Here is a 57,671-nt window from a genome sequence, read left to right as displayed (position 1 = left end):
AACCTTATATACCTTTCAAAAAGTTGTTCAACTTGGCTATCAGTCATACCTTTCCCACTATCTTCCACAATCAAAGATTTTTTTGTAAGGGTTACTTTTATAAAACCTTTTACTTTATTATATTTAATTGCATTTGATAAAAGGTTATCTATAAGTTTAGAGATTTTTTTAACATCACAAAAAATAGTAACATCTTCCTCAATATTTTCAATAAGTTCTATTTTTTTAACATCGGCAAGAGTTTTAAAATATTCTAACCTTTGGTGAACAATTTTACTTAAATCTAAATTCTCATTTTGAGAAATAATCTTATTATCTAAAGTTAAATAGGTTAAATCTTCATATATATTTGATATTGTTTTTGCACCAATATCAATTCGTTTTATTTTTTTAGATAATTTTTCATCTAAACTATTTGTATCAATCATCTCCACATTTGTAATAATTGCAGAAATTGGAGTATTTAACTCATGGGTTGTGTCTTTAATAAATCTATCTAAAAGATGTAAGGCATCCCTCATTGGTTTTAAAAAAATTCTTAATAAAAAATATCCAAGTAAAGTCATAAAAGCAAATGCAATCACAACAAAAATAAATATCTCTTTTTTTAGTTTTTCAAGCCAAATACCATCATCTTGAATTTCCAAAACAACATATTTTGCTCCTAAATAATAAGATTCTGGTTCTTCTATAAAATGTATTTTTTTATTGCTTGTATAACTTATTTCATCAAGATTAACTTTTTTTGATTCTAAGGTTGAAAATATCAAAGTTCTATCACTATCATAAATAGCAGAATTATATCTTTCATCTCTAGGATAAAATTTATATTTATCAAAATTAATATGTAAATCTTTTAATCTAAAGATAAAATCATTTGAATACTCTTGCATCAATACTCTTTTTTCTTGAAGCATTAAATTTTTTTGAAATGAAAAATATAAAAATGATATAAAAAATAAAATTACAATTGTGAAAAATGAATATAAAGATAAAAAGCTAAGAAGGGTTTTCTTCTCACTTTGAGTTAAATCTATATCCAAGCTTTTTAAGACTAACAATTCTATCTTTTCCTAACACTTTTCTCAAGTTTTTAATATAGGTTCTTAGGGAGTTATCACTTGGTTCCTCATCATAATCCCAAACAAAGTCAAATATTCTTTCATGAACTAATAACTCATCTTGATTTTGAAGAAAAAACTTTAAAAGCTTTAATTCTTTAAAATTTAAAGCCACAACTTCCCCATCTTTTTTTACTTCATTTGTATTTGTATCAAAAGTAACTGATTCACCAAGATTTATAATTGTTTCTTTTTTATTAGAAAACTCTCTTTTTATAATAGTTTGAACCCTAAGTAAAAGCTCTTTTAACTCAAAAGGTTTTCTTATGTAATCATCACAACCACTTTCAAAGCCCTCTTCTAAAGAGTTCATAGAGTTTAATGAAGTTATAAATATAGCTGGAGTTGTGTTTCCTTGTTCTCTTACAGACTTTAATAGTTCAAAACCATTTAAAGATGGAACATTTACATCAAGTAAAAATATATCAAACTTCTCCTCATATATAACATCGTTTGCTTCATCTCCGTCATATACAGCTCTTACTTCAAAGCCCTGCTCTTCAAAATAATCAACTACAGTTTCACTTAATGTTAAATCATCCTCAAGGAGTAATAGTCTAGTTTTCATTTTTTGTTTTTCATCTTTTTGAGATTTTCTTGATATTTTGCCTTTTCTTTGGCATTCATAGTTGGAACTCTTTCTTTCAATTCTTTTTTAAATTTTTCTTCATTTTGTTTTTTAACATACCCCATAATTACTATTAACTCTTGAGTACTCATTTCTGAATAATCAACTGCATAAAGTGGAGATAAAAAAACTGTTATTAAAATTGTTACTAAAATTTTTTTCATAGTCTACTCTAAAATATTATTTTTGTAATGATACCATATTAATTGTAGAAGAATCGTAAAGTATAGAGATTTATACCACTATTTGTTTTACTCTTTCATTTTTTAAGATACCTTCAAATTCCTCTTCAGTTTCTATTTTAGTTGCATATTCTTCATTTAACTGAATTGCTTTTTGTAAGTCATCTATTGCACTATCTTCATACTCTAAAACTGCATAAGCTTTTGCTCTTTGAAAATAAGCGCTTGGATAGTTTTTATCTATAAGTAAAGCTTGGTTTACGAGATTTAATGACCAATTTGCTTCACCTATATCTAATACAGCATCAGCTTTATAAATTAAAGCCTCAACTTCATTTGGTCTAATATCTAAAATCTCATCATAGGCTTCAATTTTTCCTGTAGGAGTAGTTTCTTGAGAAGCTCTAAGCCATAAAGAGTGAATGGTATTCATAATCTTGATTTCATTTTCATTATGTTTAACTTGTCTTGCTCTTTTTGCTAAATCTTGCTCAAAACCTGCCATTTTTTCTTCATATTTTTGGATTGTTTTTGAAGTTTTTTCATCAACCATATTTTTAATTTTGTCATTAATATCTTTAATTGAACTCCATCCAATAATTACCAAAATAGAACTGGCTGCAGCAATAATATAAAACATATTATTTATTGTTGATGTTGCATAATTAATTACATTTGAAGACATCTCAATCTCTTTTTTAGCTAAGGTTTTATGTAGTTCAACCTTTAAATCCCTATTTTCTTCCCTTAATTGCTTAATCTCATTCAAAATATAATTTTCTACAAAAGGAGTATATAGAGGTTTTTCTAAGGTATTTATTTTTTCTTTTAGATTTTTTTCATTTTCAACATTTTTTATATTAGCAAACAAATAAAGTGAACTAATAAGAATTAAAAGTAATAATCTTTTCATCTTTTTCCTTCTTTTTTAAAACAATTTAAATAATATTTGTATTCTTATTAGTTCAAGGTAGTTTCTACCCTATTTTAAGAAGTTTTTTATATAGACATTCTAAGGCTGCATCTGCAACATTTTGTGCAACGCCTATATGAAATGAGATTTTAGATGGACTCATATCAAACATATCAAAATATATATTGTTTTCTTTAAGTGCAGTTATAGCATCAACAATAGAAAAGGCATTTTCTTTCAATTTAATCCCAACTAATGTAATTATAGAGATATTATATTTTACATAAATACAAGTTGTTTTTAATCTTTTTTCTATATGTCTTCTTAAATTATTTATATTTCCTTCTAAATCTTTTTGTTCAACTAGTATAGAGATATCATCTTTGTCAGTTGGATAGTGATGTGTATTTATATTAAACTCACCAAAGATTTTTAAAAGTTCAGCAGTAAAGCCAATCTCATCACCTAACATATCCTTTTGAATATGAATTGCAGCCATATTATCAAGTTTTGCAATACCAACTAAATCCTCCATAGGAACTCTTTCATTTAAAATCAAAGTACCATCATTGTTTGGATTGTTTGTATTTCTAATGTTGATTGGAATCTTACTTTTTTTGCAATTTAACATAGCGTTAAAATGAAAAACATTAAATCCCTTTGAACTTAAAAGCCTTAACTCTTTAAATGTAAGTCTAGGTATTACATTTGCCCCTTTAATTATTCTAGGGTCAACTTCATATACACCATCAGTATCTGTCCAATTTTCATAAATATCAGCATCTAAAGCATAAGCTAATTCTCCACCTGTTAAATCAGAACCTCCCCTACTCATAACTGCGATTTCGTTTTCTTCAGTTATCCCATAAAAACCTGGGACTATAAAAATTTCGCTATTGTTAAGAGCAAATTTCTCTTCTATATTTTTATGTGTTTGGGGAAGAACCTTTCCATCACAATAATTATCATCTAAAATAAAACCAAAATCTTCAGGTAACATTAGTTTAATATTTAGTCCACTATTTTTCATAAAAGTAGAGATTATTTTTGCATTATAATGTTCCCCACGAGATAAGAAAAAGGCTTCTTTTTTTTGCCCTTCTAAGGTTTTATTTTCTAAATCTTTTTTTAAATCATCAATTATTAGTTTTTTATCTATACTTAAATCAGTACATAATTTTTCAAATTTTTCAATAACAACTTGATGACTTTGTTTTACTGTAATAGCAATTTTACTTGAAAAGAAATGCTCACCATTAGTTGCAATATTTAATAAATGATCAGTGATTTTTTCATCATATTTTTCATCTCTGCCAGGGGCAGAGACAACTATTACTTTTCTTCTTTCATCAGAGTTTATAATATTTAGTACTTTTTTTATCTGTATTGAATCTTTTACAGAACTTCCACCAAATTTACAAACTTTTATATTAATATTCATTGGTATCCTATTATTTATTTTTATAGCTTAATTTTGTTCAACTAGTCTTCTAAAGGATAAACTCCATTTTCATCATGGTGTTCAGTCCCTTTAATTGGAGGATTAAAAACACAAATAAGTCTCATATCTTCAGTTCCACCATAAAGATTATGGTCATCATGATTATTAAGTGCATACATAACTCCATCATAAATCTCATGGGTTTCACCTGTTGCTAAATCTTCAATTTTCCCATTTCCAGCAACACAATAAACTGCTTCTAAGTGATTTTGGTAGTGAATATGAGTTTTTGTATTTGCTTTTATGATAGTTTCATGAAATGAAAATCCCATACCTTCATCTTTTAAAAGCATTCGTCTACTAATCCATTGTCCACCTTCGGCAAAAACTTCTTTGTCTGTTCCTATTACATCTTTATTAATATCTTTTACAATCATTATTAAAACTCTCCTGTTAATTTTTCTTTTTTATCTGCTATTAGTTTTGCAATTGCAGAATCTAATCTTTCTAAACCTTCTAATAATGTATCTTCATCAATAATCAATGGTGGTAAAAATTTAACAATTTGATTTTCACTACCGCAAGTTTCAACAATTAGTTTTTCTTCAAAAGCATAACTTGATATCTCACCAGCGACAGAATTGTCACCTTTGATTTCAAATCCATATGCCATTCCTCTACCTCGAACTTCAACGTCAAAAGTATCTTTATATTTATCTGCAATTCTTTGTAAATTATCTTTTAATAGTTTCTCTTTATATTTAACTGCATTTGATAAATCATCATTTTGCCAATATTGCTCAATAGCTACTTTTGCTGCTACAAAAGCTAAGTTATTACCTCTAAATGTACCTGTATGCTCTCCTGGTTTCCATTGGTCTAAATCTGGCTTCAATAATACAAGTGCCATTGGTAAACCACCACCAATAGATTTTGATATAGTTACAATGTCAGGATTTATTCCAGCAAACTCAAATGAAAAAAATTCACCCGTTCTACCATTTCCAACTTGAATATCATCAATAATTAATAAAATATCATACTCTCTACAAAGTGCTTCTAGCTCTTGTAGCCACTCTTTTGAAGCAACATTAATACCACCTTCACCTTGAATTGTTTCAACAATAACAGCTGCTGGAATATCTAAACCACTACTACTATCCTCTAAGAATTTTCTAAAAATAGATATAGTATTTATATCCCCAAAATATCCATCAAATGGCATAAATGTTACATTTGATCTACTAATATAACTTTCATCTCTATAATCATTATTTCCAGTAACAGACGATGAACCTTGAGTTAAACCATGGAAACCATTTGTAAATGAAACTACATTTGATCTACCCTTCACAAGTCTTGCAAGTTTTAAAGCTGTTTCAACTGCATTTGTCCCTGTTGGTCCAGTAAATTGAACTTTATAATCAAGATTTCTAGGTGTTAAGATTGTATCTTGAAAAGTTTGTAAAAACTCTTTTTTTGCACTTGTAGCCATATCAAGGCCATGAACAACTCCATTTCCTTGTAAATATTCTATTAAAGCTTTTGTAATATGTTCATTATTATGTCCATAATTTAAAGTACCTGCTCCAGCAAAAAAGTCAATAAAATCCTCACCTTGTTCATTAGTTAAAATTGCTCCTTTTGAAGTTTCAAATATTGTTGGGAAACTTCTAATATAACCTCTTACTTCAGACTCAAGATTTTCAAATATTCTCATTTTTTTCCTTTATTTTAAATGGTCCTATTTCATATAGAACCTCTTCTTCATGCTGATTTATAAAATCTTCTTTTTCAAAAAAGCTTTTAGAAATCATTTTTGTTTTTAAATCACCTGAAAGTTTTTCAAAAGCTCTAACTGAAGCTTTGTTACTTGGTGAAACCGTAGTGTGTATGTAGTTCAAATCAAGATTTTCTTTTCTTTTTAAAATATTTAACATCATTTTTTTTGCTAAATTTTGTCCTCTTAATTTACTATCAACTGCAACTTGCCAAATAAAAAGAGTATTTGGTTTATCAGGTAATCTATAACCAGATACAAAACCAACAACTTTTTTATCCAATATTGCAACTGAACAAGTTTTTGCAAAATGTGTAGTTTGAAGTAGATATAAATATTCAGAATTTACATCTAAAACCTTAGTACTTTTAACAAGATTGAAAATCATCTTTGAAAAACTTTTCTTTGGTTTTTTCAAATATATTTCTAATTTTTCCAATAAAAACCCTTTTCCTTTTTGACATAAAATATGTAATATTTTTACATCTTAAATGTAATATTTTTACATAACTAATGTTTTTTAAAGATTTTTATAATAACAAGCAAAACTTAAATTAAAATAAATCTATACAAAAATAGTGTAAAAATTATACAATTTGCATGAACCTGTTAGTTTTATTTTATGGTATATAAATATATTCTTTTTTTTTATGTTTTTTTAAATGAAAGTTATAATACAATCTTTGAAAAATTTAAAGTGGGATTATGAAAAAAACAATTATATTGGCAACTACAGCATTATTTTTATTTACAGGATGTTTAGGTGGAGGAGATGGAAAAGAGGAATGGACTGCATTAATCTTCCCAGATAAACAAAATAGTAAAAGAAGTAAAAAACTTGCTGTCTATAAAACATTAGAAGAGTGTAGAGAAGGTTCTAAAAATGAGCTTTCAAAACTTGGGTTATCTGACAGAGGTGACTACAAATGTGGATTAAATTGTGAATATCATGATGGAATGAAAGTTGATATTTGTGAGAAATTAGTTCAATAGTTTCTCTTTAGTTTATGGAAAAAATAGATTTAAAATACTTATGGAACCTTTTACTAGATAAGAAAAAAACACTTATTTTAGGTCAAATTGTAACTATTATTGCAATTTTAATAAGTGTTCCAATTCCATTAATGCTTCCTGCCCTAGTAGATGAAGTACTTTTAAAAAAACCAGATTTTTTTGTAAATAGTATAGATTTTGTATTTGGTGGTGGAGATGCTTTTTATTATATTGCAATAATTACTATAGTAGTAATTTTTTTAAGATTTATACATTTTGTGTTTACTGTCATCATTACAAAAATTTTTACTTCAATTGCTAAATATGTAACTTTTAAAATAAGAGAGAAATTACTTAATTACTTAAAAAAAGTATCAATGAATGAATATGAAAGTTTAGGAAATGGTGCAATTTCTGCAAATTTAATTACTGATGTAAATACTTTAGATGATTTTATTATAAAAAGTGCAAGTAAATTTATCTCATCTGTATTAAGTTTAATAGCAGTTTCAATAGTAATGATTGCCATTCATCCAATTTTAGGATTAATGATTCTTCTAATACAACCAATAATAATACTAATGTCAAAAAAGATTTCTAAACAAGTTGGTGTTTTAAAAAAGGAAGAGAATCAATCAATTGAAGAGTTTCAAGATAATATTGGTGAATCATTAGAGTTATTTGGACAAATAAAAGCGAGTAATAAAGAAAACTACTTTATTAATGAATCAATAAAAAAAGCAAATAAAATCCAACAAACATCAAACGAATACAATTATAAAAGTGTAGCCTATGAAAGATTTTCATTTACTATATTTTTAATAGCCTTTGAGATATTAAGAGCTAGTGGTTTACTAATGGTTGTTTATAGTGATTTAAGTATTGGTATGATGTTTGCTATGTTTGGTTATATCTGGTTTATTATGACACCTGTTCAAGATATACTTTCAATGCAATACTCTTATACAACTGCAACTGCAGCTTTAAATAGAATAAATAAAATTCTAAATCTTCAATGTGAAGATAATGGTAAGGAAAGATTATTAAAAGAAAAAGGTGTTCATATACAATTAAAAAATATGTTTTTTTCCTATAATATTGAAAAACCATTATTAGAAGATATATCAATAGATATAAAACCTAAGGAGAATGTTGCACTAATTGGTGCAAGTGGAAGTGGAAAGACTACACTTGCACAGGTTCTTGCAGGATTTTATTCAAAAACTAAAGGCGATATTAAATATAATAATATAAGTATAGATAATTTAGATAGAAACTCTTTAAGAGATGAGATATTTTTAGTGCTTCAAATGCCTATTTTATTTAATAACACACTTAGGTTTAATATCACTATGGGGGATGAATCTATAAGTGATGAAGAAATTTTTAAAGCCTTAGAAATAGCTCAATTAAAAGATACTGTATTGCAAATGAGTAATAAGCTTGATACTTTAGTTGGTAAACATGGTATTAGATTAAGCGGAGGACAAAGACAAAGGTTATCAATAGCTAGAATGATTATATCTAACCCTTCTGTTGTAATCTTTGATGAATCTACCTCTGCACTTGATGTTCATACAGAAGCGAAGCTTTTCAGTGCTCTTATACCAATACTTGAAGATAAAACTGTAATAACAATTGCCCATAGACTAAGTACAGTTAAAAATGCAAATAAAATCTATGTTTTAGATAATGGGAAAATTGTTCAAAGTGGAACCCATGAAGAGTTAGAAGAGGAAGAAGGACACTATTTAGAATTTGTAAAAAATCAATTAGTGTAAAGGATTTTAATGATTTATTATATTACACTTGATGATTTAACTAATAAAGAAACCTTATTTAATTATATTTATCCAAATATGCAAGAAAACTATTATTGGAGTGATGATTATTCTGCTGAGTTTTATATAACTGCTGCACAATGTGGTTTTATCACAACTTCAATGTATAAAGAAGAAAAGCTAATATTACTTCCAGAAATACAATTTGAATATGCCTTAATGAAATTTGATGAGATAAAAATTTCCAAAAAAATAAGAAAACTTATAAATGAAAACAAATATGAATTAAAAATAAATCAAAGAACAAAAGAGGTTTATAAAAAAATCATCAATTATCATAAGGATTCTTGGTTAAATGATGAATATATAAATATACTAAACTCAATTAATGATAAATATAATCAAGTTTCAAACTTTAAGTTTTATAGTGTCGAATTAATAGAAAAAGAAACAAACTTGCTTATTTCTGGAGAAATTGGTTACCAAATAGGTACTATATATACTTCACTAACAGGCTTTACAAATAGAGATAAAAAATATAACAATTGTGGAAAACTTCAACTTGTATTATTAAACTATTATTTAAAAGATAATGGTTTGAAACTCTGGAATTTAGGACATCCTCAACTCCAATACAAATTAGATTTAGGTGCAAAAATATATAATCGCGCTGATTTTTTAAAGCTTTGGTATGAAAATATTTAAATAATCTTTGAGTCATTTTTTTGTTATTTATTAAAATTTGATAAGAATTGTCTCATAATTGACTCAATTTAAGGTTTATCATAACATAGTGTGTTATAATTCAAATAAATTAAAAAAAAGCGAGAAAAAAATCATGAGCAGTAATATTTCAATAGATTTAACTAAAGACATGGAAAGGTTTTTAAAAAGTAAATCAAAAGAGTTTAATTTAAGTATTGAAGATACTTTAAAAGAGATTTTAAGTCAACAAATTGATAGTAGACTTGATTTAGGAAAAGGTTTTTACTATGATAAGGTAGTAAAAAAAGTTTTTGATAAAAAGAATAATGATGTAGGGTTAACAAAAACTCAAATGTCAATTTTCCATACACTATTAAAAAACAGAAACACTATTGTTGATGTTGAAACAATTAAAAAGAATGCATGGAAAGATAAAAATACATCAATCTTTACACTTAGAAACATGATTAAGCAAATTAGAGATAAAACTTTCTATGGACTTATCAAAAGCCACTCAAGTAGAGGTTATTCAGCAGGTTTCTAAAAAGACCTTTAAATAAGCATCTAAAGATGCTTATTTAATCCTATATAATATTTGACCTACCCAATTTGCTAACTTTACACTTAGAGTAGTTAAAAAAGAAATATTTAATTGTTTTAAATACAAGGAAAATTTTTGCCAAAATTTTAGATATAAGTTTCATTCTTACATCATATAATTATAAACTTTTAAATTAGAGATTTATTAATTAATTTTACTTAATAAGTCAGTGAAGGGAATTTTGTTTTTTTGTTGAGCTTTTTCCAATATATATAAATAAGCAGTAAATGTTAAAACTATTAATACTAAGTATTCCAAAGGCATTCCTATTTTTATTTATGGAAATATAACTTTTCATTTCTTAAATTTAGTTTAATATTCAAAATACGATATCAAAAAAATGAGACTCAAAAAATATCATTTGAAATTAGATTAAATTCAAAGGATAATGGTTCTAAATAAGATATATTATAATTTACTTTTAAAGCATAGATAAAAGAAATAAAAGAGATAATGTTAAAAAATTATTTAAATAATTTACAGAGGTTAAATAAATGAAAAGTTTAAAAAAGAAATTAACTATTGGAGTATTTAGCTTAAGCATACTATTCCCACTATATCTATTTTCAGACACACTAAGAATAGCTACAGATGAATGGTGCCCTTATGATTGTTTAGCAGGACAAAATGATGGAAAAGTTGGTTATTTAGGTGATTTATTAGTTGAGACTATGAAATCAAGAGGTCATAAAGTAGAGTTTGTAGAAGTTAGTTATACTCGTGGTTTAGAATTAGTACGAGAAGGAAAACTAGATGGCACTATGGCTTGTTTTAGAGAAGAGGCACCTGATTTTATTTTTCCAGATTTTGCTCTTGGGAAAAGTAACAGTACTTTTTTTAGTCTTAAAAACTCTACTTGGGAATACACAGGAACAAAATCTCTAAAAGAAGCCAAAATGATTGGAATAATTGATGGCTATGACTATGTTGACCCAACTGTAATGGAATATATAAATAAAAATCCAAAAAATGTTTTAGCAATAAAAGGTGAAAAACCATTAGAAAGATTATTAGAAATGTTGATTAATGGTCGTATAACAACAATCATTGAAGACAAAAGTGTTTTAGAATATAAAATCAATCAAATGGGGAAAGCTGATTTGATAAAAGTAGCTGGTGTGACAGATGTAGTAATTGACGTATTTGCTAGTTTCTCACCTAAAAAAGAAAACTCAAAAGAGTATGCCAAAATTTTATCTGAAGAAACTATAAAAATGAGAGAAGATGGAAGATTAAAAGTTTTATTAGATAAATATGGAATTAAAGATTGGCAATCTAAGTAAAATTATGTTTAGCTCTTTATTAAAACGTTTCCGTCAAAATATTGCATTACATTTACTGACTACTATTTTTAGTTTTTATTTTTTAGTTGCAGTTCTTGTAACTGTAGTTCAACTTTATAAAGAGTATGAAGACACTAAAGCTAAATTCTACAAGGAAATCCAAACCTTACCAGCTACTTTTAATAGAGGTATTGTTGACTCAGTTTGGACATATAATAAAGAGTTATTACAATCTATTTTATTAGGTATGCATAATTTACCTATTGTAGTGGGTATTAAAGTTGAATCAATTGATCATAAAATGGATTTCAAAATAGGAGCAGTTTTAAATGAAAAAAATGAGATAAGCTATTATGATTCTTCAGGAAAAATAACAGAGCAAAAAGAGTTTGGGTTAGGTACGAATACACTGTTTAAACATGAATTTCCTATGGAATATACAGGAGTGGCTTTTGAACAAAAAGTGCCCTTAGGTCAAGTTACACTATACTCAAATAATCAACTAGTATTTGATAGAGTTAAATACGGTTTTATTCTTATTTTAATCAATTCGATTATCAAAACAATTGCACTATGGTTTATTATATATTACTTTATAAGAAAATATTTAGGACAACCTTTAGAGGAGTTTACTACTAAAATACGTAAACAAGATATACATTCTCCGCAAACTATTGATTTAAATATTCCTTGGACAGATACAAATGAATTATTTGTATTAAAAGATAGTTATAATCAGATGATAACACGTTTAAATAAGCACAAAGTCCTTAGTATTACAGATAAGTTAACAGGAGTTTTTAATAGACTAAAACTTGATGAAGCACTAAATGACGAATTTAATCGTAGTAGTCGTTTCAAAAGTAACTTTGGAGTAATTATTATAGATATTGATTACTTCAAAAAAATCAATGATACTTTTGGTCATTTAGTTGGGGATCAAGTACTTATTGAATTTGCTAAAATACTTGAGACAAATATTCGTAAAATTGATGTCTTAGGACGTTGGGGAGGAGAAGAGTTTATGATAATATGTCCAGAAACTAATTTTCAAGGTACTATAAAAGTAGCCCAGTCTCTTCGTGAAATAATTAGTGAATATGAGTTTCTAACTGTTAATAAAATTAATGCAAGCTTTGGTGTATCAGCATATAATAAAGATGATGAGAATATAGATAAAATCATTGCACGTGCAGATAGTGCTTTATATAAAGCAAAAGTAAATGGTAGAAATAGAGTTGAAGGGTAAATATAATTAGGTTTTAAAACAAAACAAGTATTGATGTTGGGAACAGAAGACAATTCTACTCTCACAAAAGCCCAATAATAGGTACTTACAGAATTTAGGTACATCTATAAGCTGAGTTATGTAGTTGATAATAATTTATCTAGTTGTTAAATCACTTTAACAATCATGCGAGAAACAATATATGTGAAGCTTATTACCACGCTTCTCTTGCTGCTGGTTGGGTTTACATAGCTCTTTAAATTGCTTTAAAGACTGGTGGGCTCTTACCCCACCGTTTCACCCTTACCCAAATGGGCGGTATACTTTCTGTTGCACTGTCCCTTAGGTTACCCTAGCCATCCGTTAGATGGAACCATGCTTCACTGCAGCCCAGACTTTCCTCTTGAAAAATTTCTATTATTTTTCAAGCTATTACCCAATGTACCTAAATTAAGGATGAAATCCTATCTAAAAAACTCTTTATTTTTCTATAATATCGTAATAATCAGGGGCTAAAAACTGAAAAGTCTTCTCATCTATGTCAATATTTTGTTTAATATTTAAAAACTTAATTTCAATAGAGTTTGCCAATTCATCTTTATAAGACAATGAAGAGATATTATCTTCTTGTATTTTGATAAGATATTTTACATCATACAAAAAGGATTCATAAAGATTTGTTTCAATCTGTTTTGCATCTTTTAAAAGTTTAATAATATCAATATTTTTTTCTAGTTTTGTATAAATTGCTTGTTCTAATTCTGGTTCATCAACGATTACCAAATCATTTATCAAATATACATTTTTTTTAACTGGCTCAAAATATTTCCATAAAACTTTTCCATTGTTTTTAATAAAAACTTGACCTTTATATTCAATTTTTTTACCAGATTCATTTGTAACTATTTGTAAAAAATCTGCCTCAAAACTTTTAATATTTCCTTTATCAAATGCAGCAAATGAAAAAGATAATAACATCACGGTAACTAAAAAGACTCTATAAACCATTCTTTAACCTTATTTTCTATATAATCTTGCGATTATAACTAATACCAAATTAAAGTAGATAGATTGTGAAGAGTTTGGTAAAAAGGAACATTTTTTATGATTAATATTTTTTCGAGTATATTTGGAACATCAAATGATAGAGAAGTAAAAAAATACAAAAAAAGAGCAAATGCAATTACAGCACTTGAAAGCAAATATGAATCGATGAGTGATGAAGAGCTTCAAAATGCATTTAACGAATTAAAAGAGTTAATTAAAAGTGAACAAAAAAGTTTAGATGATGTATTAAACGATTCATTTGCTATTACAAGAGAAGCTTCTAAAAGAGTTTTAGGAATGAGACACTATGACGTGCAGTTAATTGGTGGTATGGTTTTACATGAGGGTAGAATTGCAGAGATGAAAACAGGTGAAGGTAAAACTTTAGTTGCTACTCTTCCTGTTACATTAAATGCCATGACTGGAAAAGGTGTGCATGTTGTTACAGTAAATGATTACTTAGCTTCAAGGGATGCTGTAGAATTAGAACCTCTTTATAACTTTTTAGGGTATTCTGTTGGTGCTATTGTTGGAAGCATTAGAGATGATGGTCAAAGAAAAGAGCAATATAGTGCAGATATTACTTATGGTACAAACAATGAGTTTGGATTTGATTACCTAAGAGATAATATGAACTATGACTTAGAAGAAAAAGTTCAAAGAGAACATAGCTTTGTAATCGTAGATGAAGTTGACTCAATTTTAATCGATGAAGCAAGAACTCCATTAATTATTAGTGGACCAACAAACCACAAAAGTGCAGATTATGCAAAATCAAACGAGATTGCACTTAAACTTGAAAAAGGTGAATTAATTGAACCTAAATCAGCTGATGAAAAACCATATTCTACTGGAGATTTTACAGTTGATGAAAAAAACAAAGCTATTTTAATCACAGAAAAAGGTATTGAAAAAGCTGAACAACTTTATGGAGTTGACAATTTATATTCTCTTGAAAATGCTATTTTATCTCACCACTTAGACCAAGCACTTAAAGCAAACTATGTATTTGTAAAAGATGTTGATTATGTTGTAAAAGATAATGAAGTTATCATTGTTGATGAATTTACAGGAAGACTTAGTGAAGGAAGAAGATTCTCTGAGGGATTACACCAAGCACTTGAAGCAAAAGAAGGTGTTGTAATTCAAGATGAATCACAAACATTAGCTGATATCACTTTCCAAAATTACTTTAGGATGTATGACAAACTAGCTGGTATGACAGGTACAGCACAAACAGAAGCAACAGAGTTTGCTGAAATTTATAATCTTGATGTTGTATCAATACCAACAAATGTTCCTGTTCAAAGAATTGATAAAAATGATTTAATCTACAAAAGTGAAAGAGAAAAATTTGAAGCTGTAAGTAAAAAGATTAAAGAATACCATGAAAAAGGACAACCTGTTCTTGTTGGTACAGCATCAATTGAAAAATCAGAACATCTACATAATCTTTTAACAAAACAAAAGATTCCCCATACAGTATTAAATGCTAAGCAACATGAAAAAGAGGGAAAAATCATTGAAGATGCAGGTCAAAAAGGTGCTGTTACAATTGCTACAAATATGGCCGGTAGAGGTGTTGATATTAAGTTACCAAAAGAGTGTCTAGACCTTGGAGGTTTAGCAATTATAGGAACTGAAAGACATGAATCAAGAAGAATTGATAACCAGTTAAGAGGTAGAGCAGGACGACAAGGTGACGTTGGTGAATCTCAATTTTATCTATCATTAGAAGATAACCTATTAAGAATTTTTGGAAGTGATAAAATCAAAGGTATCATGGAAAGAATTGGTATTGAAGAGGGTGAACATATTGAATCTAAGATGGTAACAAGAGCTGTAGAAAATGCTCAGAAAAAAGTTGAAACAATGCACTTTGAAGCAAGAAAACATATCTTAGAGTATGATGATGTTGCAAATAAACAAAGAAAAGTTATATATGCATTTAGAAACGATCTTTTAAACCCAGATTACGATATCACTTCTAAGCTTGATGAAAATAGACTGGAATATGTTCAAAATTTATTAGCAAATGCTGAGATTATAGAGGGTATGCCATCAGAAGACTTTAATTATGACTTTGTAATCACTAAACTAAAAGAGGAATTAAACCTAGTAGTTGAACTAGAGCATGTTGAGTCAAAAGATTATTTAGAATTAGAGCAAAAACTTGTAAATATTATCACAGAAGTTTATAATCAAAAAATGAGTATTGCTGCACCTGAACAAAGACATGAGATTGAAAGAATTTTATACTTACAAATCCTTGATAAAGCATGGAGAGAGCATTTATATTCAATGGATACATTAAAAACAGGTATTGGTCTTAGAGGATATAACCAAAAAGATCCACTTGTTGAATATAAAAAAGAATCATACAATATGTTTGTTGAGTTAATTGGAAGTATCAAACATGAAGTAATTAAAGTATTATTTACGGTTCAATTACAAAGTAATGAAGATGCACAAAAAGAGCAAGAAGCATTAGAAAAAATGAAAGAGCAAATGGAAGAATCTATTGAGGATATTGTAACAAATATTGATCAAGAAGCAGTAATTTCAAGTGAAAAGAAAATTGCTAGAAATGAACCTTGTCCTTGTGGTTCTGGTAAAAAATATAAACAATGTTGCGGTAAAAGTGGACCTAAAAGAGGTTTAGTAGCAGGAAACTAATTTGAATAAAAAATTAGTAAACTTTATTGTCAAAAAATATTTAAAGTTTGACAAAAAAAATCCATTTATTTCAATAAGTGCCATTTTGGCATTTATTGGAGTTGCCATTGGTGTAATGGTCTTAATGATTTCTATGGCTATTATGAATGGTACTGCAAAAGAGTTTGAAAGTAAACTTTTTACAATGAATTATCCTTTATCTATCTATCCTAAATTTTCTAATAGTGTTAATGAAGAGTTATTAAAAGATTTAGAAAAAGAGTATCCAAAGCTAAAGTTTTCTCCATATTTAAGTTCTCAAGTTATTATTCAAAATGGTGATAATATGAATGGAGGTATGATTTTTGGCGTTGATTCAAAAAAAGAATCACAAATTAACTCTATTTATGAAAAAGCAGTAAAAGGCTTAAATCTATCAAAATATGACATAATTGTTGGTGACGGAATAAGAGAAAACCTATTTTTATCTCCTGGTGAAAAAGTAACTTTATATTTTACTTCGCTGAATCCAACTGGTCTTTCTATGATGCCAAAATTAAAAAGATTTACATATGAGAACTCATTTAAATCTGGTCTTCACGCCTATGATAAAGCTTATATGTATACTACTATTGAAGCCTTACAAACCTTAACAAAAAAAGGTAAAGGTAATTTTGATGGTATTCATGTTTATAGTGATAATGCAATGAAAGATATTGTTCCTCTAAAAGAGTTTTTAAGAGACTATGGAGCGGGAGTTATTGGTTGGTGGCAACAAAATGGTAACTTTTTTGCAGCAATGCAGATGGAGAAAAAGGCTTTATTTATTGTCTTAATGTTAATTATTCTTGTGGCATCACTAAATATTATATCTTCACTTCTTATGACAGTTATGAGTAGAAGAAAAGAGATTGCCCTACTTTTATCTATGGGTGCTTCATATAAAGAGATTAAACAAATATTTTTAAAACTTGGTACAATAATTGGATTTTCAGGGATTGTTGTTGGAGTTTTACTAGGATTTAGTGGAATGTGGATACTTGATACCTTTGAAATAATCTCCCTACCAGCAGATGTTTATGGAACCTCAAAACTACCACTAGATCTTTCAAGTATGGATTTTATCTCAATTATTATTGGCGCTTCAATAATTGTTCTTTTATCTTCATATTATCCAGCAAAAAAAGCTACAAATATTGATGTAATTGATGTATTAAGAAACGAGTAGATTAACTACTCTTTCTTTTTATCTCCACTAAGTCCTTCACCAATTGTTTCAATCAATTTAACAGGAGAAGTAATAACCCTTTTTAAAAAATTAACTGGTGCAGAAACTCCATCTTTCACTAAATTGGTTTTATATTTTGGGTCATCTAGGGTTCCAAATATTTCAACTTCAGTATCTACTCTTTTTTCATCCCCTAAAAGTACATAATTAATAACAGGTATAGCACCAACAATTTTAGAATAATCTTTTAAAAATACTAAATGAAGTTTTGAATCAATTTTTGAACTATCAAAATCTATTGTTGCATTTCCATCGAAATCGATACCATTACCTTTTGTAGTAATCTTTTGCATATTTAAAAACTTAGAGTTAAAATCATAAGAGAAATCTACTCTTCCTTCAATAACTCTATAACCATTTAAATTAAACCCTTCATTTGTAGCCATCCCAACAACCGAAGGTATTACTAAAAATGGATTTATGATTCCAGGTGAAGTATTAATTAATATTAATAGATTATTTAAGATTGCTAAATCAAGGATTTTATTCTTTTCTAAAAATGCCGTTCCATATATTTTCCCATCTTTACCAGATGCACTAATATTTACAGTTCCACCTTGTACTAAGTTTTTTCCTAAAATTGAATTTAAAAACTCATCATTCATATTTTTTGCATCAACACTTAAAACACCTTCAAAATCCTTATGGTAAACAAATGTTGTATCTTTATATTTTAAGTCAATATCAGTCTTATAATTTTCAAATATAAAATTATAATTATCCGCTTTTGCTATATATTTTTCATTTATTATAATATTTGAATTTTTTCCATTTATATAATATGAAGTTTTAGAAGAATCATCTGATTCTTGATTAGTATTGTAAATAACATCAAAATCTTCTAAATCCATAGTGATTTTTTCTTTGTCAATTTCATATTTTAATTTTAATTTTTTATCTTTTGTAATCAAATCAACAATTCTATTTTTATAATCACCATTTAACTCTAAACTTCTAACTTTTTTACCATTTTTTGATATTGGTAAATCTAAATAAAGAGCTTCACCTTCAAATTTTACATTTTTATTTTTAATATAAATATTTGCCCATGAGGTTTTATATTTATGTTTATCATCTAAAATTAAAAAAGAGTTTTTAAGTTGTAAATCTATATTTGGTAAAGCTTTATCTTTTGAATCTTTTTTAGTGTTATTTGATAAATCTAAATCTACATTATTTAATTTTATTAGTGGATTTTTTTCTTTTTCTAAAACTATTTGTATATCATTATTGTTTGTTTTAATAAGAATTAAATCATTATTAATAGTACCATTAGCACTTAATTTATCTATTTTTTCACCATCTTTACTAAATGGATAATCTAAGTTTTTTGCATTTATTGTAAACTCGATGTTGTTTTCATCGAAAACTTTTACTTCTAAGTCACCCTCTTTTATCCCTGTATTATCAAGTAATTTAGAGTAAGGATAAATCTTTTTTAAATCTTTAATATCGATATCTACTGATTTTTCTTTTATATCAATTTTTGTTTCTAAATCTTTTATATCAATTTTTGCTGATTCTTTAAAATCTACATCAAGCTTAGTGCTTATATCTTTTGCATCGATAATAGATTCTTTATCACTTTGAATTTTAAAACTATTTATTTTTGCTTCACCTGTAGCAGTTGAAGTATTTGTATCAATAACTAAAGATAAGTTGCTTTCTAACATCTCTTTATGTTTAATACGTGAATTTTTAATATCTACAATATTATCTTTTAATTCAACATCAGCTTCAAAGGCTTTAAATTCAAAATTATTAAGTCTTAATAATGCATCTTTTAATTTAAACTCACCCAATACCTCCATTTTTCTTGAAGCAAGATATGGAACTTTTAAATAAACCCTTGATTTTAATTCTCCACTTGACTGTTTTAATGGAAGATTTATTTCATAAGCTTTTAAAATACCTAAAATATCATCATTTAGCATCGATTCTGATTTTAAATCAACATGAACGACACCCTTTTGTAAACTTGTTAAATCTGTTATATAAACCTTACTACCATAAAGTTTACTTTCATTATATGTTGGATTTTCTAAATCAAAATATAAAGTATCATTTTTATAATTAATTGTTAAAAATTTAGTATCAACAGTTTTTGCTTTTTCATTAAATCTAATTTTTGCATCTTTTATATAGGCTCTACCTTTTATAGAATCCATAATAGCTTGCTTTTTTTCAATATCAATCTTTCCATATAGATACTCAAGATTAATATCTCCTTCAACATTATCATACATCCAAGCTTCTGCAACACTATCAAGTCTAAATAACTGTTTTAAAAATTTCATTGACTTAAATGAGTTTTTTGAATTTACATAAAAATCAAATATATTATTAGCTACTTGGGCGTTTATCTCTCCAGAAATATCTTCATAATAATATGTACCAAAAAAATTAAATATATTTTTTGATAAATCTAGTTTTGACTTTCCAATTAATGTCAAACCACTTTGTTTATGATAAACTGAATAAAAATTTAAAAATATTTGAGAAGCACTCAAATCTAAATCAGCAGAAAGATTTATATCTTTATTATCTAAATAAAGAAGTTTATTATTTAAAGTAACTGTAAACTCATTATCAGCGATTTTTATTCTTTCTACATCTATTTTTTTAAAAAAACTTAATACTTTTTTTACATTTGATAAAATGTTTAAAATATCTGTTTGTGAAGTTTTATCTTCTTTTGAAGCTAATAGTTTACTGTTGATTTTCAATTCATCAATTTCTAAAATGAGTTTTTTATCATATTTTAAATAGAATTGCGACACTGAAAAATTATTAAAAGAGAATGAATCAATTTTTATGCCTGAAAATAACGAAACGCCAAGACCTAAAAAAAGAACAAGTAAAACTATTATAATTAGTTTAATAAGCTTTAACATTATTGAGATGTTCCTTATAGCATCAATTGCTGTACTTTTTTATCTTAACATACCAATAAGCTCAACTAAAGTATTGTATATTCCTAAAGGTAGTACTAGTTCTATTATATCTTATTTGAACAAAAATGGTTATGAAATGAATCAGATTGATAACATAGTAATAAGACAATTTGGTTACCCTCAAAGTGGTTGGATAGACTTAAAATCTCAATATATGAAAAAAGCAGATTTTTTATATAAATTAACAAAATCAAAAGCTGCTTTAAAAAATATAACTTTAATTCCAGGGGAAACCTATTCTATATTTTTAAAGGAAATAGCTGAAAAGTTCAATCTTTCTGAAGAAAAATTAAAAACTATATATGATAAATTTGCCTATAAAAAAGATGGGAATATCTTAGCGGAGACCTACTCTTTACCATATGGAATGAAAGAGGATCATCTATTATTTTATCTATTTTCTAATACCAATAAACAATATGAAGAATTCTCACGAAAAGTATTTGGTTATTATGATAAGAAAAAATGGTACTACTATATTACAATGGCATCAATTATCCAAAAAGAAGCTGCTACAGTTGATGAAATGCCATTAGTTTCATCGGTAATATATAATAGATTAAAAAAAGGTATGGCTTTACAAATGGATGGAACTTTAAATTATGGAGAATATTCCCATGTAAAAGTAACAGCTCAAAGAATTAAAGAAGATAATAGTTCATATAATACATATAAAAATAAAGGACTTCCTGCAAATCCAATTTGTGCAGTTAGCTTAGATGCAATTAAAGCTGCTCTTTTTCCTGTAAAAAGTAATTATCTATATTTTGTAAAAGATAATAAAACTGGATTACATAAATTTGCTTCAACATATAATGAACATGTTAATAATATTAATGCAAATAGAGGTGTTAAAAAAAGTTACACTAAAGTAAAAGAGATAGAGACAAAAATTGATAAAGAAGCTAAAAAAATCATGGAAACTGATGTTTCTAAGCAAAAACCCTCAACAATAAAAGATTTATGGAGCAATGTTAAGTAGTCATTTGTGAATAATTGAAACAGTCATTTTTTTGTAACTAATCAAATGATAAAATTCAATTAGCATAAAATTAAATGTGGCTATTATAACAATACTCAAAATATCAAACTAGGAAATAACATGTCAAAAATCATTTATACAAAAGTTGATGAAGCTCCAGCTTTAGCTACTTATTCTTTTTTACCAATCATTAAAGCTTTCACAAAAAGCTCTGGTATTGAAATGGTATCAAAAGATATTTCGTTAGCAGGAAGAATTATTGCAAACTTCCCTGAAAATCTAACAGAAGACCAAAAAATTGGTGATGCACTAGCAGAACTTGGTGAGATGACACAATATGCAAGTACAAATATTGTAAAACTTCCAAATATTTCTGCTTCTATTCCACAATTAAAAGCTGCTATTGCAGAATTACAAGAAAAAGGTTATAAAGTACCTAACTATGACGAGTCAGAAGAGATTACTGCTAGATACTCTAAGATTCTAGGAAGTGCTGTTAACCCAGTTCTAAGAGAAGGAAACTCAGATAGAAGAGCTCCAAGTGCAGTTAAAAACTATGCTAAAAACAACCCACATAGAATGGGAGAGTGGACAAAAGATTCTAAAACTGATGTAGCTCACATGACTGAAAATGATTTCTATGGTGCTGAATTATCTACAACTTTAGAAAAAGAAGATAACTTCCAAATTGCTTTTGTTAATAAAGCTGGTGAGAAAAAAGTATTAAAAGAATCTCTACCTTTAGAAGCTGGTGAGATTGTTGATGCAACTTGTATGAGTGCAAAATCTTTACAAGAATTTTACCAAGATGCAATTGATGAAGCTAAAAAAAGAGGTGTTTTATTATCTCTTCACTTAAAAGCTACAATGATGAAAGTTTCAGACCCAATTATGTTTGGATATGCAGTAAAAGTTTACTTCAAAGATTTAATTGCTAAACATAGTGAGTTATTTGATTCATTAGGTGTTAACTTTAATAATGGTTTAGGTGATTTATATTCTAAATTAGACCAAGTTGATGAAGCTAAAAAAGCTGAAATATTAGCTGATATTGATGCAGTATATGCTAAACAACCAAAATTAGCAATGGTAAATTCTGCTAAAGGTATTACAAACTTACACGTACCATCAGATGTTATCGTTGATGCTTCTATGCCTGCTATGATTAGAGGTGGTGGTAAAATGTGGAATGCTGAAGATAAAGAAGAAGATACTTTAGCAATGATTCCAGATAGATGTTATGCAAAATCTTTCCAAGCTGTAATTGATGATTGTAAAGAAAATGGTAAATTAGACCCAACAACTATGGGAACAGTTCCAAATGTTGGTTTAATGGCTAAAAAAGCAGAAGAGTATGGGTCACATGACAAAACTTTCCAAGCTAGTGAAGATGGACAATTTGTTGTTACAAATAGTGCAGGTGAAACTGTATTTAGTTTTGATGCACAAGAAGGTGATATTTTTAGAATGTGTCAAGCGAAAGATGCTCCAATCCAAGATTGGATTAAACTAGCAGTTACTAGAGCTAGATTATCTAATACACCAGCTATTTTCTGGTTAGATGAAAACAGAGCACATGATGCACAAATGATTAAAAAAGTTAATAAATACTTACCTGATCATGATACAACTGGTTTAGATATTTCTATTATGGCTCCTGTTGATGCAACTAAAAAATCTCTTGAGAGAATGAGAAAAGGTGAAGATACTATTTCTGTTACTGGTAATGTTCTTAGAGATTACAATACAGACCTTTTCCCAATCTTAGAGCTTGGAACATCTGCAAAAATGTTATCAATCGTTCCATTAATGCAAGGTGGAGGATTATTTGAAACTGGTGCTGGTGGTTCTGCTCCTAAACACGTACAACAATTTGTTGAAGAGTCTTACTTAAGATGGGATTCATTAGGTGAATTCATGGCATTAGCTGCTTCATTTGAACACTTAGCAAATACTCAAGATAATGCAAAAGCACAAGTTTTAGCTACTACTTTAGATAAAGCAACAGGAACATTTTTATTAAATGATAAATCTCCTGCAAGAAAACTAGGTTCAATTGATAACAGAGGTTCACACTTCTACTTAACAATGTACTGGGCACAAGAGTTAGCAGCACAAAATGATGATGCAGAACTTAAAGCTGAGTTTGAACCAATTGCAAAAGCATTAACTGAAAATGAAGATAAAATTGTTGCAGAGTTAGTTGCAAATCATGGTAAACCTGCTGATATTGGTGGATACTATTTACCAGATGAAGAAAAAGCTTCTAAAGCTATGAGACCATCAGAAACACTAAACTCAATTATTGGATAAAGTAACCAAAAAATTTATCTAAATTTGTTAGAATAAAGGCAAGACTTCGGTCTTGCCTTTTTTTATATAAAATATACAATTAATTTAATTATATTAAATATTAATTTGATATAATTAAATTAATTTGATAAATATAAATCTATTTAATTTTAATAAGGATAATTATGGATAATAAAAAAGTTGGTATTATTGGAGTTGGAAATGTTGGTTCAACTCTTGCATACACTCTTGCTCATAAAGGTATTTGTTCTAAAATAGTTCTAAAAGATATTAGAGAAAATATTGTTCAAGCAATGGCTTTAGATATTTCTCAAAGTGCAAATGCTGCAAAATCACATACTATTGTAACCCCTGCTAAATCAGGTGTCGACTTAAAAGGGTGTGATATTATTGTTATAACTGCTGGACTTCCAAGAAAACCAGGTATGAGTAGAGACGATTTACTATTAACAAATGCAAAAATTGTTTCAAGTGTTATTGAAGATATTAAAATTTATGCTCCAAAAAGTAAATTAATAATTGTTTCTAATCCCCTTGATGCAATGGTTTATACAGCAATTAAATCATCTGGTTTCTCAAGAAATCAGGTAATTGGAATGGCTGGAATTTTAGATAGTGCAAGAATGTCTCACTTTATTCTTGAAAAAGTTGGATATGGTGCTGGACAAATAGAATCTTCAGTTATGGGTGGACATGGAGATGACATGGTTCCACTTCCAAACTACTCTACAGTTGCAGGTGTTGCCTTACCTGAGATATTAAGTAAAAATGATATAAATGATATTGTAGAAAAAACTAAAAATGGTGGGCTTCAAATTGTAAAGCTTCTGGAGACAGGTTCTGCATATTATGCTCCTGCCCATGCAACTTCGTTGATGGTTGAGGCAATTTTAGATAATAAAAGAAAGATATATCCTTGTGCAGTAATGTTAGATGGTGAATATGGCTATGAAAATATAGTTGGTGGAGTTCCTGTTATGCTAGGAAGTAATGGTATAGAAAAAATTATTGAATTAAATTTAAATAATGAACAAAAAGAACTATTTGAAAAATCTATAAACTCTGTTAAAGAGCTTGCAAATACACTTGAAGAGAAATTTTTTAATTAATATTAATTACATATTAAAATGATATCATAAAAAAATATTTCTAATGAAGGATTAAAAAATGACAAAAACATATGAAGTGTTAAATGTAAAATGTGGAGGTTGTGCAAACACTTTAATTAATGGATTAAAAAATGAATTTGGTGAAGTTAAAGTTGACTTAGATGTAAACCCTCGAAAAATTACATTAGATATTGAAGATACTCAAGAAGAGAGTTTAAAAACTAAACTAAGAAGTTTAGGATATCCATTAACAACTGATGAATTAAGTGGATTTGATAAAGCTGCAACAACAGCAAAAAGTTTTGTATCATGTGCAGTTGGAAAATTTAATGAGGCAACAAAAAAATAACTAAAATTAAGCTTTTTTTATAATTTAGTGTGTTATAACATACTAAATTATAAAAGGATTTTAAAATGAAAAAACTCTCTTTTCTTCTATTACTAATATCTGCAACTTCGTTATTCTCTGCAGATAGTAACTCTATTAAACACTTTGGTTTTTCTGGAATTTTTGGATATGCTGGAGAAACTATAATTCATGATTATGAATCAATAAGTCAAACAGAAAAAGTTTTATATGGAACAGCAATTGGTTCAATTCCAGGTCTTGCAAAAGAATTAACAGATAAAAAATTTGATAATGAAGATATGGCATTTAATGTATTAGGTGCATTAACAGGAAGTTTATTAAGTAATTATTTAAACAATAATGTTTTTGTTACGATGGAGCATAACTCAAAGAAAAAAAGTAATAAACTTTTAGTTTCTATGAAATTCTAATAAAAGAGGTTTCCCTCTTTTATTATAGTTTTATTTTAGATTTTCAGCTACAAAATCCCAGTTAACTAAAGCCCAAAAGTTCTCTAAATATACTGGTCTTGCATTTCTTGTATCAATATAATATGCATGTTCCCAAACATCAACAGTTAAAACTGGAGTTAAACCATCAGTAATTGGAGTTCCTGCATTTGATGTTGAAACAATTTTTAAAGCTCCACTTGAATCTTTAACTAACCAAGTCCATCCTGAACCAAAGTTATTAACAGCAGCATTTGTAAAATCTTCTTTAAATTTATCAACTGAACCAAAAGCTTCTGTTAAAGCACTTGCAACTTCATCACTAATTGAAGAACCACCAGGAGTTAAACCATTCCAGAAAAAGTCATGGTTAAATACTTGAGCAGCATTATTAAAAACCCCACCTTCACTACTTTTAATAATCTCTTCTAATGACTTGTCAGCAAACTCAGTACCTTCAATTAAACCATTTAATTTTGTTACATATGTTTGGTGATGTTTACCGTAGTGAAATTCTAAAGTCTCTTTTGACATTTGTGGTTCTAAAGCGTCTAATTCGTATGGTAGTTTCATTAATTCGTGTTTCATTTAAAATCCTTTTATAAAATATTATTACTGTTATTTTACTACTATAACTTAAATTAAAATTAATAAATTTATAGTAAATTTTTTAATTAAGACAAGTTTTGTCCTATTTACAATTATCTACCTAATTAATAGGCTTTCTAACTTATTTTCTTTAGCAAAACTCAAGGCACTATTACCAAAATTATCTTTTTGGTTTATATTCGCATTGTTTTCAATTAAATAATTTATTAATTTTATTTGCTTGTAAAAAATTGCATAAAAAATTGCATTTGCTCCTACTTGATCTTTTAAATTAATATCAACACCAAAAGCTAATAACTTTTTTATCAGTGTCAAATTACCTTTATAAACTAAATAAAATAGTGCATGGAGTTTTTTATTTAAATGTACAATTAAGCTAATTTCTTTTTTTAATAAAACTTCAAAAGCCACTTTATTATTAGTTTGGATTGCCCAAAAGAGTCCATTTCTTCCACCATTGTCTCTTTGGTTTATATCTACACCTAAACTAATAATATCTTCAAATCTCTTGTTATTTTTCTTAACAATTGATTCAAAAAAAGCAGACCATCCATAACTATTTTGGTAATTTATATCTGCACCATTAAAAATTAATTGTTTAAAAGTTTTTTCATCTTCTATATTTGTTAAGAGCAAATCAGAAAGTTCATTTTTTTCAATTAAATGATTATTACTCATTATTAATCCTTTTATAAATGATAATATATATCAAGAAAAGTATATAAATTTATATTTAAAGGGGATTTAGAGTATTAGTTAGTTAGGGTTTTTAAGTAAAGAGAAGATTCTCTTTACTTTTTGATTAATTCAGAAAGTGGTTTAAGAGCTGATTTCATCTCTTCTTTTGTCATAGAACCATCTAAAGCCCCTTCTTTAACACTTCCTTCATAAATTTTTGTAATAGTTCCTTCTTTACTTAAAAGAAACGCGGCATATTTTGTTTTAGCATTATCAGTTACATAAAGTGCATTTACCATATCTCCATCAAAATCATAAATCATAGGAATATTTGTTCCTTCATTTAGATCTTCAAGTTTTCCTGGAATAAACATTTTTTTAACAAACCAAGGAGCACTCGAGATATTTGCAACCATTACATATGGTAAATCAATATTAAACATAGTTGGCAACTCTTTAACTACAGCTAAAGAATCATGATTCCCAACAACAATCAAAGTCTCTTGTCCTTTTTTGAAAAGTGTTTCTCTTTTAATTTTACCATCTTTTCCTACAAGCTCATATTCACTCGGAATAGAATCATATTTTGCAATTTTAACAACATTATCATTTGCTAAGATTTGTTTTGGTTTTTCTGCTGTTAAAAAAACTAATAAAGCAAAACCTGCTACACCTAAAAAAACAACTTTTAATAGATTTCCCATCTTTGTCCTTCTTTTTTAATTTGAATTAAGATTGTATCAACAATATATTAATTATTTATTAATGATTTCTTTTAACCCAACGTTTAAACAATCTATGAGTTAAAATCTCTTCTTGAATATCTTTTTGGTTTAAAATATTCTCTACTAAAAGATTTGCTAAGTATGGAGATAAGACAAATCCCCTGCCCCCAACGCCATTTATTACATATAAATTATCTTTTGTTATTAGCATATTGTTTTTAATATGAGAACCATTTTTTAAGTGGGGATATTTTTCTATAGTTTTTTCTGAATCAATTATTTTACCAACCATTGGAAAATAATCTACACTAGATGCCCTAGCACCAACTTTTAAACTTCGAACTTCTACATCTTCAAGTTTTAATATATCATTTGCTTTATCTAATAACTCTTTTGTATCATTTTCACATCTTTCAAGACTATAGTTGTGTGATGTTAACTTATTGATATTAACACCTTTTATACAAAGATTACAATCTTTTACACTACACTCAAGTCTATGGTGTGTTGCTCCAATTGAAACAATATTTTTCTTTTTTTCTTCATCATATTTAGAAAAAGATATAGAACAAGCCTTGTGATAGTTTTTTAAAACTTTTGTAGAGGTAAATACATCAATTTTTTGTCCCCAAACTGCTCTTATATTAAAATATTCTTCTTCAATTAATTCAATATCAGCACCTATAGTTAAAATGATATTTTTCCCTTTTATATTTCCATTAAGAAGCCAAAAATCTTCATCTTTTTTTAGTCTATAAACTTCAAAGTCCAAAAGTTTTTCAACATCTTTTGCTAGTTGTTCGCAGATTTTTTGCGAATTTACATGGGAACCTATTTCAAAAAAATATCCATCTCCCTCTTCTTTAAAAGGGAAATCCATATAAGGGATATAACTTTCAAATTTTTCTCTATCTTCTTCATTTTTAGGGATTCTAACAACTCCGCAATTATTAATCTCATTAGGAAAGTTTTCTTTATAAAAAGAAACAGAAAATTTCAGAGCATTAGTCACTAAATCTTTAAACTTATTAGGTTTTCCAAGTAGTGGAGATAAAAAAGCTCCTGCTGCACCACTTGCACCAAAACCAACTTCTGGGTTTTTATCTATTAGTAAAATAGAATCTGAATATTTGGATAAAAAATGAGCAACACTACATCCTGCAATACCAGCTCCTATAATAATAAAATCATACTCTTTAGACATTTTTATGTATCTCTTCTAAAATTTGAAAATTTGGTCGCCAATAGCCTCTTCCACCCCTTAAACTAAAACATTTATGATTTGGAAGTTTTTTTCTGTAAAAGTTCAATCTTTCTTTTGTAGTTTTTCCAGTATCACAATAAAAAACAAAAATAGTTTTTTCATCCATTAAAGCCATTTCATAAGGATTATATGTGATTGTTTCAATATTCGGTAATGGCTTTAATATAGTATCAACCAGTACTATTTTATAACCATCTTTTTCTAATTCAATAGTATTTTTAAGTAACTCTTCTTGAGTCCATTCATCTTTTGTAAACATAACTATATGATTGCAAAAAAGGGTTTAAAAAGTGTTAAAGTATCAATTTTAGTTTAGCTATTACCACTCAACTATGCTAATTAATATTTACAACTTGATTGACAATGACTCAAGTTTATGGTATAATATTTATTATAATTAAAACAATTTTAAAAATATAATCTTTTTAATTTGGTTAACTCCAATGATAAAAAGAAAGTAGATAAATATAATTTAATCCTTTAGTAAAGGACTATTTTAAGGACGAGGAAATGGCAAAAAGTTTATACGAAACATTAGAAATAAATGATACAGCATCTGCTGATGAAATAAAAAAAGCATATAGAAAATTAGCAAGAAAATACCATCCAGATGTAAATAAAGATAAAGATGCAGAGGAAAAATTTAAAGAGATAAATGCTGCATATGAGGTTTTAAGTGACCCAGAAAAAAAACAACAATATGACCAGTTTGGTGATTCAATGTTTGGTGGTCAAAACTTCCATGATTTTGCAAGAGGTCAAGGACAAAATGTTGATTTAGATGAGATTTTAAGACAAATGTTTGGAGGGGGAGCTGGATTTGGTTCTTCTGGTTTTTCACAAAGTGGTTTTAGTGGATTTGGAGGATTTGGGAATCAAGGTTTTAATGAACCAGATTTAGATACACAAGCACAAATTACAATCCCCTTTGATGTATCAGTATTAGGTGGGAAACAACATATTTCATTAAATAATGACTCCTTTGATATAAAAATACCTGAGGGTATTAAAAATGGACAAAAAATAAGAGCAAAGGGTAAAGGAAAATCTTATAATGGACAAAGGGGTGATTTAATTATAAAGATTAATGTTGCTTCAAGCCCTGATTATGAAAGAGATGGTAGTACATTGACAAAATCTTTTGATTTACCACTTAAAACAGCTTTATTTGGTGGAAAAGTACAAATTAAAACTATCCATAAAGATATTACACTAAAAGTTCCACAAAATACTAAGCAAAACCAAAAATTTAGAGTAAAAGAACTTGGGGTATTAGATAGAGCTGCTGGTTCAAAAGGTGACTTATATTTAAAAGCAAACATTGTTTTACCTAAACTTGAAGACTTAGATGAAGATTTGGTAAAATCACTAGAAGAGAAATTACCAGAAACAGTATAAGGAATAGATATCATGGATAACAAAGCTTATAATGAACCTGTATATTTAATCTCTGCTGTGGCTGAAATTTTAAGTATTCATCCACAAACTTTAAGACAATACGAAAGAGAGGGTTTAATTAAACCCTCTCGTACAAATGGAAAGATTAGACTATATTCTCAAAAAGATATTGACCATATTAAATATGTATTAACATTAACAAGGGAATTGGGAATTAATCTTGCAGGAGTTGATTTAATACTTCAACTAAATCAAAAAATAGAATCTTTAGAAGTAGAAGTTGAAAGTTATAAAACTAAATTAAAAGATGTAAATAAATTCGGTCTTGTACCAAATTCGAAAGCTTTGGTTATTAAAAAAAGTTCTTATGATATTGTGATTTTTGAAGAATAAAGAGTAAATTAAATTTACTCTTTATTGATTTGAAATTGTACTTTGTAATCTCTCATTAATGGTGGAATATCTAAATAGTTCTCATCATTAGTATTTGTCTGTTTTGTAGAATTTTCCCCATCATTTACATTTGTTTCATAAGGTTCATCATTTTTAGATTCAAATCCAGTTGCAACAATAGTGATTTTAACTTCATCTGGTTCTAAAGTATTATCAGAAGTCGTACCAAAAATAATCTCAGCATTTGAATCAATTGTTTCATGAATTCTTGACATTACATCATTAATTGCAAATAAAGATACTTGTGGATGTGTATTAAAGTGAATTAAAATACCCTTTGCACCACCAAGTGAAACTTTATCTAAAAGTGGTGAATCAATTGCATCTTCTAAAGCTCTTTGTGCAGCTTGATCACCTTTGGCTTTTCCTATACCCATTAAAGCCATACCTTTATGTTGCATAATTGTTTGAACATCGGCAAAGTCAGTATTAATATCAGAATTTCCTGGATTTAAAATAACCTCAGTCATACCATTTACTGCTTGGTAAAGAATATTATCAATAATTTTAAAGGCATCTTTCATACCAACATTTTCATCAATAATCTCTAAAAGTCTATCATTAGGAACAACTATAATAGAATCAGATACTTTTTTAATCTCTTCTAATCCAAGATTTGCAAGTCCTGCTCTTTTTTTACCTTCCCAAGTAAATGGTTTAGTTACAACAGAAACTGTTAATGCCCCAATATCTTTTGCCGCTTTAGCAATAATAGCAGCTGCACCTGTACCAGTTCCACCACCAAGACCAGCAGCAATAAATACAATATCAGCACCACTTAAAGATTCTTTGATATCTTCATAACTTTCAACTGCTGAATCTCGCCCAACTTCTGGTTTCATTCCAGCACCAAGACCTTTAGTAAGCTTCAATCCCAATTGAATTTTTTTAGGAGCTTTTGATATTCTAAGAACTTGCAAGTCAGTATTTGCTGCAATTAAATCAATTTTATGCGTTCCTTCGTTAATCATGTGGTTGATCATATTACAACCACCTCCACCAACTCCAATTACAGAGATTTTTGCTATATTTTCAGATAAGGTTTTGTTAGGCATTTCCACTTTGATATCATCCACTCCAAATAAATTTTTATTATCCATTAGAACCACTCCGTAATAGCATTCCAAATTTTGTTAACACCCTTACTTTTATCTTTTTTGTTAAGAGTAGGTAGTTTTCCAGAATCATCTAATTTTGGGTCCTCTTTTTTAATATTCTTTTTTGCAACTTGAGGCTTAGGCGTACTTAAATCTAAACCACTTAAATCTTGACTTTCTATTTTTACTGTTGATAAATCATCAATTTTTCTTTTTTTAATTAATGCTTTATTTGAATCTAATTCAAAATTTCTATTTGGGTCAAGAGAATATAAAAGTAATCCAACAATTGTTGACATTTTTTGATCTTCAAAACTCATATATCCATTTTTAATATTTACTGGATTAGAAACTTTTACCGGTAAATTATCAAAAATTAATGTTGCTAATTCTTGAATACCTTCAAGCTTACTCATTCCACCAGTAAGAACAAGCCCTGTTCCTAAAGTTTCATAAATACCACTTTTTTTAAGATCACTTTTTATTAATGTTAAAATCTCTTCAACCCTTGCATGAATAATTGTTTGAACATGCTCTAAAGAAACTTCAGAAGAGATTTTTTCATCACCAATTCTTGGTGTTCTAATCTTTTTATTTTGAATCTCTTCAAGACTTCTTAATAGATTTCCATATTCAGTTTTTATTTTTTCTGCAGCAACTGGTGGGGTATGTAGCATAACAGAAAGGTCATTTGTAATATGATTTGATCCAACTGGTAAAAATCCATTATAAATTAAAGAAGAGCCTTTATAACAAACATATTGAGTTGTTGTTGCTCCAATATTAATAACCGTAGCCCCAAAGTTTCTTTGCTGTTCATCAAGAACAGCAATAGCAGAAGCATATGGATCTAAAACAAAGTTAGTAACTGAAAGATTTGCCATTTTCATAGCCGATTTGATATTTGTTAAAGCTGTTTTTTTAGCAGTTACAACAAATACTGAAACTTCAAGTCTTGAACCATTCATATTTAAAGGGTTTTCAACATCAGCTGAATCATCTATTTTAAAGAAGATTGGTATAACATGAACAACATCATATTCTGGGATTATTGTTGCATTGTATAATGCCATTTGTAAAACTTGATTTATCTCATTTTCGGTAATAAGTCCATTTGGGATATTTACACTTCCTGAACTTCTAATGCATTTTGTGTATGCACCTGTTATTGAGACAACAGTAGATTCAATTGGTTCTGTAGTATTTTTTTGTGCTATTGAAACAGCTTCTCTTATAGAGTTAGAGGCATCCTCAATATTTGAGATCACCCCTTTATTAATTCCATCACTCTTAGAAGACCCTGTTCCTAAAATATTTATTTTATAATCTAAATTATTCTTTGCAATAACAGCAGTTATATAAGAAGACCCTATATCTATTGCTAAGAGAGTTTTATTCAAAATTACTCCTCGAATGTTACAGAAGATTGTACTTCATATCTATTTTCTAAATTTTTAACTAAACTATTCATTAATTCTTGGTTATAAAGATTATTCATTGTAGTTTTAACAGCTTCATCCTTTGAAGCATCATAAGAAGCTAGTTTAGAACTGTTAATTTTATAAACTACAACTTTCTCACCAAGTGAAATTGTACCTTGTTTCTGTGTAGTTGAAAATAATTGGTTTAAAAAAGTTAATGCTTCATCTCTTGCAAGACCATCAATTTTATCAACTGAATCCCTTGAAACTAAACCAATATTTTTACCATCAAAATTTTCTAAAGATTTTTTCGCAAGTTCATCAAGCCCTTTAGCTTTTTGAATTGCCTCAAAATCAACAACAACTTTAGCTCTTGCATCTTCAAAAGATAAAGTTTTAGGTGGGATTCTATTTGTAATTTTTACAATGATATATTTCTCATCAACCAAGAAAGGTTTTAATAAATCTCCTGGCACTGCATCTAGAATCTCTTTATTATTTTCTTCCCCAAAATTTAATGCAATCTCATTAACTCTATTTTTAGCTGTTAAAGAAGCTTCACCTTTTTTAATTGCTAAATATTTTTTTAAGGCTTCTTTTTTTGTTTCTTTTAAATCTAAAGCTTTTACAATGTCATCTTTTGCTTCATCTAATGATTTAATCTTTCCATCTTCTTTTTTCAAATCAGTTTTGTTCATATTGTAATACTCTGTAATCTCTTGCTCAGAATAAGAACCAGAAATTAAAGAAACTTCATCATACTCGTAAGAGATTGCACTTTGTGATTTATAATTATCTTTATTCTCTTCCCAATATTTTTTTAATTCATCTTCATTTATTGTTACATTTATATCATTTGAACTTAAGATTTTAATTGAGATATCATCTTGAGAAAAAAGTAATTTGTTTAAATTTTCTAATTCAGTTTTATTAGCCTTAACACTGAAGATTTTTTCAACTTTTTGTAATAACAAATCTCTTTTTACATTTGCTTCAAATTCAGTTGGATTTGTTCTGTTTTGATTTAAAACAGTAATGTAAGTATCTTTATTAAATTTACCATCTTTTATAAACGCTGGTATTTTAACTAACTCTTTTGCAACTTCTTCATCTGTAACATCTAATCCTATCTCGTCTGCAAATGAAAGAATAAGATTTTTTTGAATTACCATATTGTAAGCTGCTTCTTTTAATTTTAATTGATCAGCCATCTCTTGGTTAAACTGTTGTCCAAAAATTCTTGCATATTGATCGTATAGTGATGAATATTCCCTTTGGTATTCACTAACTGTTACTTCTCTATCACCTACAACTGCAACTGCTCCACTCTTTGAACCATAGTCATAAGACCCCCATCCTACAAAACCAGCTCCAACAAAAGCAATAGTACTTATCCAAATTGTTATAACAAGCCATTTTTTGTGTCTCTGCATCCAAGAAATCATAAAATATTATCCTCTTAAAAATTTTGGATATGATACTCAAAGAATGCTTTTAAATAGGTAAATTAATTATTCTTATGCTTAATTTTATTTTGAAAGTAAATCGTTGATTACAGATTCTCTTTTTGTTGTTTCAATTCTTTTGCAAGCACTTTTAAAAGCATCCTCTTCACCAACGATAAAACACATCTTTTTCGCCCTTGTAATTGCGGTATAAAGGAGCTTTGTATTATGCATAATATAGTGGGAAAAACTCATTGGAATCAAAGCATTTTCATACTCCATTCCTTGTGTTTTATGTATTGTTAAGCAATATGCTAAAGATAAAAGATTAGTTAATTCATCAAAATCATAGAAAACTACCATATCATCATTTGGGTATAAAACAATCACATTATTTTCTTCAAAATCAAGTTTTATTATTAGCCCTAACTGACCATTAAAAACTCTTTTTTCTAAAAACTCACTAGAACCAGATTTATACATTTTCATAGTCTGAGCTTTCATGTTTTCATTTTTAATATGTATAACTTTATCAGTCATTCTAAACTCATAAAGCTTAGTTTTATAACCTTTTGCTTTAGTATGATTAAATAATGTTTGCAATTGCATATTTAAATTTTCAACCCCCAAAGGTCCAGCTTTCATAGGGGTAATCACTTGAAATAAAGTCAATGCTTTTGATATATCTTTTTTCTTAATAAAATCATAAAAACCCTCAATATAATGACTTGAAATATTTAAAATTGTATTTAAAATATTTTCACTTATATTCGCCCTTACATTTGAAAATTCATTTTGCGTACTTGAATTTTTTACTCCATAATAATTATTTATTGATACGTTAACAAATTTAAAATCTTGATAATCTTTTTCATATTCAGGGATATTCCCTTCTCTAATATCATTTGCAATTACAGCTATTGCTTGGTCTTGGCTTTGTCTATATATTTTTGTAAGTTTGCATATTGGAGCTAATTCATGTTTTATAGCATCAGCTAAAATATTTCCTGCCCCAATTGCAGGAAGCTGTCCATCATCACCTACAACTATGAAAATTGTATCATCTGATATTTTTTTTATAAGATTATAAAACATAACAGAGTTTACCATTGATGCTTCATCAAGTAAGATAACCTTATGGGGGAAAAATTCTTTATCCTCATGTTTTACAAAAAGTGATTGAATAGTACTACTATTATATCCCGTGGTATCAGAGATTCGCTGAGAGGCAATTCCACTTAAAGCAATAGTTATAATATCATCATATGATACTATCTCTTCAAGTAGTTCTAAAACTGCCCTACTTGATGTTGATTTACCTGTTCCTGCATAACCAATTAAAAAAAGTGTTTTATTCCCATTATTGATTAATTCAACTGCTTTTTTTTGTTCAGTACTTAATTCAAAACCTAATGATATTTGTTTTTTTTCAAGGTATTCATCAAAACTTGATATTATCTTCCTATTTAAGTCATTTTTTCTTCTCTCAAAGAAATCTAAAATTCTTCGTTCTGCATTATAAAGCATTGATGGAGATAATCTATTAGGAGTTGTTTGAAATATTTGTTCTTCAACAAGCATCTTTGTAATAACATTTTCATATAAAATATCTTCATTATTAAAATGTAAAGATTCATCTAAAATTTTATAAAGATGTGATTTATCTATTGAAGAGTTTCCATTATTGTCACAAAATTCTCTTAATGTATAGTTTATACATGCATTTATTCTAAAATCACTTTTAGGATCTATTCCCAAAGATTTTGCTATCTCATCGGCTCTTTTAAATCCAATCCCTTTTATTTGTATTAATAGATATGGATTTTTTTCTATTTTTTCAATTAAATTATCAACTTCACTAAAATGAGAATAAATTTTATTAATTAGATTTGAAGTAACTCCAAACTTTGATAAAAACTTTCCAAGTTCCCTTAGGTGTTTAAATTTTTGCCATGAACTTACTATTTTATCTAGCTTTTTTTCTTTAATACCTTTGAACTTTAAAAGTTCACTTGGATTTTCATTTAAAATCTCAACAAGCTTATCTTCAGAATATTTTTCTAATAATTCATGGGCAAATTTTTTACCAACCCCTTTAACAATCTTAGTTAAAAAGAAAAACATCTCTGCTTCTTTTAATTCTAGAGTTTGAAATTCAAATTGAACCCCATATTTTTTATGGGTTGTCCAATCCCCTTTAAGTAAAATCTCTTCCCCTACTAATTTTTCTAAATCTGTATCAAAATAAGTTCCACATATTTTTTGATTATTTTCTAGTACTGCAATAACATATTTGGTTTCTGCATTTTGATATAGTACTTTTTTTATTACGCCAGATAGATTAAAAAGTTTCTCATTTTCTTGAATATCTTCAGACATCAATATCCATCATCAAATTTACTTTTTTTGTGTTTATCTTTTTTGTAGGAACTTTTGTTTTTCTCTTTTTGTAGAAGGTTTGCATCTTTTAATAATGTATCCCTTTCATCTTCAAAACTATCACTTGAGTTTTCTATATAGCTTAGGGTTTTATTTATAAAAGCTATTAAAGACCTTAAATAGTTTGAATCCAAAGGTACAGATTTAACTCTTTTCATATCCTCATAGTTTTTCAGTGTTCTTTCTTTAAAAAGCTCTTTGTCAAAATTTTCTAATTTTAATAAAGAGATTGTTCTAGTAAAAAACTTTTCTAAAACTCTAATATATCGTATTCTTAATTGTTTTTCGTGCATATTCAAAACTATAAACTTGGTAATATATCATTAAGACTTTCAAGTCCTAACTCTTCTAGATTTAAATGGATTTGACCCATTTTTTTTGATTTTTCATTTATAATTACAGGTGAGAAGATATTCATAGAAGATTCTGAAACTTGAGTTTGTAAAACAAAAATATAAAAAATAGAAATATCTTCTATAGATTTAATTTCAAGTTTATTTTTAAAATCTTCAGGAAGTTCAAAAGCTAAAGATTTCAAAGCTCCAAAACTCATTAACCTAAGAGTTATACCAGTATCATTACCTTTGATTACTGAAAAAAAATCATCAAGTTTAGTTAATTCAAACTCTGTTTCATCTTTACAACCATCAATTGGAATTACAACTTTATAACTCATTTACTTCCTTTTTGTGTGATGTGATTCTACAAAAAATATAATTTGAAGTCAATTAATAACTAGTTTATTATAATAATCATTTAACTGATTATGGTATACTTTGTGTATGATAGTTTCAAATAACAACAACCTTTTGAATATTTTACTACCAAATGACAATAAAGTCTTAAAAGAAACATTAAAAAATGCTGATGCACAAACTTTACAAAAATTTCAAAATGGAACTGCTACAGTTGGGGATATTTTAAAAAATCTCTTTGAAAATTTAAAAACTTCAGATAAAAGTCAAGTAAGTATTCAAAACTTTTTAAAAGACACAAATATTTTTAAAATGGAACAAAACTTTTCAAAATCAATTGAACAAGTATTATCCCAATTAAAAACGAACCCTTCTTTAGATAAATTTACTAATCAAATAGATACACTATTAAAAAATATTACAAATTTAGATGAAAATTCATTAAAACAAATGATTGATAAATCAGGTATTTTTTTAGAGTCAAAAATTGCAAATCAAATCAATTTAGAAATAGGCAATCAAGGGAATCTACCTAAAAACATAGCTGAGTTATTAACACAAATAAAAACCCTTATAAAAGATATTCCAAATTTAGAAGCAAAAAATATCACTAATCTAATTGATAAGATATTACAAACAAATTCAAATCAAACAATTACTCCTAATAACTTGCAAGGAGAACTTAAAACTTTAGTTTCTAATTTACAAAATCTATTGTCAAATATTTCTTCAAAAGAAGTTACAAATTTAAGTAATCTAACTCAAAAGCTTGAAAACTTATCTTCTCAAGCTCAACTTGTAGAATCAAAAATTGCAAATACAAATACACAAGTTGAAAATAATTTGTTAAATAATAAAGAGATAATAAACACCAAAACACTAGAGACTTTATTAACTTTAAAACAAGAACTAGTAAATATAAAAGGTATAGATACAAAACCATTAAACCAACTAATTGATAAATTGTTAAATTTACAAAATCTTTTTACAAAAATCGATTTACCTAATTTAAATCAAAGTGGTTTTCAAAGCAATTTTGCTACAAATTTAGATTCTCTTTTGACAAACTTAAAAACATCAATACAAAATCTCTCTTCAAGTAGTGAAAATTTAAATCTTCATCAAAATATAAATAAGACTATACATAAACTTGAAACTATTATAAATAATTTAATTCAAAACCCAAATAATTTTTTACCAAAAGAATCAAACCCTATACAAAACGATATGAAAGCTTTGCTTTTACAGGTACAAGCTGAATTAATTTCAAAGGGGGATTCCAATTCCCAAGAGACTATAAAACAAATTGATAGACTTATTACTCAAATTGAATATCATCAATTGCAATCATTAGTTTCTAATTCAAACAATGTATATATACCTTTTTTATGGGATATGTTAGATGAGGGTTCAATCTCAATGAAAAAAATCAATGAAGATAAATTTTATTGTGAAATCAATTTATCATTAAAGGAGTTTGGAGAAACAAACCTGCTTTTAGCTTTGTATGATAAAAATAAATTAGATTTAACAATTTATGCTTCTAAAGATAGTTTCAAGAAAACTTTACAAGAATCTCTTCCAAAATTAAGAAGTTCATTAAATTCTGTTGACTTAATACCTGTAAATATTAAAATTGTGAATATAAAAAAAGAAGATACAAAAGAACAAAAACAAATGAACCAGTTTAACCAAAACAATGATTTTATAAATCCTAGTTTTGATCTTGATATAAGGGTATAAAATGGAAAAAAACAAGCTTAAAAAAGCTGTTGCACTAGGTTATGATATTGATGTTGACAATGCACCAAAAGTAATAGCTAAAGGAACAGGAGAATTAGCAAAAAACATTATAAAAGTAGCCGAAAACAATGAAATACCAATAAAAAAAGATGAAGATTTAGTTGAACTTTTGTCTGCATTAGATATAGATAAGGAGATACCCGACTCTATGTATAAAGCTGTTTCAGAAATCTTCTCATTTATTTATGACTTAACAAGCCTTGAACGAAAAAAAAGAGAACTAGAACAAAAGTAATATTGATTTATATATAAGTTCATTTATAATATAATCCACAAAAACAAAGACATAACTGATAATGAGACTCAACAATCTTGATAATCCTTTTTTTATAGTATTACTTGCTATTGCAATTGTTATAGTTAATACAATATCATCAATAATATTTTTCCCTATTTTAACCTTAGGAATTTTATTTATGGCATTTTTTGTGTGCCTTAAAAAAAGATATTATTATTCTTTTACTGTTGTAATTCTTGCATTAACTTTTATTGAATTAAATAATGGATTTAAGCCATTATCCTTATTTCTACTTGCAACTTTTGTATATGTTTTTTTAGTACCAAATATTAATAGAATTTTCACTTTTAGTAGTTTAAATAGTTATATTTATATGACAGTATTTTATTTAGGTGTTACAATTGTTTGGTCAATTGACCATCAAATAAGCTTTTATTTTGTAGCAATTTTAGTAATTAATCTTATAATTGATTTTATCTTATTTGGAGTTCTAATTTGAAAAATAGAGTTAATATAGCCCTGATTTTAATCTTTATTGTATTGTTAACTTTATTATCTAGAGTTTATTTTCTAAGTATTAAATCAAATACATATTATGAAGAGCTTTCAAAAAGAAACTATATTAAAAAAGTTTTTGAAGTACCCAATAGAGGTATTATCAAAGATAGAAATGGCGTACCACTTGCCATGAATAAAATTGGTTTTTCAATAAATATAAAACCCCATTTAAGATCTTATAAAAATATGTATAAACTAGATCAACTTGTTACATTAATTAATAAACACTTACCTCAATATGAAAAAGAAAAGTTATATAAAGAATATAAAAAACTAGACTCAAACTATAAACATGATTTTGTGAAGGTAATCGAATTTATTCCTTATGATGACTTTTTTGATAAATATACAATCTTTAATTCAAACGATGATATAAAAATTAAACCTGAAGTAAAAAGAGTATATCCATATGGTAAAAATGGTTCTCATATAATTGGTTATGTTGGAAAAGCTACAAAAAGAGATATTGAAAATAATGAATTTTCAAAATATAGTGGGATTATTGGTAAAAATGGTTTAGAAAAATACTACAATAATAAACTTCAAGGAAAACTTGGTGAAAAAAGTATTAAAGTAAATGCTCTAAATAAAGAGATTGAAGTTTTAGATGAAATTGAACCCACATCAAATAATGACCTACATACTTCAATTGATATTGAATTACAAAAATATATTCAAAAAATTTTTGAAGGTAAAAGTGGTGCAGTTATAGTAATGGACTCAAATAATGGAGAGGTTTTAGCTGCAGGTTCTTATCCAGAGTTTGATAATAATATATTTGTAGATGGTATCTCAGTAAAAGATTGGGAAGCTATGAGAAATGATTTCAACCACCCTTTCACAAATAAACTTGTAAATGGTAAATATCCCCCTGGTTCTGTTATCAAAATGGGAATCGCACTTTCATTTTTGGAAAATGGACTAAAACCTGATTTTGAAGTTTATGATAATGGTTTTATAAAAATTGGTCGAAGAAACTTTAGATGTTGGAAAACAACTGGACATGGAAGAGTTGGTTTTACAAAAGCTATTAGAGAAAGTTGTGATGACTTTTTTTATAAAGGTAGTTTAGAAATTGGTATAAATAAAATATCAAAAACTTTAGCTAAATATGGAATTGGCGAAGAAACAGGAATTGAACTTACAAACGAATTTTATGCAACAAATCCAAATAAAGATTGGAAACAACATAAGTTTAAGCAACCTTGGTATATTGGAGATACTATTAATGCCTCTATTGGGCAAGGTTATATGTCTGTAACACCAATGCAAATTGCAAGATATACTGCTTTTTTAGCATCTGGTAAACTTCCAAAACCCCATTTTGCAAAAGATAATTTTGAAGAACCAAAAGAGATTAAATTTAATCCAGCTCATATGAAAATTATTAGAAAAGGTATGTATGAAGTAATTAACCATAAAAAAGGTACAGCAACAAATTATATAAATTCTAAAGTAACAATTGCAGGTAAAACAGGTACTGCTCAAGTTGTTACTATACCACAAGAAGAAAAAGTAAGAATGAAAGAGAGTGAATTGGAGTATTACCACAGATCTCATGCTTGGCTTACAACCTATGGACCTTATAAAAATCCACAATATGTAGTAACAGTTTTAGTTGAGCATGGTGGGCATGGTGGAAGTGCGGCAGGTAAAGTTGTAAGTCAGATTTATGATAAATTGCTTGAAATGGGATATATAAAGAATAAATAACATATTAATCATATTTTGGCTAACATACACCAAATTTAAGATTTTTTTAGGGATTTTGATTGAGATTACTTCTAAGTTTATTAATATTTTCAATAACACTTTTTGCAGCGGAAGAGCAACTTCCTGTTGTAAACTTATCTGTTGCAGCACTTGAACAACCAGCACAATTTGTAAGAACAATCAATATAGCAATAATACTTGCACTACTTGTTTTAGCGCCATCTTTATTGCTAATGATTACAAGTTTTACAAGACTATTAATCGTATTTTCACTACTTAGACAAGCAATGGGTTTACAACAAACTCCCCCAAACCAAATTATTGTATCACTTGCACTAATTATGACAATATTTATTATGGAACCATATGCAAAAAGGTCATGGGATGTTGGTGTAAAGCCTTATATGGATGAAGTTATTGGTTATGAACAAGCCTTTGAAGAGGGAGTAAAACCCTTTAAAGAGTTTATGATAAAAAATACTAGAGAAAAAGACTTAGCCCTATTTTATAGAATCAAAAAAGAAGAAAACCCTAAAAATATTGATGATGTACCTTTAACCTTATTAATGCCTGCATTTATTGTAAGTGAATTAAAAACAGCCTTTGAAATAGGCTTTTTAATCTTCTTACCCTTTTTAGTAATTGATATTATTGTTGCTTCCATACTTATGTCCTTAGGGATGATGATGCTACCTCCTGTAATGATATCTTTACCCATAAAAATCATCTTTTTTATTGTAATTGATGGTTGGGCATTGATTATAGGAAACCTCGCACAGTCCTTTAAGTGACGGGGTTTGTAGAGATTTTAGATTAGGTGACAATACACTTGTATTGTCTAACTTAAGAGTATTGGAATGTAAACTAACCTCTAGTGTAAAAATCACAACTTTAAGCAACAAAAAATCAACAAATTAGCAACATTACTACTTGTTTTAAGTTATGAGATTTTGCATTTATTAATTAATAAGAAACTATAAACTTACTTACAACAAAAACAATATTATCCTCTAAATAAATATTATTTCAATTTTAAGCTAGCAAAGTATATACTAATTTATTATTTTAAGGATTTTTAATGATAGGTAAAATTGCAGCATATAATAGTAATACAGGAAGTGGAATTATAATTTTATCAAACAATGATAAACGAAAATTTGATTTAGATGATTGGTACAGTTCAACAATACCTGAAGTGGGTATTAATGTAAGAATATCTGAAGATAATAAAATTGATATAATCATGGAAAAAATACCTGAACAGAGTAAAGAAGAAAAAATAGAAAAGTTACTTAATTTAATTGAAACCAATTTTTCAAAAATTGATTTTAAAATTATACAATCTACAAATAAAAAAATTGAATTACTACAAGAGGAAAAGACAAAAAAAGAGTTTAGTATTTTCATGTTTTTAATTCATACATTATGGATAAGTATAGTTCTTTTTCTAATTTTTGGTCCACTAAGCATTATAGTTGCTATAGTCATTGCATTTATGTTATCAAATGAAACTAAAATTATTAAAAAGAAGGAACATCTATTAATTAAAGAAAAAAACAATGACTACATATGTTTATTGAATGGAAATAGAGTACAATTGGAACTAGATTTAGTAAAAAATGAAGTTAAAATTTACGATACTAGTTTTCTTGGAAAAGACATTCTTAAATATTTAATAAATAAAGATGGTATTGAAGTGATTGATAAATAAAATATTAAAAGTAGAGAGCATTACGCTCTCTTAACCTTCTATATCTAATCTTTCAACATTAGAACTAACATAATTTAAGTCAAAGTCTAACTTAACTCCACTAGAACTTTTAAATGTATAACAATTACTACTTCTTAACATCGGTAGAATTACATAACAAAACTTTCCACAGTCTCTGAAACCACTATTTCGTCCAATAGATTGACTAACTTTTGTACTCATTATAATACAGTTTATATCCATTGCGATTGCTTCTTTATCATCTCCAAATTTATCTTTGTAATATTCTTCTGAGGCTTTAAAAAATAAATAATGTTCTACTGGACTAGGATAATGCCCTACTACTAATGTGTTAAGCTGTTTATAGTTATCACTTCCTCTAACACTTAAATGCGTAGAATCTTTTTTATCTGAAGCATCACAAATCACCTCATCAATCTCAGGGTATAATCCTAGTACTTTTTTAATTACATTGTCTCGATTTGTTTCTTTTTCTATTTTTACATTACTAGTTGATGAAGTTAAAAGATATTTAATGTTATCTGTTTTTAGTTTTTTCGTAAAATCTCTAATTGGATAGTCAGACTTGTTATAAAATACTCTTTTTACTTTTTCCTTTTCAGTTGTAAGAATAATTGCTGAACGGTTACATAACAAATCAATCAAACTATTATTCTTTTCTAATCTAATTAAATCATTATAAAAATTTATTTCAGAAAGTGTAACTTTCTTTGATTTTTCTTTTAGTTCCACCACTGGATAAAAATCTTTAACTTCAAATTCATCTAAAACTATAAGGGATAATGACTCTTCTTTTATGTATCTTTTTAGAAGAACTTTTAATTTCTCAGTTGTAAGCAATACTGTAACATCTCTCCTGAGAATTTTTTTGTTGTTCTCTTGTATTGCATCCAACAAATTTTGAGCTTGTTGAGAATCATTGATAACTTCATTTATAAATTCTTTTGTATCATTACCTTCTTGCATTTTTTTACTATAGGATTCAATGATACTAGGACTGATATTTAGCTGTTCCATAATTTCTTTGTTTGAATAACATACTAAAGTATCAATTCCTTCTTCTTGAAAACTTTCTTTCATCTCAATAATTCTTTTTGTTGTGTCGCATGCATAGATAACATGAAATTTTTTACAATTTTCAAGTATAGCTCTAGTTTTACCTACACCTTCATTTGCAACAATAACTGTTTTTACAAAATCAAATCCTATAATATCAAAATCATCATGATGTTTCTCAATTGCATTTTTAATCTTTTGTTGTATATCAGTTCTAATTGCTTCAGGTTTAAATGAATATTCATAATCATAATTTGAAAAAAGTAAATCTGTCGTTGCACTTTTTGTTAAATCAAATATACATTTAACATTTTGTGGGTAATAGCAGAATAAATTACCAACGGGGTCATTAATATCTCGTTTATATCTTAAAATAAAATCAGTTTCATCATCTTTTATTAAATTTGGATTGATATTCTCTATCTGCTTTATAAAATCAGGATGAACTTTACCTGTACCCGTTGCTTCATCATATGTTTTTACTACATATTTATATTTATTTAGTAATTCTGTTCCTAGATATAAATCATTTCTATATAGTTTATCAATTACAATTCCATCTATAGCTGATGGTAATAATGCCCTTGAAGGGTTTTTACATGCAGGGTCTGTTTTACACTCAAGTAACTCATGAAGATATTGCCAAGTAGCTTTATATTTTTGTTTAATATCTTTATCCTTGATAGGTTTTAATAAAGCTACAATAATATGAAATTTGTGTTTCTTTGATGTATGAGATTTAGATGTGTATAATATATAACTAAGTTCATTTTTATCAAGAATTGATTGAGCCTCCTCCATGGTCATTCCACTATCTATGTCTAAAGAAATAAAGTCTATAGACTTGACATTATCATCAACCCATTTTGGAGCTTCTTTTTTAAATACTGCTGGACAAATAATAGTAGACTTACACACTGCTTTAATATCTACTATAGAATTAAGTGCAACGGTTTTGCTATGCATAGAAGTTTTAACTAATAAGTTAATACACTGTTTTTTTGTTAAACCTTCAACAGTAGGTAATACTGTAAACTTGTATGTATACTTACTATCTAATGTTGATGTTAATCTGTTTTTGTATTTCGTATTAGAAAATACAGTTTTTAAATTGTTTTTACTCATATAAATCCTTTCTAATGAGTTACTCCGTAAATTTAATGTGTAATACTATTTATTAGTGCTGTTAAAAAAATGGAGTATTATTTATTGTCTATACATGGTAGTTTAAAATGCAGAATTATTTTTATGAAGTAATCACATTATTTTAGGCATTAAAAGGGTATGGACGACTGTGTTCTGAAATCTGAAAATATAATCAACATTTAATATCTTGCACTCGAGCGAGTAAACATTAATGCTGATGTTAAGTTCGTAAGAACTTTAAAAGATACATAGATAGAGGGCTATGCATATATTGAGTACAATTATAATAATAAATTGTACACTTGTCAAGTCAACTAAGCACTTACTAAGTAAAATTATGAATTTGTTATCAAATGTCCGTACAATTCTTCTTTTACACTCTTTAAGTATTACTAAGCCCAAATCAATAAAAAAGCTTCATACTTACTTAAACCCACCCCTCTATTAAACAATACATTTTATATCTTTTTGTGTCCTACTAAACAAAAAATTAAAGCACGTCACAACTTTTAAGTCTTAATCATCATTAAATATCTAGTATTTTATAAATTTTTATACTTGACTAAAAGTTTATAAAATGATAGAATTGTAAGTATAAAAAGGTTAAGACTTGAAAGGACTAACATGACACTAGGATATCTAAGAGTTTCAACTGATAAGCAAACAGTTGAAAACCAAAGAAATGAGATTCTTAACTACTGTAATAATAACTCTCTTAATGGTAAAGTTGAATGGCTTGAGGTTAAAATGAGTACTCGCAAGTCAGAAAGAGATAGAAAACTTGATGAACTATTTGACAAAATCAAAAGTGGAGATACTGTTATCGTTAGTGAGATGTCAAGGCTTGGTAGGAGTACACAAGAGGTATTACAAACGATTGACAAACTAATGAGCCACAAAGTCGAGTTACACATAGTAAAACAGAAACTAGTAGTAAATCCAAACAATAAAAACGACTTCATATCAAAGGCTATGATTACACTTATGAGTCTTTTTGCTGAGCTTGAGCGTGATTTAATCTCTCAACGAACTAAAGAGGCATTAAAAGCACGTAAAGCATTAGGTATTGAGTTAGGTAAACCAAAAGGAACCATACAAGCTTCAAAGTATGATGAACACAAGAATAGAATCATTGAATTAAAAGAGTTAGGTTTATCTTTAAACAAAATTGTTAAGAATCATTTAGAACCTGTAATGGGTAAGAGTAACTGTAGCGTTCAAAGCCTCTCTACTTACTTAAAGAAGAGAGGTCTTTAATTATTGTAAATTAAGTAAGAAACAAATATAATCTGTAGCATTATAAAAAAAGGATTTAAAGTGATTAAAAAATATATATTAGTTCCAATATTTATATTAATAGTTTTTTCTGGTTGTGCCAAAAGATTTGGTTATGTTAATACTTACCATGTAATAGAAGAAGAATCAATTGTTTACAAAAATTATGAGTTAAACAAGAAACAAAGCTCTTATGTTGGTGCAACAATGATAAGAGTCAACAACTATAATAAAATTACCAAAAGTTCTAACCTAATGAAACCAACTGAAGATTTTACTTTCAATACTAACAGTTCAAACAATCAAATAAGATTTTTTAAAGATGACTTATTTACTATTTCGGGGTCTTGGAAAATTGATAATATTACATATACAGCAATAACTAATAGAAAACTTGACTCAAAACATCTATTAATTAAAGAAAATGGTTCTATACACAATAAAATTGCCAATGTTATTAAGTATGGTATGAATGCAGGAAGTGCTGTTACAGTACTTTATACTTATGAACACAAACCTAAATCTGTTAGGTTTAAAACTGTTACTAGCACAAGTAATGAAATGTCTAAAGGTCAAATTAATTATGAGTTGATTTATACAGGTTTAAATAAAGATTCTTTCATGTTAACTTACAGAGAATACACAAAAGATGATTTAGCTAGACCATCATTTTTTCAAAATTTAACATACAGTAAGAATAAAAATCAAATTAGATTTAGAAATTTATTAATTAAAATCCATTCTTTAGATAATGAAAAAATTGTTTTTTCTGTTCTTGAAGATAATTTAATATAAAAACTAAAGTAATATGCATAAAAAGGCACATATTACTTTAGTCCATATCTAGAGATTAGATTACTAAACTAGTTTTAACTCTACATAAAGTAAAGTTATAATGTGATTTTTATACATGAGTTCTTTTACATTTCCAAACTCTTTTTATTGAAAGGGAGTTTAACTTGGCTTCAATTTATACATATAGAAATATACTCCACATGAATGTGAGAGTAGATGGAAAACAACACAGAAAATCAACAGGGTTAACTGATACAAAAGAAAACAGACTAAAGGTTCAATTAGAGATTATGCCAAATTTTGTTAATAGCTTAAAATACCCTACTTCAGACATTAAGCTAGAGTTTTATATCAAAAAGTTTCTTGAAGGTAAAAAACATCTGGCTAAAGAAGTTACATATAAAAGATACAAGAATACTATAGACAAGTGGATTCTTAACCAATATGGTAAAAAGAAAGTTACAGATATCAACTATACTATAGCAAAAAACTATATCCATACACAGTATAACCTCAATAAGACAGCCAAATCTGTTGAGTTATACATTACTATTTTTAGTGGTATCTTACAGGAAGCAGTTTTTGATGGTGTAATTACAAATAATCCATTCAAGAGCATAAAGAAAAGAAAAAAGAAAAAACCAATAATAGTTCCCTTTTCTGCTGATGAAGTTAGACTACTTCTAGAAAATACAACAGGATGGCTTCATAATTACATTGGTCTTGCTAGTCATACAGGATTAAGAAGTGGTGAAATGTTAGCCTTAAAATGGTCTAACATAGATGATAAGTATATCTATATCAGAGCTACACGAGATAGAGGAATAGACACCGAACCAAAAACAGTAAGTTCAGTTAGAGATATTCCAATTTTTGATACTGTAAGAGGTTTTATCCAAAAGCAAAGAGAACTTACAGGTCATCTAGAGTATGTCTTTAATTCAAAGCTTGATGAACCTTGGTGTCACACAGGTAGTATATGTGAGTTTCATTGGTATCCATTATTAGATAGATTAGGACTAAAAAGAAGAAGAATCTATGAATTGAGACATACATTTGCAACAAATATGCTAAATTCAGGCTACTTCAAAGTAACAGAGATTGCACATCTAATGGGACATACAACGACAGAATATCTGTTTAACGTTTACTCTAAATTCATTGAATCAGAGAAGGATAGAATACCATTAGATAAATCAATCTACTAAGAAGTTAGCAACATTTAAGCAACATCACTAAAAATATTGATGATGTACCTTTAACCTTATTAATGCCTGCATTTATTGTAAGTGAATTAAAAACAGCCTTTGAAATAGGCTTTTTAATCTTCTTACCCTTTTTAGTAATTGATATTATTGTTGCTTCCATACTTATGTCCTTAGGGATGATGATGCTACCTCCTGTAATGATATCTTTACCCATAAAAATCATCTTTTTTATTGTAATTGATGGTTGGGCATTGATTATAGGAAACCTCGCACAGTCCTTTAAATAACATTAGCTATTTATAAAATAATTCCTTAGTAGATTATAATAATAATTTGGATAATATATCAAAAATTAAATTATAATAATTTTCAAAAGGAAAATAATGTCTAAACAAAGAATAGATAATAAAACTCTTTTCCAAATATTTAAAAATGGTAAAGTTTCAATATTTGTAAGTACTTTATTATTAAGTGCTTCTATTGGTACAATTAATGTTAATGCTGATATTGTAAATGGTAATTTTGAAGATGGATTAAATGGATGGACTACAAATGTATTTGGTAGTGCAAATCCAGTTACTCTTGCAACAGGAACAACAAATGCAAGTGCTGGGACAATTAATCCTTCATTAACTGCAGATCAATATGTATATACTTCACAAAGTAGCCCAGGATTAAGTATTTTATCACAAGCTTTTAATGTTACATCAGGGACCAATAAACTATTCTTTGATTATGCTATTAGGAATAATGCTGGTTCTTATTTTACTCCTGATTCTTTTAATTATAATGGTGCACAAACACAGCAGGCTCGTTTTGATGTTTTAAAGCCAGGTTCTGATCCAACTGTATACAATGCAGGAGATATAATTGTAACTGGATTTAAAACAGAAAGTGGTGATCCAGCAATTATTGATTGGACAACAAAAGAGATTGACTTAACTGCTGATTTAGCATCTTATGTTGGACAAGATGTGATTTTACGTTTTTGGCAAGAAGATAATCAAGGCGTCTTCAATTTAGCATTAGATAATATCAATGTTGGTCTTACACAATTACTTTCTAGTTATTTTGACCAAACAGTAGCTGGAAATGGAAATACTCCATCTCAAAGAAATGCTCAAAAACTTGATGATTTTGTTGGAACAGGGATGGATGATTTCAAAACAATTTTAGATACTTGTACAACAGACGAATGTGTTGCAAATGCAGTAGATGAACTAGAAGTAAAACTAGCTGGAGCTGGAGTTAGTGCTGCAAAACAAACAGCCCAATCAATAGCTAAAATAGTAAGACAAAGACAAGGAACATTTGGATTAGCAGGAGGAAACTCTGGTGAAGAGATGTTTACTGAAAAAAACTTCTGGTTTAAACCATTTGGCACTTGGGGTGAACAAAATGACAAAGATGGTTTAGCAGGATATGATATCAAATCATATGGATTTGGTATAGGAGCTGATGCTATAAATAAAGATGACCAACAATTAGGTTTTGGATTATTCTATACAAATGCAGATGTTGATGTAAATGGAGTTAACCAAAACTCTGATGTAGATGCCTTTACAATCTTAGGATATGGAAGTACTCCAATTATTGATAATAAAACAAAATTTCTTTATCAAGTAGGATACTCTTGGCAAATGACTGATACATTTAGAGAAACTTTAACAGGAGATGCAGTAGCTGACTATACAAGTAATGTAGCAAGTATTGATTTAAAGGTGATGAGAGATTATCAAGTAAATGGTAAATGGTTAGTACAACCAACTGTAGGTTTAAGCTATACTTACTTTAAAGCACCTTCATATTCTGAAAGTGGAGCAGGAGTTGCTAGTTTAGATGTTAATAAATTCTCAACTAGTGAAACACTATTAAATATAGGTGCTGTATCAAACTATAAAATAGATGATAGTTCTATTTTTATTACAACATTAGATTTAGGATATGATTTAGAAAATAATGATGATACGGTAACATCAACAACTCAAGGTGGATTGCAGTTGGCAGATTCTGAATCAATAGATAATGGAAGAATTTCATATGCCATTGGATTAGGATATGAAAAACAATTAAATAATAACAGTAATATAAACTTCACATATGAATATTCTGGTGAGGGAAGTGACTATTCAAATAACACAATCTCTGTAAAATATGTAATTAATTTCTAATAGATATTTCAATAATATCTATTATAAAGGGAAAAAGGAGGAAATACCTTTTCCCCTTTAAATAATCAAAAAGAGATATATAAACTTGCTAAATAAGAAAATAGTTTTACTAACTTTTATAATCATTCTTATTTTTACTTCTTGCAGTAGAAATATACCATCAAAACAACAAAGAATTCAAAAATTACAAGCTTTAATTCCTAATTCTAATTATATTACTAAAACAATTCATACAGATACATATAGCTTTTATACAATTCAACAGCAAAACAATACTTGCAAAAATGTACATGTTTATTTCGAAGGCGATGGTTTAGCTTGGATAACCAGACATCTAATTTCAGATGATCCAACACCACTTACTCCAACAACTTTCAATTTACTTTTAAAAGACAAATATCAATGTAAAGTTTATATTGCAAGAGCTTGTCAATATACAAATGATAATCATTGCAGTAAAAAAGATTGGACAAGTCATAGATTCAGTAAACAAATTATATTTGCAACTAATAAAATAATAGACAAAATCAAAAATAATTTTCAAAATGATAACTTTATTTTTATTGGTTATAGTGGCGGTGCAGCAATTGCATCATTAATAGCAAATCAAAGAAATGATGTAACATATTTTATTAGTATTGCAGGGAATTTAGATACAGAGCTTTGGACCAAAATAAAAAAATTTCAGCCATTAACAGGCTCATTAAATCCAGTTAATTATACTAATAATCTTAAATCAATAAAACAATATCATTTAATTGGAACAAAGGATAGTATAATTCCATATAAAGTTACTCAATCATATATAAAAAAATTTAGTAATAAAGAGAACATAAAATTAAAAAGTGTTAATGCAACACATAACTGTTGTTATGAAGACTTTTTTAAAGAAATAATTCAAGACATAAAATAATTTATATCCACCTATAGTTAACTTAAATTACTTCCAAATAACCAAAAGTTTAAGAATGATAGGATATATTTATTGTTAAAAACCTAGCTAAAGCTATCAATAATGTTATACAAGGGAAAAAATGGAGAAGATTGATATTATACCTTGGAATGAGAATTTTTGTACAGGTATTAATCAAATAGATAAAGAACATAAAAAACTAGTTGAAATAATAAATAACCTTGCTACAGAATTTGCATACAATACCTTTAAATTAGATATTAATACTATATTTGATGAATTAATTGATTATACAAAATATCATTTTACATCTGAAGAGATTATTTGGGACAAATACTTCAAAAATCAAGAAGATAGTGAAAAACACAAAAAAGCTCACAATAATTTCATTAATGAACTTCACAACTTAATAAAACTACAAAAGAAAAAACCAATTGAAGAGATTGCTGAAATCACCCTTGATTTTCTTGTACAATGGTTAGTCTCTCATATCCTTGAAACAGATAGATTTATGGCTTATAAAGTTTTAAGTCTGATTGATGGCGATTCAATTGAAAAAGCACATAAAATTGCTATACAAAAAATGAGTGGCGAAACAAAAAAACTAACTACACTTATAATGTCTATTTATAAGGTACTATCAAACAATACATTAAAGCTTATGAGAGAAAAGGCGAGACAAGAAAAAGTTCAAAAAGTATTAGAAGAAGAAAAAAATAAGTTTGAAGATATATTTAAATATAGTAAAGATGGAATTGCTATATTAGATTTAAATTATAATTTTCTTGATTTTAATAATTCATACCTTAATATGTTAGGCTTTTCAAGAAAAGAACTACTTACTAAATCTTGTATTGAGATAACTGCACCTAAAGATATAAAAAAATCAATTAAAGCTATGGAAGAAGTTGTTAATAAAGGTTTCATAACTAACTTTGAAAAACAGTGTTGTACAAAAGATGGAACACTTATAAACGTAAATATCTCTGCTTCACTACAACCAGATAAAAAAACAGTTCTTGTAATTACAAAAGATGTATCATCATTAAAAATATTAGAAGAACAATCAAAAATGGCTGCAATGGGTGAAATGATTGGAAATATTGCCCACCAATGGAGACAACCACTTTCAGTAATTTCAACGGCTGCAACGGGAATAAAACTTCAAAATAATATTGATATATTAACTAAAGAGCAGTTAGATTCAATGTGCGATACAATAAATAATAATGCCCAATATCTTTCAAAAACTATAGATGATTTTAGAAACTTTATAAAAGGTGAAAGAGTAATTAAAGAATTCAATCTTTTTGAAACTTTTGAAACCTTTATGGAGCTTATGAAAGGAACAATTAAACAAAACTTCATAAAAGTAAATATTAATGTTCCTAAAGATATATCATTAAATGGATATCCCAATGAATTAATACAGTGTTTTATAAATATTTTTAATAACTCAAAAGATGCTTTGAAAAATAAAGATGATGATAGAATAATAAATATAAATGCAAAAATAGAAAACAACAATTTAATAATAATTTTTAATGACAATGCAGGAGGAATACCTGAAGAGATACTTCCAAAGATTTTTGAACCCTATTTTACTACAAAATATAAATCTCAAGGTACAGGACTAGGATTAAGTATGACATACAATCTAATAACTACTGGAATGAGGGGTTCAATCTCTGTATACAATAAAATTTTTTCGGACAATAAGCACTCAAAAGGGGCAGAGTTCAAAATTATCTTGCCAATAGATGATAAAATTTCAATAAAGTAAAAGAAGAGAAGAAAAGATAATTTCAAAATAATAAGTGGGGGGGTGATGTGAGATTCTCTAGGGAAAATCTTCTCTTCTTTTATGTTTGGGACAAGTAATTATACAAATCCAAAATGGCCTAAAGGTGACATATCTCTCTAAAATCAAAAAAATGATACTCTACTAATACTATTTCTTGATAAAATATAATTAACATAAATATCAAGGGGAAAATTGAATACTTCAGTTAAAAGTCTAGTAAAAATATTTTTTTCATTATTTATTATCTTTGTTTTTATTCAAATTGGTATATCTTATTTTTATTTCAAACAAAGCAAAAAAAACCTGATAAATAATTCATTAAAAAGTGAACTGAAAATAAAAAGAAAAATTTTTATTGAACACTTTATTACAAATAGTAGTAACTTTCTTTTTTCTATCCAAGATAGTCAGGCTTTCCAAAAATTCTTACAAGGTGATAATACCTATTTAAAAGAAAATGAGAATATTTTTTTAGCCCTTGCAAAATCCCATAAATATATTGACCAAGTAAGATACATAGATGAAAATGGTTATGAGAATATAAGAATAGACCAAGATAGAAAAATCAATACTACAACTGTTGTAAGATCCGAACAACTTCAAAATAAAGCGAATAGATACTATTTTGAGGAATCTTTGTATAAACCAATGAATAAAGTTTGGTTTTCTAAGCTTGATTTAAATGTTGAAAATGGTGAAATTGAATTTCCTTATGTTCCTACTATTAGGGCAATTCTTCCTTTAGAAAAAAATAATGACTTTAAAGGTATTTTGATTATAAACTTTAATATATCAAGTCTACTTAAACAGATAACCTTTTCAGAAAAATTTAACTACATCCTTACAAATAAAAAAAGTGAAATTTTAATCCATTATAATGATGAATATGATTGGAGTGAATATAGTAATAATGGTGTAAAACTAGATAAGTTTATCACAAAAGACAAAAATGAGATAATTACAAATTTTGAATTTTCAAATCCAAATTTTTCTTCAATCTATATTTGTAATCAAATCAAAGACTCTCTAATATTAGTTGGTTCAATAAAAGATGAATATCTTAAAAATTTAGAAAAAGAGCATATTCAAAGGGGTGTTTTAATTATTATCTCAATCCTTTTAATATTTTTAATTATCTTTACTTTTACAAAAGTTAGATTAACTGAAATATTAAATAAATTAAAAAAAGCAGATGAGATAAATGAAGAGCTTTCAGAAAATCTAGAGATAAGTGAAGAAAATTGGAGAAGTGCTATTGAAAATTCTGGAGATGGACATTGGGAGTGGAATACGTCGACAAACGAAATACATTTTTCAAATAATTGGAAAACAATGTTAGGTTATGAAGAAGATGAGATATCAAACAACTTTTTTGAATGGGAAAAAAGAGTTCATAAAGATGATATTAAAAGAGTTTTAAAAGAAGTAGATAAATTCGTAAAACAAAAAGATTACAAATATAAAGTAAAATTTAGAATGGAGACAAAAGATGGTAGCTATAAATGGATTTTTGCCCAAGGATATATTCTTAGAAAAGATAAAGAAGGAAACCCATTAAGAATTGTTGGTACCCATAAAGATATTACCACTGATATTAAAAATGAACAATTTTTAAAAGATGAAGTAAAAAGAAAAACAGATGAAAACTTTAAACAGTTTCAACTTATCCAACAACAAAGTAAATTAGCAGCTATGGGTGAGATGATTGGTGCAATTGCTCACCAATGGAGACAACCTTTAAATGAAATTTCTATTAGAATTCAAAAATTAAAATATGCATACAAAAAAAATGAAATTGATGAAGAATTTATCCAAGATTTTATAAATAAAAATAAAATAACTATCAATTTCATGAGTAATACAATTGATGACTTTAGAAACTTTTTTACTATTGATAAAAAGCCTATTAGGTTTTCAATTAATGAGTCTATTAAAAACGTATTAAATCTTACAGAAGCTCAACTAAAAAAACAAAATATAAAAATAAGTTTGAATGAATATCAAGATTTTGAGATAAATGGATATAAATCTGAATTTGAGCATGTGATTATGAATTTTATTTCAAATTCAAAATATGAGTTAGAAGAAAAAAAGATAGAAAATCCAGAAATCATTATAAATATAAAAGAATATGAGCTTGAATTTGAGGATAATGCAGGAGGCATTCCAAAAGATTTAATTACTAGAATTTTTGAACCATATTTTACAAGTAAAGACCAAGGTAAAGGTACAGGAATGGGTTTATATATGTCAAAAATGATTATTGAAGATAATATGAAAGGCTCTATAGAGGTTGAAAATACTCAAAAAGGGGCAAAATTTATTATAAGATTTAATAAAGAGGGGGAAAAGTATTGAAAAAAATTGATTCTATATTATATGTTGAAGATGAATTAAATGTACAAAATGAGTGTTCAGAATTTTTGGAGATGTTTTGCACAACTTTATACCTTGCAAAAGATGGGGAAGAAGGATTAAAACTATATAAACAGTTTAATCCTGAACTAATTGTAAGTGATATAAAAATGCCAAATATGGATGGTATTGAAATGATAAAAAAGATTAAAGAATTAAATTCAAAAACTCCTGTAATCTTTACTACAGCTTTTAATGATACAAACTATTTACACGATTCAATAAAATTACAAGTTGATGGTTATATTTTAAAACCCATTGATTTAGAACAATTTGAAGAGTTGTTAATCAAAATAATTTATCAATTAAATTTAGAAAAAGAGCAAGTAAAATTAAAAAAGAAACTTGATAAAAATCATGATAATCTTCAAGCAATTTTCGATTTTATTGATTATGGAAGAATAATAATAAACTATAGCTCAAAAATATTAAAAATAAATGACTCTTTATGTGAAACTTTAAATTTAAATAAAAAGGAAATTATTGGTCAAAAGTGTTTTGATATTCTAAGTTTAAAAGAGTTTCAAAGTGGAAATGATATTTTTGATGAAATCATTGAAAAAAGATCAATAAAAAAAAGAAAAGTAACTTTATATAACTCAAAAAAAGAAAGAAAAGATGCATTAGTTGAAGGTTTTGTTTTACCAAACACAGATGAGATTTTTTTATCCTTTGAATGGCTTTAATAGGTAATTTGTACTAGTTAAGACTTAATCTGACAATTTACTAAAAAATAAAGTACAATTTCTCCTAGATAATAGATTTAGGAGAAATTAAAATGAATCTACATACACAAGAAAAAATCATAAAGAATAAAC

51 protein-coding genes, 1 other RNA gene and 1 pseudogene (1 of these 53 running past the window's edge) are annotated in these 57,671 nt (G+C 27.3%); 30 read left to right on the top strand and 23 right to left on the bottom strand.

The features are described from left to right. From FDK22_RS13080 to ectA, 8 genes are all read right to left on the bottom strand, one after another. On the bottom strand, positions 1-893 hold the 5' portion of the coding sequence (locus tag FDK22_RS13080) for a sensor histidine kinase (RefSeq protein ID WP_228711720.1). It extends 133 nt beyond the left edge of the window; only the first 893 of its 1,026 coding nucleotides appear in the window; its start codon is at positions 891-893; its stop codon lies off the left edge, out of view. Positions 894-1,017: 124 nt separating this feature from the next. After that, complete coding sequence (locus FDK22_RS13075) at positions 1,018-1,689, bottom strand: response regulator transcription factor (protein ID WP_138153426.1); 672 nt, start codon at positions 1,687-1,689, stop codon at positions 1,018-1,020. Then, positions 1,686-1,913, bottom strand: a complete 228-nt coding sequence (locus FDK22_RS13070; RefSeq protein WP_138153425.1) for a DUF1104 domain-containing protein — start codon at positions 1,911-1,913, stop codon at positions 1,686-1,688. The genes FDK22_RS13075 and FDK22_RS13070 overlap by 4 nt, the downstream gene beginning before the upstream one ends. Before the next feature lie 70 nt (positions 1,914-1,983). Next, positions 1,984-2,844: a tetratricopeptide repeat protein gene (locus FDK22_RS13065; protein ID WP_138153424.1), complete on the bottom strand. Its 861-nt coding sequence runs from the start codon at positions 2,842-2,844 to the stop codon at positions 1,984-1,986. A 64-nt stretch (positions 2,845-2,908) separates the two neighbouring features. Beyond that, positions 2,909-4,285, bottom strand: coding sequence for an aspartate kinase (locus FDK22_RS13060; RefSeq protein WP_228711719.1), 1,377 nt, complete (start codon positions 4,283-4,285; stop codon positions 2,909-2,911). A gap of 41 nt (positions 4,286-4,326) precedes the next feature. Continuing rightward, positions 4,327-4,722 (bottom strand): ectoine synthase, encoded by a 396-nt coding sequence (locus tag FDK22_RS13055; RefSeq protein WP_138153423.1) that lies wholly within the window; start codon positions 4,720-4,722, stop codon positions 4,327-4,329. Positions 4,723-4,724: 2 nt separating this feature from the next. Then, the gene (gene ectB, locus FDK22_RS13050) at positions 4,725-6,005 is read right to left on the bottom strand and encodes a diaminobutyrate--2-oxoglutarate transaminase (protein WP_138153422.1); all 1,281 of its coding nucleotides are present in this window, start codon (positions 6,003-6,005) and stop codon (positions 4,725-4,727) included. Then, a complete protein-coding gene (gene ectA, locus FDK22_RS13045) occupies positions 5,992-6,504 on the bottom strand; it encodes a diaminobutyrate acetyltransferase (RefSeq protein WP_171012996.1) in 513 nt (170 codons plus the stop codon). Before ectA ends, ectB begins: the two co-directional genes overlap by 14 nt. A 266-nt stretch (positions 6,505-6,770) precedes the next feature. On the opposite strand from ectA, the gene FDK22_RS13040 reads away from it, so the two are divergent. The 6 genes from FDK22_RS13040 (at position 6,771) to FDK22_RS13015 (ending at position 12,677) form a co-directional block, all read left to right on the top strand. Then, positions 6,771-7,058 carry a hypothetical protein gene (locus FDK22_RS13040; RefSeq protein WP_138153421.1) on the top strand — a complete coding sequence of 96 codons (288 nt, stop codon included), beginning with the start codon at positions 6,771-6,773 and terminating at the stop codon, positions 7,056-7,058. Between the two features lie 14 nt (positions 7,059-7,072). After that, the gene (locus tag FDK22_RS13035; RefSeq protein ID WP_138153420.1) at positions 7,073-8,839 is read left to right on the top strand and encodes an ABC transporter ATP-binding protein; all 1,767 of its coding nucleotides are present in this window, start codon (positions 7,073-7,075) and stop codon (positions 8,837-8,839) included. A 9-nt stretch (positions 8,840-8,848) separates the two neighbouring features. Then, entirely contained in the window at positions 8,849-9,544 is a 696-nt protein-coding gene (locus FDK22_RS13030; RefSeq protein ID WP_228711718.1) for a GNAT family protein, read from the top strand. A 133-nt stretch (positions 9,545-9,677) separates the two neighbouring features. Next, positions 9,678-10,088 carry a helix-turn-helix domain-containing protein gene (locus FDK22_RS13025; protein ID WP_138153419.1) on the top strand — a complete coding sequence of 137 codons (411 nt, stop codon included), beginning with the start codon at positions 9,678-9,680 and terminating at the stop codon, positions 10,086-10,088. 551 nt (positions 10,089-10,639) lie between these two features. Next, positions 10,640-11,428 (top strand): substrate-binding periplasmic protein, encoded by a 789-nt coding sequence (locus FDK22_RS13020; RefSeq protein WP_138153418.1) that lies wholly within the window; start codon positions 10,640-10,642, stop codon positions 11,426-11,428. Then, positions 11,400-12,677: a GGDEF domain-containing protein gene (locus tag FDK22_RS13015; protein ID WP_138153417.1), complete on the top strand. Its 1,278-nt coding sequence runs from the start codon at positions 11,400-11,402 to the stop codon at positions 12,675-12,677. Before FDK22_RS13020 ends, FDK22_RS13015 begins: the two co-directional genes overlap by 29 nt. Positions 12,678-12,768: 91 nt before the next feature. On the opposite strand, the gene rnpB is transcribed toward FDK22_RS13015, so the two are convergent. Continuing rightward, positions 12,769-13,104, bottom strand: an RNA gene (rnpB, locus tag FDK22_RS13010) — RNase P RNA component class A. Between the two features lie 32 nt (positions 13,105-13,136). After that, positions 13,137-13,664, bottom strand: a complete 528-nt coding sequence (lolA, locus tag FDK22_RS13005; protein WP_138153416.1) for a LolA-like outer membrane lipoprotein chaperone — start codon at positions 13,662-13,664, stop codon at positions 13,137-13,139. 96 nt (positions 13,665-13,760) lie between these two features. Between lolA and secA the strand changes: the two genes are divergently transcribed. After that, positions 13,761-16,379 carry a preprotein translocase subunit SecA gene (gene secA / locus FDK22_RS13000; RefSeq protein ID WP_138153415.1) on the top strand — a complete coding sequence of 873 codons (2,619 nt, stop codon included), beginning with the start codon at positions 13,761-13,763 and terminating at the stop codon, positions 16,377-16,379. A gap of 1 nt (position 16,380) precedes the next feature. Continuing rightward, a complete protein-coding gene (locus FDK22_RS12995; protein ID WP_138153414.1) occupies positions 16,381-17,586 on the top strand; it encodes an ABC transporter permease in 1,206 nt (401 codons plus the stop codon). 5 nt (positions 17,587-17,591) lie between these two features. Here FDK22_RS12995 and FDK22_RS12990 read toward each other — a convergent pair whose 3' ends face one another. Further along, complete coding sequence (locus tag FDK22_RS12990) at positions 17,592-20,540, bottom strand: YhdP family protein (protein ID WP_138153413.1); 2,949 nt, start codon at positions 20,538-20,540, stop codon at positions 17,592-17,594. On the opposite strand from FDK22_RS12990, the gene mltG reads away from it, so the two are divergent. The 5 genes from mltG (at position 20,461) to FDK22_RS12965 (ending at position 25,784) form a co-directional block, all read left to right on the top strand. Then, positions 20,461-21,582, top strand: a complete 1,122-nt coding sequence (gene mltG / locus FDK22_RS12985) for an endolytic transglycosylase MltG (RefSeq protein WP_138153412.1) — start codon at positions 20,461-20,463, stop codon at positions 21,580-21,582. The two genes, FDK22_RS12990 and mltG, sit on opposite strands and share 80 nt — an antisense overlap. A gap of 120 nt (positions 21,583-21,702) precedes the next feature. Beyond that, positions 21,703-23,895 (top strand): NADP-dependent isocitrate dehydrogenase, encoded by a 2,193-nt coding sequence (locus FDK22_RS12980; protein WP_138153411.1) that lies wholly within the window; start codon positions 21,703-21,705, stop codon positions 23,893-23,895. 164 nt (positions 23,896-24,059) lie between these two features. After that, a complete protein-coding gene (locus tag FDK22_RS12975; protein WP_138153410.1) occupies positions 24,060-25,004 on the top strand; it encodes a malate dehydrogenase in 945 nt (314 codons plus the stop codon). 58 nt (positions 25,005-25,062) lie between these two features. After that, positions 25,063-25,353 carry a heavy-metal-associated domain-containing protein gene (locus FDK22_RS12970; RefSeq protein WP_138153409.1) on the top strand — a complete coding sequence of 97 codons (291 nt, stop codon included), beginning with the start codon at positions 25,063-25,065 and terminating at the stop codon, positions 25,351-25,353. Positions 25,354-25,418: 65 nt separating this feature from the next. Then, complete coding sequence (locus tag FDK22_RS12965) at positions 25,419-25,784, top strand: YfiM family lipoprotein (protein ID WP_138153408.1); 366 nt, start codon at positions 25,419-25,421, stop codon at positions 25,782-25,784. Positions 25,785-25,814: 30 nt separating this feature from the next. Here the strand turns inward: FDK22_RS12965 and FDK22_RS12960 are convergent, their stop codons facing one another. From FDK22_RS12960 to FDK22_RS12940, 5 genes are all read right to left on the bottom strand, one after another. Continuing rightward, a complete protein-coding gene (locus FDK22_RS12960; RefSeq protein ID WP_138153407.1) occupies positions 25,815-26,390 on the bottom strand; it encodes a superoxide dismutase in 576 nt (191 codons plus the stop codon). Between the two features lie 117 nt (positions 26,391-26,507). Beyond that, positions 26,508-27,089 carry an ankyrin repeat domain-containing protein gene (locus FDK22_RS12955; protein ID WP_138153406.1) on the bottom strand — a complete coding sequence of 194 codons (582 nt, stop codon included), beginning with the start codon at positions 27,087-27,089 and terminating at the stop codon, positions 26,508-26,510. Between the two features lie 113 nt (positions 27,090-27,202). Beyond that, positions 27,203-27,793, bottom strand: coding sequence for a hypothetical protein (locus FDK22_RS12950; protein WP_138153405.1), 591 nt, complete (start codon positions 27,791-27,793; stop codon positions 27,203-27,205). A gap of 58 nt (positions 27,794-27,851) precedes the next feature. Continuing rightward, positions 27,852-29,018: an FAD-dependent oxidoreductase gene (locus FDK22_RS12945; RefSeq protein WP_138153404.1), complete on the bottom strand. Its 1,167-nt coding sequence runs from the start codon at positions 29,016-29,018 to the stop codon at positions 27,852-27,854. Then, positions 29,011-29,337 carry a hypothetical protein gene (locus FDK22_RS12940; RefSeq protein WP_138153403.1) on the bottom strand — a complete coding sequence of 109 codons (327 nt, stop codon included), beginning with the start codon at positions 29,335-29,337 and terminating at the stop codon, positions 29,011-29,013. Before FDK22_RS12940 ends, FDK22_RS12945 begins: the two co-directional genes overlap by 8 nt. A gap of 251 nt (positions 29,338-29,588) precedes the next feature. On the opposite strand from FDK22_RS12940, the gene FDK22_RS12935 reads away from it, so the two are divergent. Both FDK22_RS12935 and FDK22_RS12930 read left to right on the top strand, forming a co-directional pair. After that, complete coding sequence (locus tag FDK22_RS12935; protein ID WP_138153402.1) at positions 29,589-30,476, top strand: DnaJ C-terminal domain-containing protein; 888 nt, start codon at positions 29,589-29,591, stop codon at positions 30,474-30,476. Positions 30,477-30,488: 12 nt separating this feature from the next. After that, a complete protein-coding gene (locus FDK22_RS12930) occupies positions 30,489-30,869 on the top strand; it encodes a heat shock protein transcriptional repressor HspR (protein WP_138153401.1) in 381 nt (126 codons plus the stop codon). A gap of 14 nt (positions 30,870-30,883) precedes the next feature. On the opposite strand, the gene ftsZ is transcribed toward FDK22_RS12930, so the two are convergent. The 6 genes from ftsZ to fliW all read right to left on the bottom strand — a co-directional run bounded on the left by ftsZ (position 30,884) and on the right by fliW (position 38,007). After that, positions 30,884-32,029: a cell division protein FtsZ gene (gene ftsZ / locus FDK22_RS12925; RefSeq protein WP_138153400.1), complete on the bottom strand. Its 1,146-nt coding sequence runs from the start codon at positions 32,027-32,029 to the stop codon at positions 30,884-30,886. Beyond that, positions 32,029-33,426, bottom strand: coding sequence for a cell division protein FtsA (gene ftsA, locus FDK22_RS12920; RefSeq protein WP_138153399.1), 1,398 nt, complete (start codon positions 33,424-33,426; stop codon positions 32,029-32,031). Before ftsA ends, ftsZ begins: the two co-directional genes overlap by 1 nt. Positions 33,427-33,428: 2 nt before the next feature. Next, positions 33,429-34,892 carry a peptidylprolyl isomerase gene (locus FDK22_RS12915; protein ID WP_138153398.1) on the bottom strand — a complete coding sequence of 488 codons (1,464 nt, stop codon included), beginning with the start codon at positions 34,890-34,892 and terminating at the stop codon, positions 33,429-33,431. Between the two features lie 84 nt (positions 34,893-34,976). After that, positions 34,977-37,271 (bottom strand): SF1B family DNA helicase RecD2, encoded by a 2,295-nt coding sequence (recD2, locus tag FDK22_RS12910; RefSeq protein WP_228711717.1) that lies wholly within the window; start codon positions 37,269-37,271, stop codon positions 34,977-34,979. Next, positions 37,271-37,624, bottom strand: a complete 354-nt coding sequence (locus FDK22_RS12905; RefSeq protein WP_228711716.1) for a hypothetical protein — start codon at positions 37,622-37,624, stop codon at positions 37,271-37,273. Before FDK22_RS12905 ends, recD2 begins: the two co-directional genes overlap by 1 nt. Positions 37,625-37,632: 8 nt before the next feature. Next, positions 37,633-38,007, bottom strand: a complete 375-nt coding sequence (gene fliW, locus FDK22_RS12900) for a flagellar assembly protein FliW (RefSeq protein WP_138153396.1) — start codon at positions 38,005-38,007, stop codon at positions 37,633-37,635. Positions 38,008-38,113: 106 nt separating this feature from the next. Here fliW and FDK22_RS12895 point away from each other — a divergent pair, with 106 nt between their 5' ends. The 6 genes from FDK22_RS12895 (at position 38,114) to FDK22_RS12870 (ending at position 44,049) form a co-directional block, all read left to right on the top strand. After that, positions 38,114-39,769, top strand: coding sequence for a flagellar hook-length control protein FliK (locus FDK22_RS12895; protein WP_138153395.1), 1,656 nt, complete (start codon positions 38,114-38,116; stop codon positions 39,767-39,769). A 1-nt stretch (position 39,770) separates the two neighbouring features. Then, the gene (locus FDK22_RS12890) at positions 39,771-40,064 is read left to right on the top strand and encodes an EscU/YscU/HrcU family type III secretion system export apparatus switch protein (RefSeq protein ID WP_138153394.1); all 294 of its coding nucleotides are present in this window, start codon (positions 39,771-39,773) and stop codon (positions 40,062-40,064) included. A 61-nt stretch (positions 40,065-40,125) separates the two neighbouring features. Continuing rightward, positions 40,126-40,566, top strand: coding sequence for a hypothetical protein (locus tag FDK22_RS12885; protein WP_138153393.1), 441 nt, complete (start codon positions 40,126-40,128; stop codon positions 40,564-40,566). After that, positions 40,563-42,338, top strand: a complete 1,776-nt coding sequence (gene mrdA / locus FDK22_RS12880) for a penicillin-binding protein 2 (protein WP_138153392.1) — start codon at positions 40,563-40,565, stop codon at positions 42,336-42,338. The genes FDK22_RS12885 and mrdA overlap by 4 nt, the downstream gene beginning before the upstream one ends. A 59-nt stretch (positions 42,339-42,397) precedes the next feature. Then, positions 42,398-43,129, top strand: a complete 732-nt coding sequence (gene fliP, locus FDK22_RS12875) for a flagellar type III secretion system pore protein FliP (RefSeq protein WP_138153391.1) — start codon at positions 42,398-42,400, stop codon at positions 43,127-43,129. 287 nt (positions 43,130-43,416) lie between these two features. Beyond that, positions 43,417-44,049 carry a hypothetical protein gene (locus tag FDK22_RS12870; protein ID WP_138153390.1) on the top strand — a complete coding sequence of 211 codons (633 nt, stop codon included), beginning with the start codon at positions 43,417-43,419 and terminating at the stop codon, positions 44,047-44,049. A 30-nt stretch (positions 44,050-44,079) separates the two neighbouring features. On the opposite strand, the gene FDK22_RS12865 is transcribed toward FDK22_RS12870, so the two are convergent. Beyond that, the gene (locus FDK22_RS12865) at positions 44,080-46,251 is read right to left on the bottom strand and encodes a hypothetical protein (RefSeq protein WP_138153389.1); all 2,172 of its coding nucleotides are present in this window, start codon (positions 46,249-46,251) and stop codon (positions 44,080-44,082) included. A gap of 645 nt (positions 46,252-46,896) precedes the next feature. On the opposite strand from FDK22_RS12865, the gene FDK22_RS12860 reads away from it, so the two are divergent. From FDK22_RS12860 to FDK22_RS12820, 9 genes and pseudogenes are all read left to right on the top strand, one after another. Beyond that, positions 46,897-47,529 (top strand): recombinase family protein, encoded by a 633-nt coding sequence (locus FDK22_RS12860; RefSeq protein ID WP_138153388.1) that lies wholly within the window; start codon positions 46,897-46,899, stop codon positions 47,527-47,529. Between the two features lie 60 nt (positions 47,530-47,589). Continuing rightward, positions 47,590-48,342: a hypothetical protein gene (locus tag FDK22_RS12855; protein WP_138153387.1), complete on the top strand. Its 753-nt coding sequence runs from the start codon at positions 47,590-47,592 to the stop codon at positions 48,340-48,342. 164 nt (positions 48,343-48,506) lie between these two features. Next, on the top strand, positions 48,507-49,550 hold the full coding sequence (locus FDK22_RS12850) for a tyrosine-type recombinase/integrase (RefSeq protein ID WP_138153386.1): 1,044 nt from the start codon (positions 48,507-48,509) through the stop codon (positions 49,548-49,550). Between the two features lie 29 nt (positions 49,551-49,579). Beyond that, positions 49,580-49,837: pseudogene (locus FDK22_RS12845) on the top strand (flagellar type III secretion system pore protein FliP); the annotation flags it as partial. Between the two features lie 96 nt (positions 49,838-49,933). Further along, a complete protein-coding gene (locus tag FDK22_RS12840) occupies positions 49,934-51,721 on the top strand; it encodes an autotransporter family protein (protein ID WP_138153385.1) in 1,788 nt (595 codons plus the stop codon). Between the two features lie 85 nt (positions 51,722-51,806). Then, positions 51,807-52,634: an alpha/beta hydrolase family protein gene (locus tag FDK22_RS12835; RefSeq protein WP_171012993.1), complete on the top strand. Its 828-nt coding sequence runs from the start codon at positions 51,807-51,809 to the stop codon at positions 52,632-52,634. Between the two features lie 121 nt (positions 52,635-52,755). Next, the gene (locus tag FDK22_RS12830; protein ID WP_138153383.1) at positions 52,756-54,417 is read left to right on the top strand and encodes a bacteriohemerythrin; all 1,662 of its coding nucleotides are present in this window, start codon (positions 52,756-52,758) and stop codon (positions 54,415-54,417) included. Positions 54,418-54,630: 213 nt separating this feature from the next. Continuing rightward, positions 54,631-56,796 carry a sensor histidine kinase gene (locus tag FDK22_RS12825; RefSeq protein WP_138153382.1) on the top strand — a complete coding sequence of 722 codons (2,166 nt, stop codon included), beginning with the start codon at positions 54,631-54,633 and terminating at the stop codon, positions 56,794-56,796. Further along, the gene (locus FDK22_RS12820) at positions 56,793-57,539 is read left to right on the top strand and encodes a response regulator (RefSeq protein WP_138153381.1); all 747 of its coding nucleotides are present in this window, start codon (positions 56,793-56,795) and stop codon (positions 57,537-57,539) included. The genes FDK22_RS12825 and FDK22_RS12820 overlap by 4 nt, the downstream gene beginning before the upstream one ends. Positions 57,540-57,671 lie beyond the last annotated feature (132 nt).

Origin of the sequence: Arcobacter arenosus (assembly GCF_005771535.1) — a bacterium.
GTDB lineage: Bacteria > Campylobacterota > Campylobacteria > Campylobacterales > Arcobacteraceae > Halarcobacter > Halarcobacter arenosus.
This window is presented reverse-complemented; position numbering and strand designations above follow the sequence as displayed.

Excerpts from the sequence above, each read along its gene's own strand:
- mltG (WP_138153412.1), top strand. The coding sequence starts at position 20,461 with ATGCCTGAAAATAACGAAACGCCAAGACCTAAAAAAAGAACAAGTAAA.
- FDK22_RS12975 (WP_138153410.1), top strand. The coding sequence starts at position 24,060 with ATGGATAATAAAAAAGTTGGTATTATTGGAGTTGGAAATGTTGGTTCA.
- FDK22_RS12830 (WP_138153383.1), top strand. The coding sequence starts at position 52,756 with ATGGAGAAGATTGATATTATACCTTGGAATGAGAATTTTTGTACAGGT.
- FDK22_RS12870 (WP_138153390.1), top strand. The coding sequence starts at position 43,417 with ATGATAGGTAAAATTGCAGCATATAATAGTAATACAGGAAGTGGAATT.
- FDK22_RS12950 (WP_138153405.1), bottom strand. The coding sequence starts at position 27,793 with ATGGGAAATCTATTAAAAGTTGTTTTTTTAGGTGTAGCAGGTTTTGCT.
- ftsZ (WP_138153400.1), bottom strand. The coding sequence starts at position 32,029 with ATGGATAATAAAAATTTATTTGGAGTGGATGATATCAAAGTGGAAATG.
- FDK22_RS12970 (WP_138153409.1), top strand. The coding sequence starts at position 25,063 with ATGACAAAAACATATGAAGTGTTAAATGTAAAATGTGGAGGTTGTGCA.
- FDK22_RS12940 (WP_138153403.1), bottom strand. The coding sequence starts at position 29,337 with ATGTTTACAAAAGATGAATGGACTCAAGAAGAGTTACTTAAAAATACT.
- FDK22_RS12905 (WP_228711716.1), bottom strand. The coding sequence starts at position 37,624 with ATGCACGAAAAACAATTAAGAATACGATATATTAGAGTTTTAGAAAAG.
- FDK22_RS12980 (WP_138153411.1), top strand. The coding sequence starts at position 21,703 with ATGTCAAAAATCATTTATACAAAAGTTGATGAAGCTCCAGCTTTAGCT.
- recD2 (WP_228711717.1), bottom strand. The coding sequence starts at position 37,271 with ATGTCTGAAGATATTCAAGAAAATGAGAAACTTTTTAATCTATCTGGC.
- FDK22_RS13020 (WP_138153418.1), top strand. The coding sequence starts at position 10,640 with ATGAAAAGTTTAAAAAAGAAATTAACTATTGGAGTATTTAGCTTAAGC.
- FDK22_RS12895 (WP_138153395.1), top strand. The coding sequence starts at position 38,114 with ATGATAGTTTCAAATAACAACAACCTTTTGAATATTTTACTACCAAAT.
- FDK22_RS13035 (WP_138153420.1), top strand. The coding sequence starts at position 7,073 with ATGGAAAAAATAGATTTAAAATACTTATGGAACCTTTTACTAGATAAG.
- FDK22_RS12885 (WP_138153393.1), top strand. The coding sequence starts at position 40,126 with ATGAGACTCAACAATCTTGATAATCCTTTTTTTATAGTATTACTTGCT.
- FDK22_RS12945 (WP_138153404.1), bottom strand. The coding sequence starts at position 29,018 with ATGTCTAAAGAGTATGATTTTATTATTATAGGAGCTGGTATTGCAGGA.
- FDK22_RS13060 (WP_228711719.1), bottom strand. The coding sequence starts at position 4,285 with ATGAATATTAATATAAAAGTTTGTAAATTTGGTGGAAGTTCTGTAAAA.
- FDK22_RS12955 (WP_138153406.1), bottom strand. The coding sequence starts at position 27,089 with ATGAGTAATAATCATTTAATTGAAAAAAATGAACTTTCTGATTTGCTC.
- FDK22_RS13040 (WP_138153421.1), top strand. The coding sequence starts at position 6,771 with ATGAAAAAAACAATTATATTGGCAACTACAGCATTATTTTTATTTACA.
- FDK22_RS12965 (WP_138153408.1), top strand. The coding sequence starts at position 25,419 with ATGAAAAAACTCTCTTTTCTTCTATTACTAATATCTGCAACTTCGTTA.
- lolA (WP_138153416.1), bottom strand. The coding sequence starts at position 13,664 with ATGGTTTATAGAGTCTTTTTAGTTACCGTGATGTTATTATCTTTTTCA.
- FDK22_RS12890 (WP_138153394.1), top strand. The coding sequence starts at position 39,771 with ATGGAAAAAAACAAGCTTAAAAAAGCTGTTGCACTAGGTTATGATATT.
- ectB (WP_138153422.1), bottom strand. The coding sequence starts at position 6,005 with ATGAGAATATTTGAAAATCTTGAGTCTGAAGTAAGAGGTTATATTAGA.
- FDK22_RS12990 (WP_138153413.1), bottom strand. The coding sequence starts at position 20,540 with ATGTTAAAGCTTATTAAACTAATTATAATAGTTTTACTTGTTCTTTTT.
- FDK22_RS13065 (WP_138153424.1), bottom strand. The coding sequence starts at position 2,844 with ATGAAAAGATTATTACTTTTAATTCTTATTAGTTCACTTTATTTGTTT.
- FDK22_RS12915 (WP_138153398.1), bottom strand. The coding sequence starts at position 34,892 with ATGATTTCTTGGATGCAGAGACACAAAAAATGGCTTGTTATAACAATT.
- FDK22_RS12930 (WP_138153401.1), top strand. The coding sequence starts at position 30,489 with ATGGATAACAAAGCTTATAATGAACCTGTATATTTAATCTCTGCTGTG.
- FDK22_RS12865 (WP_138153389.1), bottom strand. The coding sequence starts at position 46,251 with ATGAGTAAAAACAATTTAAAAACTGTATTTTCTAATACGAAATACAAA.
- FDK22_RS13055 (WP_138153423.1), bottom strand. The coding sequence starts at position 4,722 with ATGATTGTAAAAGATATTAATAAAGATGTAATAGGAACAGACAAAGAA.
- FDK22_RS13030 (WP_228711718.1), top strand. The coding sequence starts at position 8,849 with ATGATTTATTATATTACACTTGATGATTTAACTAATAAAGAAACCTTA.
- FDK22_RS13075 (WP_138153426.1), bottom strand. The coding sequence starts at position 1,689 with ATGAAAACTAGACTATTACTCCTTGAGGATGATTTAACATTAAGTGAA.
- FDK22_RS12960 (WP_138153407.1), bottom strand. The coding sequence starts at position 26,390 with ATGAAACACGAATTAATGAAACTACCATACGAATTAGACGCTTTAGAA.
- FDK22_RS13025 (WP_138153419.1), top strand. The coding sequence starts at position 9,678 with ATGAGCAGTAATATTTCAATAGATTTAACTAAAGACATGGAAAGGTTT.
- FDK22_RS13070 (WP_138153425.1), bottom strand. The coding sequence starts at position 1,913 with ATGAAAAAAATTTTAGTAACAATTTTAATAACAGTTTTTTTATCTCCA.
- fliW (WP_138153396.1), bottom strand. The coding sequence starts at position 38,007 with ATGAGTTATAAAGTTGTAATTCCAATTGATGGTTGTAAAGATGAAACA.
- FDK22_RS12935 (WP_138153402.1), top strand. The coding sequence starts at position 29,589 with ATGGCAAAAAGTTTATACGAAACATTAGAAATAAATGATACAGCATCT.
- FDK22_RS12860 (WP_138153388.1), top strand. The coding sequence starts at position 46,897 with ATGACACTAGGATATCTAAGAGTTTCAACTGATAAGCAAACAGTTGAA.
- secA (WP_138153415.1), top strand. The coding sequence starts at position 13,761 with ATGATTAATATTTTTTCGAGTATATTTGGAACATCAAATGATAGAGAA.
- FDK22_RS12840 (WP_138153385.1), top strand. The coding sequence starts at position 49,934 with ATGTCTAAACAAAGAATAGATAATAAAACTCTTTTCCAAATATTTAAA.
- FDK22_RS13015 (WP_138153417.1), top strand. The coding sequence starts at position 11,400 with ATGGAATTAAAGATTGGCAATCTAAGTAAAATTATGTTTAGCTCTTTA.